This window comes from Campylobacter concisus (assembly GCF_002913945.1).
GTDB classification, from domain to species: Bacteria; Campylobacterota; Campylobacteria; order Campylobacterales; family Campylobacteraceae; genus Campylobacter_A; species Campylobacter_A concisus_P.
In genome coordinates, this window is record NZ_POZK01000035.1 from 172,515 (window position 1) to 216,749 (window position 44,235).

A 44,235-nucleotide genomic window follows, 5' to 3' on the forward strand; every position below is an offset into this window, starting at 1 on the left:
ATATTTGCGATGACTGCACCAATAGCCAACGAATAGCTAAGTGTTATATTTTCAGAGACTTGCAAAATAACAAAAGCTGGTATAAGGTGTAAATCAGCAACCAGTGAACTTGCAAAAAGCTCGGCTGAGAGTAAATTTTTAACACCGATCTTAAGTAGCGTTGAAACCAAATTTATACTAGCCGCCACAAAAAGGGCGATCTCGTTTTTATCATATAAAAATTCTGCCGTAGTCGTAAGACTCATCAATGCAAAAAATATGTAGATAACTTTTCCCCAGTTCATTATCCCTCCTTACACAACGCCTTTCTCAAACATAGCACGCTCTTTTTCGCGCTCTTTTTTTATCTTTTGCTTTTCAGTCTCTCTACTTCTAAAATGCTCGATGCTAAATTTAAACCAGATAAGAAACGGCGAAGAGATGTAGATCGAACTGATCGTTCCTATGACAATGCCAACGATAAGAATAAATGAAAATCCATGTATCATATCTCCACCAAATAAAAATAACACAAGAACTGTCATCATCGTAGTTGCTGAAGTTAAGATAGTTCTTGAAAGTGTGGCTGAGACTGACTCGTTTATAACACCTTCAATATCAGTTCGCTTGCTCTCTTTGATACCCTCTCTGATCCTATCAAAGATAATAATCGTATCATTTAGAGAGTAGCCAAGCACCGTTAAAATAGCCGCTAGCGTATCCAAATTTACATCAATATTAAATAGCGAAATAGCACCAACAGTTATGACTATATCGTGAATTTCAGTTGCGATCGCAGCTAGAGCAAATCTCCACTCAAATCTAAATGTGATGTAGATTAATATACCAATTAGTGAAATTCCAAGAGCCATCAAGCCTTTTTCTCTAAGCTCGTCGCCAACCTTTGGTCCAACGATATCAACACGTCTTACTTCAAAATTTCCAGTATCTTTTAAGATTTGCTTTATCTCGGTACCGATGTCGCCAGTTAAATTTGAGCTTGAACCTGAAAATCTAATAACCACCTCATCGTCACTCCCAAACTCAGTAACAGAGGCGTTTTTAAGCACTTCATTTGTGCCAAAAGCGTCGCGGATTTTATCGAGTGGCGCTTTGGTGTCGTATTTTAGCTGAATAAGCGTACCGCCAGAGAAATCAATGCCGTAGTTTAACCCCTTTGTAGCAAGTAAAACGATAGAGCCAACAAATAAAAATATAGAAAATGCTAGTGAAGCAAATCTAAAACGCATAAAATCATAAACTTTTGCCTTAGTAAAAATTTGCATCATTAGCTCCTTTTATAACCAAACCAAAGTCTGGTATTTCCACTTTTTTCTATCTTGTCCATAGCAGCATCAAACATACCATGAGTGCCAAGTATAGCTGTTAGCATCGAAGCCATGATACCTATTGCCATTGTTACTGCAAAGCCTTTAACTGGACCAGTACCATAAGCGTAAAGTACCGCAACTGTGATGATAGTAGTTAAGTTTGAGTCAATAATCGCGCTCATAGCGTGCTCATAACCCTTTTGCACAGCTGTCCTTATCGCAACACCTTCACGTAAAAGCTCGCGAATACGTTCATTTATGATGACGTTTGCATCAACAGCCATACCGATCGTTAGCACGATACCAGCCATACCTGGTAAAGTAAGCGTCGCTCCAAAAAGCGCCATCACAGCGACTAATATAACAACATCCGCAACTAGTGCGATATTTGCGAAAATTCCAGAAATTCCATAATAAACTAGCATAAATAGCACAACCAAGATAGATCCAGCAGCAAGAGCTACCATGCTTTGGTTGATGCTCTCTTGTCCTAAAGATGGGCCAACGCTTCTTTTCTCTAGCATCTTAACAGGCGCTAAAAGTGCGCCGCTTCTAAGAGCGATCGCTACATCGTGAGCCTCATCAAGGGTAAAGCCACCACTTATCTGACCACTTCCGCCACCTATTCTTTCGTTGATAACTGGAGCTGAATAAACCTTGCCATCAAGCACGATAGCAAGCCTTTTACCGACATTTGTACCAGTAAAATCGCCAAAAATTCTAGCACCCTCTGAATTTAGAGTGAAATTTATGATCGGTAGGTTATTTTGCTGAGAAAATGCAACCTTTGCGTCAGTTAGCATCGAGCCGTCAAGCACTGGGATATTTTTAACTACGTATTTCACGCGGTCATTTTTAGCATCTTTAAAGATCACATCGCCGTAGCTTTCAGCTTCAGCCTCGCTCATTGTATTAGCCTGATCTTGTCTTTTATCATCAACTGCCATAAGCTGCAAGTGAGCAGCCTTTGCGATGAGATCTCTTGCTCTTTGTTCATCCTCTTCAGTCTTTATGCCAGGAAGCTCAACTAGGATATTATCTTTGCCCTGTCTGGCAACAGTTGGCTCAGCTAGACCAAACTGATCGAGTCTGTTTCTAATAGTTTCAACAGCTTGCGAGATCGCATATTCGATCGTATCCGTTCTTTCTTGCTCGGTTAAAGATATGCTGTAATTTAAACCATCTTTTTTAATATCAAGCCCCTTTATCTCGGCTAGTGCTTTATCTACTTTTGGAGCCTCGTCGCCATCAAGGAGAGTAAAGTCAATGTTCTCTTCTTTAATCTTAAATTTATCAATTAACACATCTTCTTTTTTAGCATAATAATTTATACTTCCGGCTATTGATTTTATTTTTGAGTGAATAGCTTCGCTCGTTTCAACACCAAGTAGCATATGAAGGCCGCCTTGAAGATCAAGGCCAAGTGAAATTTTAGCCCCATTTTGAGTTTGAAAAAAAGATGGCACCGAAAAGCCAAAACCAAAAATTAAGGCTAATATTAAGATAATTAGCCTATATGTGACTCTTGCGTTACGCATTATTTATCTTCGATCTTTTTAGCTACAAACTCGCGTGCTATGCGAACGATTACATCATCGTTAAGTTTAACTTTGATAAAATCATTTTCGGCTTTAATCACTTCGCAGATAAGTCCGCCATTAGTTATTATCTTATCACCTTTATCAAGAGCTGCGAGCATTGCTGCATGGGCTTTTTGTTGTTTTTGTTGAGGTCTAATAACCAAAAAGTAAAATATGGCGAAAAGCACAACAAGAGGTAGTAATGATGTTAAAAAATCAGCGTTTTGCATGGATTTCCTTATTTGTAAGATTTTTAAATGGGCATTTTAGCACTAAAATTATAATAAAAGCCTTTGTCGGTGCTTTTTTGCTTTCCAACTTTATTTTTTTAAGCCTCTTCGAGAATTTGCTATTAAATTTCATCTCACCGTTTCTAACTTTGACTGGAATTGGCATCATCATAAATTTAAGCAGGGCTGGATTTTTTGCAGCTGGATTTTTCACTGGAATTTTATGGTTTTATTGGATCAGCTTTAGTTTTATCTACTACGATCTGATCTGGCTTATACCTTTTGTCATTCTCTTTGTAGCCCTTGTTTATGGGTTTATGTTCTGGGTGGCCTCTTTCCCAAGCTTTATATCGCTTAGGGCTGTTTTGCTATTTTTAGTAAGCTACGTTCATCCATTTGGCTTTAACTGGTTTAATCTTGAAGCAACGCTTGTTTTGGGGGCTTTTGAGCCAAGCACAAGAGGGCTTATATTTATATTTTTAGCAGCCATTTCTTTGAGTTTAAAAGGCAAAATTTTAAAATTTGGCCTAGCTTTTATCTGCCTCATCGCCGCCTTGCAGTTTAAAAGTAGCGAGGCAAAAACTTTGCCATTTGACGTGGAACTAATAAACACCGATGTCGCTCAAAGGGTGCGCTGGGATAAAAGCTTACGCATGAAATTTACAAATGACAATTTAGACTTAATAAATAACGCCATAGCCGAGCAAAAACGCCTTATCGTACTGCCAGAGAGCGCGTTTCCATTATTTATGACAAATGAGCCACTGCTCGTTGATGAGCTAAAAGAGCTTTCAAAAAAGATAACCATCGTAGCTGGTGCGCTTGCCTATGAAAATAAGCAAATTTATAACTCTGCATTTTTGTTTCAAGATGGCACTCTTAGGCGAATGGATAAGAAATTTTTAGTGCCATTTGGCGAAGAAATTCCTCTGCCAAAATTTATGCAAGATGCGGTAAATAAGCTATTTTTTGGTGGAGCTAGTGACTTTAAAAAGGCTGAAAATTTTAGCGACTATGAGATAGACGGAGTTAAAATTAGAAATGCTATCTGCTATGAGGCGACAAAAGAGGAGCTTTACAAAGGCGAATTTGACGTGGTTGTAGCTATCACAAACAATGGCTGGTTTGTGCCAAGCAGCGAGCCCGTGCTTCAAAAGTTGCTTATAAAGCACCTTGCCACAAAATACAATAAAGCAGTCTATCACAGCGTAAATGGCTCAAAAAGTGAGATAATAAAGCCAAAAAAAGCGTTTTGGAATGAGTTCTAAAAGAAATTTAAAGTGGCTTTTAAAATAAAGCCACTTTTTTGATTATTTTTTTAGTAAAGCCTTGAAAGTATCGACCGCATCAAGCTTTTCCCAAGGGTATTTTGCATTTCCCACTTGACCTTTTGCAGCTACTTTTGCGTATAAAAACGTATCTTTGCTCGGTTTATCAAGACCAAATTTATTTGTTATCCAGCGAGGAGTTAGTGCGAAATGCTCGCTTACAAAATTTGAAAGCATATCGTCATTTACGCCATTTGCATGAGTTCCCATCGTATCAACGCTAACCGAGGTTGGCTTTGCAACGCCAATAGCGTAGCTTATCTGAACGATACATTTTTTAGCAAGACCAGCTGCGACGATATTTTTGGCTATCCAGCGCGCTGCGTAAAGTCCGCTGCGATCAACCTTCGTGTAGTCTTTACTTGACTGAGCACCGCCACCTATCGGGCTATATCCGCCAAAGCTATCGACGATTAGTTTTCTGCCTGTTAGGCCGCTATCGTGAAGTGAGCTGTGATTTACATATCTGCCTGTTGGGTTTATATAGATGATCGTTTTTTCTTTATTATATAGCTCTTTTGGAAGGCCAGTTTCATCTATTAAATTTTGTATTAGTGCGCGAAGCTCTTCTATCTTCATGCTCTCCACGCAAGGCACAGAGACGACGATAGTGTGGATGCTTTGAGGTTTGCAGTTTTCAAAGTTATCTTTGCTGCCATAATCAATCGTAACTTGTGTTTTTATATCAACACCAAGTTTATCAGGGTTTGCTTTGGCAAATTTATAGACTTTTTCACAAAGCATTCTTGCGTAAGTTATAGCTGCTGGCATAAATTCTTTCGCTTCGCAGCTTGCAAAACCAAACATGATGCCTTGATCACCTGCTCCGATCTCACCGTCACTTTGATCGACGCCTTGATTTATATCTGGGCTTTGTTGATTTAAACAAACTTTGACCTCGATATCGTCTGGGTGCAAACACTGCTCTTTTGTAAAGTTACTCTTACCATCATACCCAATGTGCGCAAGAGCATCTTTTACGATCTTTTCGTAGTCTTTATAAGAGAGTTTCACCTTTGAGTTTATCTCTCCGCCTATTATTATATTTTTTCCAGCTACAAAAACTTCGCTTGCAACGCGTCCATTTGGATCTTGCGTTAAGATGGTATCAACAATGCTATCAGCGATAATATCAGCACATTTGTCTGGGTGACCTGGACTTACAACTTCGGAAGTAAATAGATACATTTTTATCCTTTTTTCTTGACTAAATTTTGTGCAATTGTAACAAATCTATTTAAAAGGCTAATTAATCTTTATCAAATTCTTTATATTTAAAAATTGTTTAGCTAAAATCAATAAAAAACTAATTTATTAAGGTGTCAAATGAATATGCTTAAAAACATAGCAAGAAGATACGCCGATGGAAATTTGATAGTTCAAATTTTAGTTGGTATCATCCTAGGTGCCCTAGTTGGCTTTTACACACATTATCAGGCAGCCCCTTACAACAATATTTCAGCTAAAATTCAAACTATTCAAAACGAAAGTGGTTTGAGCGTAGATGAAGTTATAAAAACTCACCTTAGTCAAGATGAAGCCAAGCAGCTAAACGAAGCCAAAGAAAAAGCTAGCTCAGCAGATTCTATTGCAGCTTCAGCTTCAGTTTTAGGCGATTTATTCAAAGGCGCTTTAAAAGCTATCGCACCAATTCTTGTCTTTGTTTTAGTAGCAACATCCATCATTTTAAGAGATTTTGGTCATACAAAAGGTATGCAAAAGATCATTACACTCTATCTTGTCGGTACATTTTTAGCAGCCGTTGTTGCAGTTGTTGCTAGTTTCTTATTCCCAGTGGAGCTTTCTTTAAAAGGTCTTGCAAGTGCTGATATGTCAGCGCCTCAAGGGATTACCAATGTTTTAAAAGATCTCATTTATAAAATGGTCGAAAATCCAATAAACGCCCTTGCAAATGGTAACTATATAGGCATCATCACCTGGGCAGTTGGTAGTGGTATAGCACTTAGAAATTCCACAGCTGAGACCAAAAAAGTATTTAAAGACATAAGCGATGGTGTGACTCATATCGTTAAATTTATCATTAGACTAGCTCCATTTGGTATCTTTGGTATGGTAGCTATTAGCATTCACGAAACTGGATTTGAAGTACTTGCAGGATATCTAAAACTGATCTTAGTTCTTGTTGGGGCAATGCTTGTTGTCGCATTTATCATCTATCCGGCCATGGTTTTTGTATTAACTAGAAAAAATCCTTATCCGCTTGTCATGATCTGCCTAAAAGAGAGTGCTATTTCAGCATTTTTTACAAGAAGCTCAGCTGCAAATATCCCTGTAAATATGGCGCTTTGCAAAAAGCTTGGGTTAAAAGAAGAGCTCTACTCTATCTCTATCCCACTAGGTGCCACCATAAACATGGGCGGTGCAGCAGTTACCATCAGCATCCTAGCACTTACTGCGGTAAATTCTATCCCATCTATCACAGTTACATTTGGCGATGCGCTACTTCTTTGCTTCATCTCAGCTCTTGGCGCTTGTGGTGCATCTGGCGTGGCTGGAGGCTCACTTCTTCTAGTGCCATTAGCGTGCGGTCTTTTTGGTATCAGTAACGATATCGCTATGCAGTTTGTAACAGTTGGCTTTACTATTGGTGTTATCCAAGACTCAGTTGAAACTGCGCTAAATAGCTCATCTGATGTACTTTTTACAGCCGTAGCCTCAGAGACTTCAAACTAATACACATAAAATTTCAGCTAAATTTTGGCTGAAATTTTAATTTTATCCATTTTTTTGTAAAATATCCCAAAAAATTATAAAGGAAATTTATGCAGGTTTGGGATCTAAAAGCACTTTTTTCAAATGAAAAAGAGTGCGAGCAAAACGCTCGAAATTTACAAAAAGAGTGTAAAAAATTTAAAGAAAAATATTTAGAAAAATATAAAAATTTAAAAACAGATGAGTTTTTAAAGGCATTTGGCGAATATGAAAGCTTGATAGCTAAAATTTCAAAAACCATGACTTACGCTTTTTTAAATTTTGCTAAAGATACAAGCAAGGGCGCATTTTATGCAAAGATCGACGAGATAGCGACAAAAGCAAATGAAAATTTGATATTTTTTGAGATCAAATTTAATGAGCTTAGTCCTAAAAAACAAGAAGAAATTATCAAAAGTTCCAAAAAATACAGCTACTATTTAAGCAACCTAGCCAAAGCTAAACCGCACCAGTTAAGTGTAGCTGAAGAGAAAGTCTTACTACGCACAGCTAGCACAGGGGCTGAGGGGTTTTCGAGGCTTTTTGATGAGAGTATGAGCAAGATGAGGTTTAAATTTAAAGGCGAGCTTTTAAGCGAAGAGGAAATTTTAGCTAAGCTTCATGATAACGATCAGAGTGTACGAAAACTAGCTGCCAAAAGCCTTTCAAATGAGCTTAGTAAACACCAGCACCTTCTTGGCTATATATATAATATGATAAAAACTGATCTAAAAACGAGCTGCGAGCTGCGAAATTTCAATCTTCCAGAAGAGCCAAGACACCTTGAAAATCAAATCACCAAAAAAAGCGTTGACTCGCTCATTGCTGTAACTGAGAAAAATTTTGACCTGGTTGCTAAATTTTACGAGCGCAAAAGAGAAATTTTAGGCCTTAAAAAGCTTTATGACTACGACAGATATGCACCTCTTAGCAGTGAGGGTGAGTATAAATTTGATGAGTGCAAAAAGATAGTTTTAAAAGCATTTTCAAATTTCTCAAGCAAGTTTGGTGAAATCGCTAAAAGTGCCTTTAGTAACGGCTGGATCGACGTTTATCCAGCGCCAAACAAGCGAGGCGGCGCTTTTTCTCACTCAGGATCAAGCGACACACACCCTTATGTTTTGCTAAATCACACAAACCAGCGAAGAGACCTTTTCACGCTTGCCCACGAGCTTGGCCATGCTGTGCATCAAAAGCTCTCATATAGCGTAAGCTACCTAAACTCAGACACTCCGCTAACCACGGCTGAGACGGCTTCAGTCTTTTGCGAGATGCTAGTTTTTGACCACATAAAAGAAAACCTTAGCAAAAAAGAGAAAATTTCACTGCTTGCTGGCAAGATCGAGGATATATTTGCCACGCTTTATCGCCAGATAAATTTCACCACATTTGAGCGAGCCGTGCATGCACACGAGGGCGAGATCAGCCTAGATGAGCTAAATAAAATTTGGCTAAGAGAGAGCAAAAAAATGTTTGGCAAAAGTGTCACGCTAAATGACTACTACAAGATTTGGTGGAGCTACATCCCGCACTTCATCCACACGCCATTTTACTGCTACGCCTACTCTTATGCGCAACTTCTTGTGCTTGCACTTTTTGGGCTTTACAAAAGTGGCAAATGCAAAAATTTTGTTGAAATTTACACTGAGTTTTTGAGCCTTGGCGGCAGCCTTAGTCCAAAGGAGCTTGTAGGTAAATTTGGCTTTGATATCGATGATAAAAATTTCTGGCAGATCGGCATAAATGAGGTTAACAAGCTAGTAGATGAGTTTTTAGAAATTTCAAAGGATTAAGATGTTAGACGAAATTTTAGATGATGAGAAATTTTCACTTTTGATGAAGATGCACGTCTATGAGTGCATTGATTTTTTGCTTGAAAAAGGGGTAAATTTCTCAGTTATGGCAAATTTACCGCTAGTTAGCTTCGAGCCAAGCTTGCCAGATGAGATAAGTAGAAGCTTTAGCATGCCAGTCATTATGTTTTCACTTGGTGGCTATACGCTTGAGAGTGCGAAATTAACGCAAGATGAGCTTAGCTTTGAGGCTGGATTTGGTAGTGAAAATTTTGCCTCTGTGGTCTCTTTCCCACTTGGTGCAGTGGTTCAAATTTTGGTTGAAAATAGCCCGATCCTTGTAAATTTCTCTATCTACAAGCCAAAAGAGAAGCAAACGGACCACACAAAAAAATCAGTTTCAGTCTTTTTACAAAATCCTAAAAATAAAGATATATTTAAGAAAAAATAGTAATTTTAAGCATTTTTGGCTAAAATCAAAAGAAAAATTAAAAAGCAAAAAATGGAAAAATTACTATCAAATTTAAACGAATCTCAGCGCGAAGCAGCTACTCATATAGATGGTCCGATGCTCATACTTGCAGGAGCTGGCAGCGGCAAGACAAAGACGATCACAACTAGGCTTGCCTACCTCATCGGCGAGGTCGGTATAGACGCGGCAAATACACTAACTCTTACTTTTACAAACAAAGCCGCCAACGAGATGCGCAGTAGAGCCATGGCGATGCTAAGCCAAAGTGGCAAAAACTACTCGCCGCTACTTTGCACATTTCACAAATTTGGACTTTTGTTTTTAAAGCTTTACATAGAAAAGCTTGGCAGAAAAAATAACTTCGTCATAATCGACACAGACGATAAAAAACGCATCATCAAAAGCTTTGAAAGCCCGGTTGCCACGGCGATTTTATCAAGTGAAATTTCAAACTATAAAAACTCGCTTTTAAGCGTCGAAGAGGTCTATAAAAACGCAAATTTTTCATCATTTGATAAAAACAAAGATAATTTTTACAAGCAAGCTGCGCAAATTTATGAAAAATATGAAGATTATCTCAAAACAAATAATCTTGTTGATTTTGACGATCTACTAGGCCTTACGTATAAAATTTTAGATGAAAACGAAGATCTAGCGAGAGAAATTTCAAATCGCTACAAATACATAATGGTCGACGAGTATCAAGACACAAACGACCTTCAGTACAAACTCCTAAAAAAGCTCTGCTTATGCCACGAAAATATCTGCGTCGTAGGCGATGATGATCAAAGTATCTATGGCTGGCGCGGTGCGAAGATAGATAATATCTTAAATTTTAAAGATCAGTTTAAAGATGTAAAAATTATCAGACTTGAGAAAAACTACCGCTCAAGTGAGGCAATACTAAAGGCTGCAAATGAACTAATAGATCATAACCGCAACCGCCTTGGCAAAAAGCTTGTGGGCACAAAGGGTGAAGGCGAGGCCGTAAATTTGATAGAGAACTTTGATGAGAGCGTAGAGGCTAGTAAGATCGCAAAATGCATAAAAGAGCTTTTAAGCAAAGGCGTGCAAGCAAAAGATATCGCTATCTTATACCGCATAAACGCGCTTTCTCGCTCGCTTGAAGATGGGCTAAACAAAGAGCAAATCGCCTATAAAATGGTTGGCGGAGTTAAATTTTACGAAAGAGCCGAAATCAAAGACATTATTAGCTATCTAAGGCTGATAAACAATCCAAACGATGATTTTTCAATAAGGCGCATCATAAATCGCCCAAAACGCGGCCTTGGCAAAGTAAGCCTTGATAAGCTTGAAAAGATGGCATTTGAGGGTAAAATTTCTATCTTTGAAGCGATCTCAAACATCTCTGATAACGACGAAGCCTTTAGCAAAAAGGTAAAATCTGCACTTGTTGGGTTTGTGAACAATCTAAAAGAGCTTCAAGAAAGTAGCTCTGTTTTTGACCTAATAGATAAATTTGAAGCAAAATTTGGCGTAAAAAAATACTATGAGAGCTTGCCAGATGGCTCTGAAAGAGCAGCAAATATCGATGAATTTTACGCTGTTTTAAAAGATCAGATCAAGCAAAATCCAAGCTTTGATCTAGAAGAATTTCTAAATGAGATCACGCTAACAAGCGAGCAAGACGGCATCAGCGATGAGGCTATCAGTATCATGAGCGTGCATGCGAGCAAGGGGCTTGAGTTTGAACACCTTTTTGTGATCGGCCTTGAAGAGGGATTTTTCCCACTCATTGGCGATGGTAGCGATATCGAAGAAGAACGCAGGCTTGCATACGTGGCGATCACAAGAGCCAAAAAAACACTTAGCCTAAGCTTTGCAAATTCACGCTTTTACAAAGGCCAGCGCACAAGGCTAAATAAAAGCAGATTTTTAAGCGAGAGCGGCATAACGCATGGCTCGCTAGTCATCGAACAGAGCAATGAATTTAAAAAAGGCGACCTTGTTAAGCATAAAATTTTTGGTATCGGTAGGGTGAGCGCGGTTAGTAAGATCAAAAAAGAGTTTAAGCTAACTATAAATTTTGGTGGCAATGTAAGAGAAATAATGTCAAGCTTCGTGGAAAAGGCCGTATGAACGCCATCTTCGTGGCAAATAAGCCAGCTGGCATGAGTTCAAACCACTTTTTAGGACGACTAAAGAGAAAATATGGCATTAAAAAGGCTGGATTTTCAGGTACGCTTGATCCATTTGCAAGCGGCTGCCTAATAGTCGCTTTTGGTTCATATACGAAATTTTTTAGATTTTTAGATAAAAGTCCAAAAGTCTATGAAGCTACGATCTGGCTTGGGGCGAGTAGTCCGAGCATGGATAATGAAAATATCACTGAAATTTCAAATGTAGAAGAGATAAATTTAGAAAAACTAGAAGCCATAAGAAGTGAGCTGACTGGCAGGATAAGCTACATCCCGCCAAAATTTAGTGCCAAACATGTAAATGGTACAAGAGCCTATAAGCTAGCTAGAAATGGCGAAGAATTTGAGCTAAAGACAGAAACGATGGAAATTTTTGATAGCCAAATTTTAAACTATTCGCACCCATTTTTAACCATTAGTTTAAGCGTAAGCGAAGGAAGTTATATCCGTTCGTATGCAGAAATTTTTGGAAAAAAGCTTGGTTATAATGTAACTTTAAGCTCATTAAAAAGAATAAGTGAAGGCAAATTTTGCTACGAAAATGAAAAATTTTTGAATATTTGTGATTTTTTAAACATTCAGAATAATACATACTTTGGGGACATAAACGATATTCTTAATGGTAAGAAATTAAAAATTAACGATTTTGAAACACAAAAGCAAGGAATTTATTTGCTAAATTATGATAAATTTATGAGCGTAATCCAAATCACGGATGATACTATAAATTACACTCTAAATAAGGTTGAAAAATGTTAATCCTAGCAAGAAAAGAAAATGAAGAAATTTTAATAGGAAATGACATAAAAGTTGTCATAGTAAATATTTCAAAAAACACTGTTAAGCTCGGTATCGAAGCGCCACGAAATACAATGATACTAAGAAGCGAACTAGCAAATGATATCAAAAATGAAAATATCCATGCCACAAAAACTGCAAGTGAAGCCGATATTCATGAGCTAGCTAAAAAAATCGAGAAATGAAAAGCTTTGCAAAGATAAATATATTTTTAAAGATAGTTGGTACTAGAGGCAGCTACCACGAAATTTTATCGCGCTTTATCCTCTGTGAGCAGCTTTTTGATGAAATTTATTTTAAAAAGTCAAATTCATTTGCTATAGAATGCAACAACCACGATATAAAAGATAACATCATTCAAAAAGCGATAGATGAGCTAAAAAGAGCCGGCTTTTCAAACGAGCTTGACGAGTTTTTTAGCTCTCATAAAATCATCATCAACAAAAATATCCCAATTGGTGCGGGCCTTGGTGGAGGTAGTTCAAATGCCGCCACCTTTTTACTTATGGTAAATGATGAGCTAAATTTAAATATAAAACATGAAAATTTGATGCAAATAGCGTCTAAAATCGGTGCAGATGTCGCTTTTTTCGTATGTGGCTACAAGGCGGCAAATGTAAGCGGCATAGGTGAGATCATAGAAGAATTTGATGATGAAGTACCTGGTTTAAATATCTTCACGCCAAATGTTTTTTGCTCTACACCGGCGGTTTATCAAGAATTTAGAAGCAATTTCTTACAATACATAGACGTTAATGCTGCAAAAAAGATGCAAAATTTAAAAAGCAAAGAGCTACTTGAAATTTATAAAAATGGGGAGTTAAACGATCTTTTTGCCCCATGTTTTAAACTCTATCCACAGATGAATGAGTTTAAAGATAAATTTCTAAGTGGCAGCGGCAGTAGCGTATTTAGCGTAAAATAAAAGGTAAAATTTTGATAAAAGATCTAGCAAAAAACAAAAAAGCTTTGCATGACTTTAGCATACTTGAAACCTTTGAGGCTGGCATCGTTTTAAAAGGCAGCGAGGTCAAGGCTCTAAGGGCTGGTAGAGCAAATCTAAAAGATAGCTTTGTGCGCGTCATAAAGGGTGAGCTTTTTTTATTAAACGCCCACATCAGTTATCTTGAGACCACGCATAGCGCATTTCGTCCAAATGAGCGAGCAGCCAGAAAACTTTTGATGCATAGAAAGCAGATCGATAAAATTTTTGGTCAAGTCTCACAAGATGGACTAGCACTGGTTGTTTTAGCACTTTATCTAAGCGATAAAAACATCGTAAAAGCAAGACTAGCCCTTGCAAAAGGTAAAAATTTACACGATAAACGCGAGACTCTAAAAAGACGCGAGGCAGACAAAGAGGCAAGAGCTGCCATAAAAAGATATGTTTAAGGGATAAGATGAAGAATTTGCTTGTTTTAATAATCACTTTATTTGCTTTTTTTGGCTGTGGTGACGATGAGAGCAGTAGTGTAAATTTTAAAGAATTTAGCCCAAATGAAGAGGTTAAGCTTGTAGATGTAAGCGGCAAGGAGCTTACTTTAGTTCGAAAAGATCACGGCTTTGCTATCAAAAATGATGAAAATAAGGTTTTAATGATCGATATTTTTGGTACATTTTGCCCGCCTTGTCAAAAAGAGGCAGCTGAGCTTACAAAATATCAGCTTGAAAACAAAGATAAATTTACACTAATTGGACTAACTCACTTTGAAAATGTCACAAATGAGTATGTTTTGCACGAATTTATGCAAAAATTTAATGCCTACTATTTCATAACAAACAATCAAAAGATAAATGACAGACTTGCCGAACAGATCGTAAGAGACATCGAATACAAACACGAGATCGCACTACCTTTTAAAGTAGTGATAAAAAATGGCGAATATCAAATTTTAACAGACGTAGATAGCGGACAATACGGGGTAAAATACTATCTTGGTGGTATAAAAGTCACAAAAACGAAAGAAGATCTGGTAAAAATTTATGAGACAAAATAAATTTGCCCTATATTTGGAACATCGTTTGCTTATAAAAATGTGAAATTTCATAAGGATTTTAAATGTTTGTTTTAGATAAATCAAAATCTAGCCCACTTGTTGAATCAGCTCTTGCAGGCAGAGAACTACGCCAAAAACTAATCTCTGGCAATCTTGCAAACGTTGATACACCATTTTATAAAGCTAGAGATATAAGATTTGAAGATGTTTTAAAAGAAAAAGCAAATGAAATTTATAACACTTCAAGCCAAAAAAAGCTACAACTTGCTAAGACAAACGAAGCACATATGGCTGCAGTTGATTTTCCAAAAAGCGACACAGCTCAAATTTTCTTACGTGACGGTCACATGGCTAGAAATGACGCAAATACAGTAGATCTTGACGTAGAAACAACAGAGATGAGCAAAAACACAGTTATGATAAATGCCCTTGATAACGCCTACAAGGCTCAAAGCAATATCTTTAAAAGCGTAATAGACGCAAGTGCTAAGAACTAGGAGAGATGATGTCATACTTAAATGATTTTGATATTAGTGGATACGGACTAAGCGCACAACGTTTCAGAATGAACGTCATCAGCTCAAACATAGCAAATGCTCAAACTACAAGAACAGCTGAAGGTGGCCCTTACAGAAGGCAAGAGGTCATCTTTAAAGAGATGAGTTTTGATAAAATTTTAAATGATCAGCTTAAAAATTCGCAAAGCTTACTTGAGTATGAAAATCCACTCGACGACCCAAGCTCACCAAGAAACGCTCACCCTGCCCTAACTAGCGTGATCGTGGATAAAGTGGTGCGTGACGATAAGGACTTTCAGCTAAAATATGACCCGAGCCATCCAGACGCAAATGCAAATGGCTACGTCGCATTTCCAAATATAAATCCGGTTATTGAGATGTCTGACCTACTTGAAGCAACAAGAGCATATCAAGCAAACGTGGCAGCCTTTCAAAACGCAAAAACAATAGCACAAAGTGCAATATCACTTATTTCAGGACAAGCATAATGATAAATAGTATAAATTTAGACAAAATAAATAAAAATGAAAATTCAAATAAAATAGCAAAAGCAGGCGAACAAGGCGGCTTCGAAAATGCTTTAAACGACTCTTTAAAAGAGCTAAACAAGGTTCAAATAAACGCTGATAAAGCCATAGCTGATCTTGCAACTGGCGAGGTAAAAGATCTTCACCAAGCTGCTATTGCGATAGGTAAAGCAGAGACTAGCATGAAGCTTATGCTAGAAATTCGCAACAAAGCACTAAGTGCTTATAAAGAAATTTCTAGAACACAAATTTAAGTCATTAATGAATTCCAGAAAATCAAAAATAACCATACTTTTTTTATTAATTACTTTTGGAATTTCAATATTTGTGCTTGTCATATTTTATAGAGCAAGTATCGAGCGAAAGCTTCCTAGGCTTCAAACAAGCGATATAAATACAGCAATTCGTGGTAACATAATCACAAAAGATGGCTTTAGCATCTCTTCAAGTCAAAAGCTTTACAAAGTGATGCTTGATACTAGAAACATCGATCCTAATAAAAAAGAGATGTTTATCAAACTATATTCACTTTACAGTGGCGACGATCCAAACAAAGTAAGAAAGATCATAAATGGTACAAAAGGTATCGTTACACTCTCATATAGCATTGATGCAAAGGGGGCTACCTACCTTCAAGAGCTCTCAAGAAAGCTAAATCGCAAGAGTATTTTGGTTTCATATCTTGACCCAAAAACAGGACTTGCTTCATTTCAGGGCATGAGAGTAATGGAGAGCGGCCAAAATCGTAAATTTATGTCAAAAGATGCCCTCACACCAGCTATTGGCTACGTGAGCAAAACTGAAAGTGACGCACTTACAAAGAGTAAAGGCGTAAAAGGCCTTGAGAGATATTATGAAGATTATTTAGCTCCGATACAAAATGCAAAAATTTTAGGCCCTCGTGATATTGGAAACAATATCATTTTAACAAGTGACTCGAATTTAGCAACAAGAGTAGATGGCTACAATGCGGTACTTTCTATACCGCTTAAATTTCAAACTAAACTAGAGCAAATTTTAGATGAAAAGCGTGAATTTCTAGATGCAAAAGAGCTAGTCATCTGCATAATGAATAGCAAAAACGGAGAAATTTTAGCCCTAGCTTCTAGCTCAAGATACGATCCTTCAAACATAAGAAAGCAAGATTATAGCGCTCTAAATTCGACCGTTAGTGAATATGCTTATGAAGTTGGCTCGGTTTTTAAGCCATTTATATTTTCTATCTTACTTCAAGAGAAGAAAGTAAATCCATTTGAGCTTGTAAATACCTATAATGGCCGATACCAACTTGGCAAAAGGATAATCAAAGATACCCATCCAGAGCCTTTTATGAGCGCTGAAGATATAATCGTACACAGTTCAAACATTGGCATGATTCAGCTTGTTGAGCGTTTAAATGGGCCACAAATTTATCAAGGACTTTTAAATTTTGGCTTTTCAAGAAAAACAGGCATAGATCTACCTTACGAGCAAGTAGGTATGATGCCAACAGTTACAAAGCTAAACTCATCGACATATAAGGCGACTGTGAGCTACGGATATGGCTTGCAAGCTACATTTATGCAGCTTTTAAAAGCCTACAATACATTTAATAATAAAGGCATTGAAGTTACTCCTCACATGGTTGCCTACTTAGAGAGAAATGGAAAAAGATACGATTTGCCAAAGTCCGAGCCAGCTCAAGTTATATCACAAGAAACCGCAAAGATAATGAAGAGAATTTTAATAAAAACGGTTGAAAAAGGTACTGGACTAAAAGCCTTTACGCCAGGACTTGAGATAGGTGGCAAGACTGGAACTGCACATATTGCCTCAGGTAGTGGTGGATACAGCAATACCTACAATGGCTCATTTTTTGGCTTTGTAAATGACACAAGAGGCAATAGCTACACAATAGGCGTTCTAGCAAGAGATCCTAAAAGACCTTACTACTACTTTGGTGCTCAAAGTGCGTTGCCTATGTTTAAAAAAGCAGTTGATCTGATGGTTGAAGATGGATATTTATTTCCTGATGCAAATGTAATAGCTGAGTTTGAAGCTAAAAAAGATAAGCTTAAAAATGACAAGACAAAACAAAAACCTGCTTTGGACTAAAATTTTAAAAACGAGAAAGACCTAAAAATTAAGCAAAAGCTAAATGTAAAAATTTCTCTTGCTTTTTGGCATTTTCTCTAATTGCAAAACCTTTAATGCTCTTAAAATACTTTTAGTTTCTAATAGCAATTAAATTATAAATGGAAAATCTAAACTGATCAAAAAGATTTAAGCCTCTCATATTTTTAGAGGTTACCTCTTTGTCATCTTTGTAGTTTTTTCCGCCTAAAAAGAGCAGATAAATAAGCGGGGTAACATAATTAAATCTTAAGAAAAGCGCTACAATGCAATGAAAAAAGCCGTAGTTATATCTGATACAAACATAAAAACCATAAATTATATAGGCCATCATTAAAATTAAAAAAGCATAGAATACAAAGCTTAAACCAGTATAATCTGAAATATTTAAAAAGCTACAAACAAAAATAAAAGCACTTACTAAAGTAGGCAATATAATGATTGGAAAAATTAGATGAAGCCCGATTAGATCAAATTTACTCGCATAAACCTTTATGTTATATTTACCTGCAGGAATTATCAAAAATATAGGCAATACGATTGAAAAGAAAATAAGAGATATCATGCATATAGAATCAAAATCATAAGAACTCATTTTTATCCCAAGCTTAATTTTAAGATATTTTAACTACACTTTTTTAAATAAATTTATCTACGATTTTTGCGATTTTCTATGCCGATTTTCTCACTCTCTTCTATCTCGACAATATAGCTTGGATTTTTCTTTTTAGCCTCTTTGTCTAAAAAACTAATGAGCTTCGCATCAGAATTTTTATGAGAGCAGATTAAAATTATGAAATTTATATAGTTATTTGCTTCTTTTGGCATGACTTGGTTATTTTTAGCTGGTATACTAAAATTTCCTACAAAGATTTGAATAAGTTCGAAAAGCTCGTTTTTACTTAAACTATTATCACCCGCAAGCCTTTCAAGCTTTTCGATCGTTATCTCTTCTTTTTCAAATACAAGCTCCTTTGTTTCGGTGCTATAATCCCTATTTCTTAAAAGTATATAGATTAACACACAAATTGCAATTAATAGCAATACAATAAAGAAAACTATTAGACCTTTTATTAGCATCTAAAGCCTTGAACAAAGTGATCGCTTTGTAAATGCCAAAACACTCATAAGTACCATTATTACGATACTAATCCAGACAAAATCAGGCACAGGTAATGGATCGCCAGCAGCATACGAGTGCATACCAGCTAAATAAAAATTTACGCCAAAATAAGTCATAATAATCGACCAATAAGCAAAGAATGAAGCTACCGCAAATGCATACTGATTATTTAGCCTTGGAATAAATCTTATATGAAGAACTGCGGCATAAACAAGTATTGAAACTAGCGCCCAAGTCTCCTTGCTGTCCCAGCCCCAATATCTACCCCAGCTCTCGTTCGCCCAAACACCGCCCAGGAAATTTCCAAGAGTAAGCAAGCTAAGTCCTAGTATCATAGCCATCTCATTTATACGGGTAGCTTCAAGAATATTACGAGAAATTTCTGGATTTGGTTTTTTCTTATTTTGTAAAATGATAAGCAATAGTGTAAAGCCACCAAGTAACGCGCAAAGCCCTAAAAATCCATAACTTGCAGTAATGACAGAAACGTGTATTGTTAGCCAGTAGCTTTGAAGCACTGGAACAAGTGTAGTGATCTGCGGATCCATCCAGCTAAGGTGCGCAACAAACAATGTAACGCCAGCCAATATAGACGTAAGAGCAAGGGCGATAGGGCTACGTTTTGCAAAGACGATACCAGAAAATCCTAAAGCCCAAGCGATATAGACCATCGATTCATAAGCGTTACTCCAAGGCGCATGCTCAGCAATGTACCAACGAAGTCCAAGTCCGACAGTGTGAGCAAGAAAAGCTAGTAAATTTATAATGTATACAACTCTTACAATACCATTTATCTGAACTTTTGGAGCTAGCATTTTAACAAAAACAAAAAATAAAAGCGCTAGGCCAGCCAAAAGATAAATCGGCGTCAATCGCTCAAAAATTTGAATTTTATTAAACAAAATTTCTATATTTATCTTTTCTTCACTTGGCATTACAGCAGAACCATACTTTTGCTGATAGACTGAAATTTTATCAAGTGCGGCATCAGCCTTGCTCCAATCATTATCTTTTGTTGCTGCATCAACTGCTGCAAAATACTCTCTCATCATATTAATGACTAGATCGGCCTCCTTAGGCGGAAAGTACATCATTGCACTAGCAGGCGAATACCAAGAGTTTGATGGGTCATCTTGTTTTGGAAAAATTTTAAAAATTTCACCAATAAATATCATATAAAAAACATTCAATCTCTCATCGATCTTGATCACATCTTTATCAAATGTATTGCGTGATCCAGGGTGCTTACGATTAGCAATTTCAGCAAATTTTGTGAGTTTATATTCACTTCCGCCATCTTTTGTGGCTCTAAAAAAATCATTAAAACTTGCATACTTTGCATTTTCATCTATGCCAAGCTCTTTTTTTAGCTCCTTGCTTTGTCCAAGTGAGATAATTTTTTCACTTCGCCAAAAATCAGGCGTTACCATTATTGAAAGCATGGCTTGATTCGAGTTTAGGCTATTTATACTCTCGCTTCTATGTATTTTATTTAAAATTTCTTTGCTAAGAGTGTCAAATGGCTTCATTCTACCATCTGAGCTTTGCACAATAAGTCTAGAAAGCTTTTGTGTGTGCTCTTTGCTGATATTAGGCAAAAAGTCTTCAGCCTTTAATGAGCTAAAATTTAAACTTAAAAGCATAATGGCAATGATAGCAACAACCTTTTTACCACCTTTTGTTGATTCATTGTCTATTAACTTAGCTAGTTTTCTAAAACGGCTACCAGGATTTACAACATTTAACACAAAGCCAAGCCCAAGTAAAAAGTACCCGATATAAGTTGGTATCTTACCTGGATCTTTATTGACAGAGAGAATGGTTCCCTTTTCATCTGTATCGTATGAACTTTGGAAAAATCTATAACCATCATAGTCAAGCACATGATTCATATAAATTTTATAGTCAAGCCCCGACATGTTTGTATCATCTTTTACAATAACTTCACTTGAATAGCTCATAGGCGAATTTGAGCCAGGATATCTTTTAAGCTCAAAGTCTTTTAAGTATAAGCTAAACGGAAGTTTAACTTGCTGTGCACCCCATGAAGCGTTAAATTTTTGTCCAGCCACAGCCAAGCGTGAAGGCTCTGTTAGGTTATAAAAAATATGCATCTCTTTACTCTCGCCTTTATAATTTAATTCAGCTATCAAGGCGTTAAATTCGCTATCTTTTGCACTAACTAGCTTTCTTGAGGCATGAGTCGAAACTAATCTTGGAGCAAAATTTATATTTGAAATAGTATAAAGACTACCCATGCCAAATTCATTGACGCTACCAGCTTTTAACTCAGTTTTTGAACTATCACTCATTGTAAATTTTGAAAGATCAGTATTTGAAGTAACAGTGAATTTTCCGTCCACTAATTTAAAAAGTACATATTTTTTACTTTCATCCGGCTTAGCATTAAAGATAAAACTAATATCTGCAACTCTTGCTTCCTCTTCTTCTAACAAGAAGATTTCTTCACTTTCACTCTCGTTTGAAACCACAAATTCCACTACTGGTTGCCCATTTTTATCACCCACAAACTTATAACTTGCATTTGGCACAAATTCTTTAAATTTTAAATTAGCTTCATTATCTGCTATTTTTAGCTTTAGATCAAAACCTTTTTTTGCATCAGAAAGTCCTAACGGCAAAGCAGCGTTTATCTCTTCTCCATTATCATTTAATGCGGTTAAATTTAAATAGGATATTTTTGTCGTAACGATATTTGACTGAGCTTTTTCTCTTATATGCATATCAGCCTCAAAGCCAAGATATCTTGTTATTCCGGCACCGATTAAGATAACGATAAAACCAAGGTGAAAGATAAGCGAAGGGAGTTTTTTGGGATCGATTAAGTTATATCTAAAGATATTATAGGCCAAATTTATACCAAGAAGTAGTTGAATGAGCGCAAACCAGCTGGCACCATAAACATAGTACCATGCAGCTTCTGTGCTAGTTTTACTTTCTATTATCGTAGCGGCTCCGCTAGCTATGGCAAAGATTATCATCAAAATGATAGCTGAGCCCATACTTAAAAATAATGATTTTGGATTTAACATCTGCTTCCTTTTATTTACATTATGACAAAGCTATCAAAGTAAAACTTATCTTAAATAACTGCCTTGCTTTGTTTGAGTAGAGACTGGTTTGTTTTCATTTGCGTCTTGTTCAGCAAATGCATCTTTGCCTTTTAGATAGGCAAGAATCGCACCAAGGTCATTATTTGAAAGAATTTTAGCTTGGTTTTGCATTACATTTTTACCACTTCCACCAAAACTTGAGTCACTTCTATAAGAGATAATACTATCTTCAATATCTTTAGCATCCATATTTTTTAGAGGTGTTGAACCAAATGGCCTTTTATCAGCATTCTCGCCATGACAGCTAGCACATTGCTTTTCATAAAGCTCCTTACCCAAAGAAACACTATATCTACCCTTTCTATCAACGCCTAATTTTAAAATTCTATTATCTTTATAGCGTCTTGGATCTTCATCGACATAAACATTTACTTTTTCATTTCTATCATTAGCCTGCTTTTTTGCCATTTCAGCAAGTTCTTTACCAAACTCACCACGAGCTTCTATATAGTAGACCTGTGAAGCTGCAAAGGCATTTGCCACCAAAAAACACGCCAAAAAAGAAATTTTAATACTTTTCATAATTTTCCTTGAAATTTTGCTCTAAATTTAAAAATCCCGGATCAGATTGCTCCGACCCGGGATTATATCATAAGTTGATTAATGAGCTATGAATTAGAATGAGTATTTAGCTTCAAATCTAAATTTATCTTCTTTTGTTTTTACATCATCAGGTAATTTATGTGTTTGGAAAGAGTAGAAAGAGCTAAATTTCAACTTTTTGCTATATTGATAAGCAAATCTTGGAACAAATTCTTCAACTTTATCTTTTATGTCTGGATTGCCAGTACCGCCAAATACTTTTTGAGTACCTTTTACATAGTCTAAACCAACTGTAAATTTATCAAATGTATAAGCACTTGTTGCATAGAGGAAGTTGCCTTTACCTTCTGTAAATGTCCAATCAAATACATCTTCACCAGCATCAATAAGAGCACCCTGATCTTCAAAACTAAATGATGTTACACCTTTATCTTGAACTTTCCAGCCAATATAACCAGCAGCTAGATCAAGACCAAATAGTGATGTTGAAAGTTCGCCAGCATAGAAATTACCATCATTGTATTTAGCACCATTTTCTGAAGTTAAATACCCTTTTGCTTCTCTATCAGCTGAACTATTTACATAGTTAAGTCTTGCACCTAAAGAAATATCATTATTAATAGCAAAATTTGCTGAAACATCAGCTGCAAGTACGTCAGCTAAGTTTGTAAGGCTAGCATACCATAGTTGGAAGTTGATAGGATCATATGAGCCAGCGATACCAGCTGCATATAGGTTACCAACATCATAGCTATTTAAAAGACTGGTAGCTTTTAATTCTGGTTTATCACGATCTGCTCCTGCATATAAAGTACCATCAGCCCATTCACTAGAGATAGCATCAAACGCTAAAGCTGTAAGCGTAAGACCTTCGATATCTTTATTTACCACTCTTACACCTGTACCAACTGCATCATCAGTAAAGTATGAACCAATAGCTTGCTTACCGGCTGTGATAGTAGTATTTCCAGCTTTATAACCAAGATAGAATTGGTGAACATTAAATGTCTTTGTTGTATCTGTTTTATCTGTACCATCTGTATTATCTATTTTAGCGTTATCGCCTGAGCCATCAACAGAGTTATATCTTAAACCAATAACACCAAAAAAGTTATCATCAATAGCGGCTTTAAAGTTTGTAACCATTCTAAATTGATGATTAGCTTTGCTTTTTTTTGCAACATCACTTTGCTCTGTATCTTTATTGTGAGTATTTGTATATCTATATCTTGCAAATCCTGAAAGATCTACATTTTTTATAGCTTCTTCAAGTGGGGTAGCACTTGCTACGCTTGAAAATGCACCTAAAGCAACCAAAGTGGCTAAACTAATTTTTGTTAGTTTCATTTTTTCTCCTTTTAAGGTTTTGTGACAATGATTATAATCTATAAATTTTAATTTAAAGCTTAAAAAATCATAAAATTTTTAATTTTTGTTACCAATCGTTTACTGATTTTAACCGAAAAAGTATATTTTGATAATTTGGCCCTTAAAAAAGTATCTTAAAAAATTAAGTAAAATAAGAAGGGGCCGTTGCTTGCCCCTTAAAAGGAGTTCTAGTTTTGATTGCTGTTGAAATTATATAAGCAAGCAGTAAATCAACGGTAATTAAAAAGAAATTTTTTCCTCTTTTGGCACTTCTATATTTGTTTTTACATTTTTTCTTTTAATAATCACTTCATTTTGCGGCTTTTTTATACCATTATATAAGCCACTAGAGCCACCCTCTTTTATAAGCAACATATCTATAAGTTTATCTGCATAAAAGGTCGCATAGACTAAGTCGCCTTTATCATAATAGTATCTATTTGCACAAAAATTTGCTTTATTGAGTTTGTGATTTTTTGTATCGCTCGCCACTATTTCATAGCAGTATTTTGAATCTTTATAAGTAACCTCTTTTATAAAACCTTTGATCGAGCTTTTTGCTGGTGTATTTTGCATGACCTGTCTTGGCTGTTTTCGCACTGGTGGATTGTCTTCAAAAAATGAGCAACCCAAAAACATGATAGTAGTTGCCAGTGGAAGTAAAATTTTAGCTTTCATCTCTTCTCCTTATTGTAAAACGGCGAAGTATAACTTTTAAGATTAAATAAATTTTGCGGGAAATTAAAGGCTCGCATCTAAATTTATATACACAATCATACAAATTTATCTTAGGCGAGCCTGCCTAAAATAGTTAAGCTGAAACATTTAAAACGTTACCGCCAAGCTCGGCGATCTTTTTATCAAGTGTCTCAAGGGTCTTTTCAATAGTCTTTTGTGAAATTTCAGGAAGCTCGCCTCCCCAAATTTTCTTCGCATCCTCAAAACCCTTTGCCACACCCTCTATACCGGCTTTTAGTTTTTCCACGTCATCACCTACACCATTTAGCACAAAGCTAGCTATCCTCTCAGCCGTATTTGCGATACCAAAAAATCCATTCTCACTAATAAGATCATTTGCCTCGTCACTAGTTAGCTCGTTTAAAGATTTACCATTATAGCCGATATTTGCAAGATCAAGGCCTGATAAAATTTCTAATAAATTTTTAGGCGCATTAAAGCTTAAGCCACCTTGAGCTAATAAATTTGAACTACTACTTTGAGCAATCTCTTTTTGATACTGCAAAAAGTAGCTATTTGAAATGTCTTTGGCTGTTAAATTTGTAATTTCAGACTCTTTTTTAGAGATACCTTTTTCTTCTTTATGAAGTGAAATTTCTGATTTTACATTTTCTTTTAGGCTTGAATTATTATATGAGTTTGTGATTTGAGAAATTTTCATTTTGGCTCCCTTAAAATTTATAGAATCAATATCGCCAAAAAGTAGAATTTATTTAGATAAAGCGGGAAAACTCCCGCTAGTAGTTATTTGCTAAGTGTTGCGTTTAGCATCCAGATCGCTTTTTCAAATTTTGCGATTTGATCTTGTGCATACATTTGAGTTGTTGTATCACCTTCTGCAAGCTCGTCAAGCTTTTTAAACTCGCCCAAGAGGTGTTTATAATCAGCCAATACAATCTCTAAAACCTCAGTTGGAGTGTAAATTTCTTTTGGCTCGTGTTTGATGTGAGTAACTTTTGCTAGCTCCTCAGCCTTGACGATAGGTCTGCCACCAAGCATAAGAGCCCTCTCTGCTGCATCGTCAAATATCTCACTCATATCTTCATAAGCTTTTTCTGTGTATTCATGAACGCTAAAAAATTGAATACCTTTTACATTCCAGTGAAGATCGTGAAATTTAATATAAAGTGCATTTGCATCAGCCTGAATAACATTTAATTGTAAAATAACTTTTGACATTTTGTCTCCTTCTTTATTATAAATATGATGAAATTATATATAGCTAGAGTTAATCGGTGGTTAATCAAATAATAAATTTTATTATTTGATATAAAATTTGACTACAAAATAAAATTATCTTGTAGTCAAACGTAGAATCATAAATTTTTCTATTTTTTATATGGTGTAGTTTTGTAGCCTTGCTCGATCAAACTACTCATACCTCCATCCAAATTTATTATCTTAAGATCTGAGCTATCTATCGCTGCGGCTGCTGCTGTGCTTCTTCTGCCACTTCTGCAAACAATAGCAATAGGTTTTTTGATATCGACTGCCTTTGAAAGCTCCTCTAAAAATGTGCTCTTATCGTTTGGATTAAAAGTTATAGTCTTTGCACCTGCGATAACGCCAGTCTCTTGCCACTCAGATGGGGTTCTAATATCGATAATCTGATCATATTTTTTGATCTCATCTGGGCTTATATTAACGGTTTTAACATCAGCTGACAACATACAACAAACAGCTCCTAAAAGTAAAATTTTTTTCATCTACTCTCCTTAAATAATTTTTTGAAATGTTAGCACGGATTATTAAATATATAAAAATTTTTGTTGATAAAATTTATTAGTTTAGATAAAAATTAATAATATAACGTATTGATAAAAAAGCTAAACCTACTACGAATGCATATATAGATAAACCGACTAGATTGATAAAAATATATTCACTTGCCATTACATTTTTAAAAATTTTTCTTTGATTTTAGTAATCTTATTTTTTTAAAAGTTTATTCTTTTTATCTTTTCTTTTACTCTATTTGCTGATCAGCATAAGAATAGTTTTTATAAATTGCTATATCTTAATTGTACGTTTTAGTATATACTTGTTTGAGTATTTTGTATTTTATAAAGATGATTATATAATGGTGTCCCCAACAGGGTTCGAACCTGTGGCCTTAGAATTAGGAATTCTACGCTCTATCCAGCTGAGCTATGAGGACAAATTTGCGAGTTAGTTTATTTTTTTTAGCCGAGCAGCTAAGGATAAAGGGCAGATCGCTCTGCCCTATTTTTGGCTAATTAGCCATTTCTCTTTTTAATAATCTCTTCACTTACGTTTTTAGGAACTTCTTCATAGTGGTCAAATTCCATAGAGTAAGTCGCACGACCTTGTGTCATTGAGCGAAGATCTGTTGAGTAGCCAAACATTTGTGCTAGTGGGCAGTAAGCAGCGATAATCTTGATGCCACTTCTATCATCCATTGAGTTTACTTGGCCACGGCGCTTATTAAGGTCTCCTATAACGTCACCCATATACTCCTCTGGAGTCTCAACTTCAACCTTCATCATAGGTTCTAGAATAACAGCACCTGCTTTTCTAGCACCCTCTTTAAAGCCCATTGAAGCAGCAAGTTTAAACGCCATCTCAGATGAGTCAACTTCGTGGTAGCTACCATCAAATAGTGTAACTTTAACATCTTCAACTGGATAACCAGCAAGAACACCGCTTTGAAGTGCCTCTTTACAACCCTTTTCAACAGCTGGGATGTATTCTTTTGGAACAACACCGCCTTTGATGTCGTTAACAAATTCAAATCCACTAGCAGCTGGAAGTGGTTCAAGACGTAGGAATACGTGACCATACTGACCACGACCGCCCGATTGCTTGGCATATTTATATTCTTGTTCAACTGTCTTGCGGATAGTCTCGCGGTAAGCAACTTGCGGTTGACCAACTTCAGCATCAACTTTAAATTCACGCAGCATACGATCAACAATAATTTCCAAGTGAAGCTCACCCATACCACTAATGATAGTTTGTCCACTCTCTTCATCCGTGCTAACTCTAAAACTCGGATCTTCTTGAGCTAGTTTTTGTAGAGCTATCGCCATCTTCTCTTGATCAGCTTTTGTTTTTGGTTCAACAGCAACGCTGATAACTGGATCTGGGAAGTCCATTCTCTCTAGGATAACTTTATCTTTTTCGCTAGCTAAAGTATCGCCTGTTAGAGTATTTTTAAGACCGACAACAGCACCGATCTCGCCAGCAAAAAGCTCTGAAATTTCTTCACGCTTATTTGAGTGCATTTTTAATAGACGGCCGATTCTCTCTTTATTGTCTTGAACTGTGTTGTAAGCATAGCTACCACTTTCAAGGCTTCCTCTATATACACGGATAAATGTTAGCTGTCCAACAAATGGATCCGTCATAATCTTAAACGCAAGAGCCGCAAATTCACCATCATCAGTACTATCAACAGTTACCTCAGTACCATCTTCATAAACGCCTTTGATCGCTTCGATCTCATCAGGAGCTGGCAGATAATCAACTACAGCATCAAGTAGAGGTTGGATACCTTTGTTCTTAAACGCAGTACCACAAAGCATAGGTGTAATAGTCATTCTTAAGCAACCTGCTTTAATACCTTTTTTAATCTCTTCTTCAGTTAGTTCTTCGCCTGCAAAGAATTTCTCCATCAAGCTATCATCTGTCTCAGAAACAGCTTCGATTAGTTTTGCACGGTATTCTTCAGCCTTATCTTTAACTTCAGCTGGAATTTCTTCTTCAACATAGTCAGTTGGCTTTTTCTCATCATTCCAAACGTAAGCTTTCATTCTTACAAGGTCAACCACACCTCTAAAGTTATCCTCAGCACCTATAGGAATTTGAATAGGTATTGGGTTTGCTTTTAGTCTTTCCCTAATCTGCTCTTCAACTCTAAAGAAATTTGCACCTATTCTATCCATTTTATTAACAAAAACGATTCTTGGTACGTGATATTTATTTGCTTGTCTCCAAACAGTTTCTGATTGTGGTTGAACACCGCCAACAGAACAAAATACTGAAACAGCACCGTCAAGAACACGCATAGAACGCTCAACTTCGATAGTAAAGTCAACGTGTCCCGGAGTATCTATTAGGTTTATTTGATAACCCTTCCAAAATGCCGTAGTTGCAGCTGAAGTAATAGTAATACCACGCTCTTTTTCTTGTTCCATCCAGTCCATGGTAGCAGCACCATCATGAACCTCACCTATTTTATGGCTCATGCCAGTAAAGAATAAAATTCTCTCACTAGTAGTTGTCTTTCCAGCATCAATGTGAGCCGCAATACCGATATTTCTTACCTTATGTAAAGGCGTTTTTCTCTCTGCCATATTAATTCTTTCTTACCAGCGGTAGTGAGCAAATGCTTTATTAGCCTCTGCCATCTTGTAAGTATCTTCCTTCTTCTTGAAAGATGCACCTTTTGAGTTTGCCGCATCTAAGAGCTCATTCGCTAGTTTATCTATCATAGTTCTTTCGCTTCTTTTTCTGGCGTAAGTTATAAGCCAGCGGATAGCAAGAGCTTGTTGGCGAGCTGGGCGAACCTCAACTGGTACTTGATAAGTAGCACCACCAACACGGCGTGATTTAACTTCTAAAATAGGTTTTACATTTTCGATAGCGTCGTTAAAAACGTCAATGCCTTTAACTTCAGCATTTTTCTTTTCGATAGCTTTGATAGCACCATACATTATCTCAGTAGCGACGCTTTTTTTGCCATCATACATAAGAGAATTAATAAATTTAGTGATTATTTTATTTCCGTAAATCGGATCAGGTAAGACTTCCCTTACAGGGGCTTTTCTTCTTCTCATTTTGATCTTTCCTTCAAATTTTTATGAAATTTTACTCAAACGTTTGCAAATTTTAGCAACGTCTGCGAACCTAAATTTTTACTTTTTTGTTGCAGCTGCAGCGCCAGCTTTAGGGCGTTTTGCACCATATTTAGAACGAGAAACTGTTCTTTTTGCAACACCAGCAGTATCAAGTGCACCACGAACGATGTGATATTTAACACCCGGTAAGTCTTTAACCCTACCACCGCGAACTAAAACGATACTGTGTTCTTGTAGGTTGTGACCTTCACCGCCGATATAGCTGATGACTTCAAAACCGCTTGTTAGCCTAACTTTGGCAACTTTCCTCAAAGCTGAGTTTGGTTTTTTAGGGGTTGTAGTATAAACCCTAGTGCAAACTCCTCTTCTTTGAGGGCACTCTTTTAACGCTGGAGATTTTGACTTAACAATCACTTTCTTGCGTTCTTTTCTGACCAATTGATTTATGGTTGGCACAATAATTCCTTTCAACTAAATTTATTAAAAAGACCTAATTTTATTTAAAATAAACTTAAATAACGGTTAATAAGTTAGACTTACTCATCTAATTCTTGATTTTATAAAAACTCTACTGTCTTTATTTTGTATTAGTCTTGTTTGACAGCATATTTGCCACTACCTATCAAAAGAATACAAAGTGAAATAGCAATATAAAGGTAAATAAGCTCTGATTTAAAGCCATTAACCTCGTTTAATGCAAATAAATTTGCAAATCCATAGTATGAGTATAAAATAGTAATACTAGTACCTAAAACTAGGATAGCGCCTACCCTTGAACAAAAACCAATAATTAACATGATGGGCGCTAAGACCTCTCCAAGGTAAGAAAAATATGCCAAAAATCCAGGCAAACCAGCATTTACTAATATACCTTTTACCCCACTAAGTCCATGTAAAATTTTACCAAAACCATGCATAAAAAGGCAGATACCAAGTCCTAAACGTATAAATAAAAGTCCAAGATCAACGTTTTTCATAAATTCTCCATGATGTGATTTCAAAGATAAGGATTTTATTAGGTGATAATTAATAGCTTGTAAATTTTTAATTGATTTAATTCTATTAAAGAGGTTAAGCCCCAAAAAATAGGGGCTTGAAGTATTAGTTTTCTTTGATTTTTACTTTTTTATCCTTATAAAAACCAGTTCCAACCGGGATCATACGTCCAAGGATAACATTCTCTTTTAGATCCTCAAGATAGTCAAATTTAGCAGCAATCGATGCTTCTGTTAAGACTTTAGTTGTCTCTTGGAACGATGCAGCAGAGATCACGCTATCACTTCCGATAGCTGCTCTTGTAACGCCTAACAAGATCGGCTCAGCAATAGCTGGCTCACCGCCCATGTTCATGATGCGCTCGTTCTCTTCTTTAAATTTATTTCTTGATACCATATCGCCAACGATGAAATTTGTATTTCCGCTATCAACGATTTTAACTTGGCGAAGCATTTGAGAGACGATGATCTCGATATGTTTATCTGCGATCGCAACACCTTGGCGACGATAAACTTGCTGAATTTCACTGATCAAATAGTAGTGAAGTGCCTTTTCGCCAAGAATTCTTAAAATATCGTGGCTTGAGATTAGCCCATCAGTTAGTTTCTCGCCAGCATGGACAAATTCCCCGTCTCTTACTTGTATCTGACGACTTTTCTCGATCAAATACTCAGCAGTTGTGCCATCTTCAGCTTGGATGATTATGCGCTCTTTTGAGCGAAGTGGCTTGTCAAATCTAACCACACCATCAATCTCTGCAACGATAGCTGTATTTTTAGGGCGTCTTGCTTCAAATAGCTCACTAACTCTTGGAAGACCACCGGTAATATCTTTTGACTTAGCAACAGCTTTTGGGGTCTTAGCCAAAATATCAGCCTGAGCTACTTCATCACCACTTGAGACAAAGATCGCAGTTTTTGGATCAAGCGAATACTTGATTAAATTTCCTTTTTTAGTAGCGATAATAATCGCAGGTTTTACACCGCTTGGCAAGTATTCATTGATAACAAGACGTCTTTGTCCAGTCGCCTCATCTGCTTGCTCAGTCGCACTATATCCTGGCTCAATATCCTCAAAGCTAACCACACCAGCTTCTTCAGCAATAGTTGGAGTTGAGTATGGGTCCCACTCAGCAATAATCAACTTATCATCTTTTTCAGGCAATGAGACTACTGTCGCTCTCTCAACTGCATCATTATCAGAAACTTGGATAATAGAATTTCTTGGGATATAATGGCGAACCGCCTCACGTCCATCTTTATCAGAAACAACTACAAAGAAACCTTTTTCAGTTACTTTGTGACCTTTTTTGATATCTTTAACCCTATCAAGATAATCACCTTTTAATATGAAAAATTTAACCACTCCATTTGCGTCGGCTAAAATTTTACGAGTTACAGGATCTCCGTCTGAAATTTTAAGTTCACTAGCGTATGGGATACGATTTGGAATATTCCAACCCTCTTTTATGATCTCAACAATACTTTCATTCTCTTTTACTTTATCGCCACTTACATAAGGTATATACATCTTTCCTTCGATCTTTCCGCTAACACCAGCTAATTCATTTGGCTTAGCAAGATCGTTTCTTCTAATTGTATATTTAACCTCTTCTTTTTTACCTTTTATCACGATATTTACATCTTCGTGGGCATATTCGATCTCTATTTTGCCATCAATCGTTGATTTAATCTTTGGTTCAACAAGTAGCACAGCCGCACTTCTTCTATTTGCAACGATCTTCTTATCACCGTTATCATAAGTATTAAGGTTGTAATATCTGATAAAACCTTCTTTTTGAGCAATTACTTGACGATCTTGTTGCTCAGTAGAAGCCGTACCACCAATGTGGAATGTTCTTAGTGTTAGCTGTGTACCTGGCTCACCGATAGACTGAGCTGAGATAATACCAACTGCTTCACCTGGTTTTACAAGTTTACCTTCACCCAAATTTAATCCATAACATTTTGCGCAAACGCCTTTTGGCGCCTTGCACGTGATAGGCGTTCTAATGCTTACTGATTTTATGCCAGCTTCTGTTATCGCTTTGGCTTTTTCTTCATCAAGCAATGTGCCTTCGCTAAATAAAATTTCATTTGTTATAGGATCGATTACATCATCTGCTAAAACACGGCCCAATACTCTCTCTTCAAGGCTCTCTATTAGCTCGCCACTCTCTGTGATATCTGTGATCTCAACACCCTCGTGCGTACCGCAGTCGTGCATTGTGACTTTAACGTTTTGAGCAACGTCGATTAGCTTTCTTGTTAAGTAACCAGCGTTGGCAGTTTTTAGCGCGGTATCTGCAAGACCCTTTCTAGCTCCGTGGGTTGAGTTGAAGTACTCCATTATGTTTAGACCTTCACGGAAGTTTGAAATGATCGGCGTTTCGATGATCGAGCCGTCCGGTTTTGCCATAAGACCACGCATACCAGCTAGCTGGCGAATTTGCGCTGCACTACCTCTCGCACCAGAGTCTGCCATCATATAAATTGAGTTAAATCCGCCCTTATCACTTTGGATAAGCTTCATCATCTCGCTTGCAACGCTATTGTTTGTATCTGTCCAGATATCGATGATCTTGTTGTATCTCTCACTATCTGTTAAAAGACCAGCACCATATTGCTTTTGAATTTCACGAACTTTTTTCTTAGCTTCGTCGATATATTTTTGCTTGCTATCTGGCACGATGATGTCTGCGATAGAGATAGAAATTCCCGCTTTTGTAGCATACCTAAAGCCTAAATTTTTAAGCTTATCAAGGAAGTCAGCCGTTACTTCAAGGCCGCCATTTCTATAAACATAATCAACCAAATTTGCGATATCTTTTTTCTTCATAATCTTATTCCACATATTTTCAGGAACAAAATCAGGTAGTATCGCTCTTAGGATCAAACGACCGGCTGTTGTAAAGATGATCTTATTGTCAACCATTGTCTTAATCTTTGCGTGAAGACCAAGTGTATTAGCCTCTTCAGCAATCATTACTTCATCAACGCTTGAAAAAATTTTATTTGCACCTTTTTCGTCATTTCTCTCTAGGCTTAAATAATAAATTCCTAAAACCATATCTTGTGAAGGGACTGTAATAGCCTTACCGCTTGCAGGAAGCAAAATATTCATTGAGCTAAGCATCAAAATTTTGCATTCAGCAATAGCTTCCTGTGATAGTGGTACGTGAACAGCCATTTGGTCACCGTCGAAGTCCGCGTTGAACGCCGCACAAACTAGTGGGTGAAGCTGAATTGCCTTGCCTTCAACAAGCACTGGGTGAAACGCCTGGATAGAAAGCTTGTGAAGTGTCGGCGCACGGTTTAGCATAACTGGATAGTCTTTAACAACCTCTTCTAGGCACTCCCAAACCTCATTTGTCTTATCTTCTATCATCTTTTTGGCTTGTTTAACAGTCGTTGCATAGCCCTTTTCTTCAAGGCGAGCAAGCAAATGTGGCTTAAATAGCTCAAGGGCCATCTTCTTTGGAAGACCGCACTGATCCATCTTTAGCTTTGGACCAACGACAATAACAGAACGTCCAGAGAAGTCAACACGCTTACCTAGCAAATTCTGGCGGAAGCGACCTTGCTTACCTTTAATGATCTCGCTTAGTGATTTTAGCGGGCGCTTGTTTGCACCTTTTACTGCATTTGCTCTGCGACCATTGTCAAATAGTGCATCAACGGCCTCTTGAAGCATTCTCTTTTCATTTCTGATAATGATCTCAGGTGCATCAAGCTCAAGTAGACGTTTTAGACGGCTGTTTCTATTTATTACACGACGATATAGGTCGTTTACGTCTGAAACGGCAAATTTACCACCATCAAGGCTAACTAGCGGTCTAAGATCAGGCGGAAGAACTGGTAAATTTGTTATCATCATCCACTCTGGGCGGTTGCCTGAATTTAAAAAGCTCTCGATAACTTTTAGGCGTTTTACGATAGTCTTTTTCTTGGCTTCAGAATTTGTAGCTTCCATCTCTTCTTTTAGCTGATTTAGGATTTGCATCAAATCAAGTTCAGCTAGCATATCATAGATGACCTCGCCACCCATTCTTGCCGTAAAACCGCTCTCTTCATATCTTGAAGCTAGGCTTTGGTATTGCTCTTCGTTTAAAACGTCGTATTTTTCAACTTTTTTAGAATTTTCATTGTCGTAATAAGCCTCACCAGCATTATCAACAATGTATGCCTCATAGTAAAGTACGCGCTCAAGATCTTTCATCTTAATACCAAGAAGCGCACCGATACGGCTTGGCAAGAAATTTACATACCAAATGTGAGCCACTGGCGTTACAAGCTCAATGTGACCCATGCGAGAGCGGCGAACCTTAGATGTTGTTACTTCAACGCCGCACTTTTCGCACTTGATGCCTTTATAACGCATCTTTTTATATTTACCACAAAGGCACTCGTAGTCACGGATCGGTCCAAAAATTTTCGCACAAAACAAGCCATCACGCTCTGGTTTAAGCGTGCGGTAATTGATAGTTTCTGGCTTTTTAACCTCGCCATAACTCCAAGATTTTATCTTCTCAGGACTTGCTAAACGAAGTTGAAAAGCCTCAAAATCACGAGGTCTATGCTCTTCTTTTATCTCAACTGGTTTTAAATTAGTTAGTTTCATTTGTCTCATCCTCATCATATACTTCCACATCAAGAGCTAGTGATTTTAGCTCGTTTGTTAGAACAAAGAACGTCTCAGGGATACCAGTCTCAGGAACGTTTTCACCTCTTGTTAAAGCTTTGTAAGCAGAAAGTCTTCCCTCAACATCGTCTGATTTTACAGTTAGCATCTCTCTTAGTGTATGAGCGGCACCATAAGCCTCAAGTGCCCAAACCTCCATCTCACCAAACCTTTGACCACCAAATAGCGCCTTACCGCCGACAGGTTGTTGTGTAACAAGGCTGTATGGTCCAGTACTTCTTGCGTGAACTTTCTCATCAACCAAGTGGTGAAGTTTTAGCATATACATACAACCAACATTAACGCGCTCTCTTATCTTTGAGCCTGTACGTCCGTCATATAGCTCAGTTTTACCATCGCTATCTATCTTTGCCATCTCAAATAGTTTTGCAAATTCGTCAGCCTTAACGCCTTCAAAAATCGGAGTTGCAAATCTTACGCCATTACTCCAATCTTTTGCATATTCAAGAAGCTTCTCATCGCTCATCTTACCAAGAGCTTTTTTAGCGTCCATTAGCTTAGCAACACCTGCTATCTCTATCATCTTAGCTCTTAGCTCTTTTATCCACTCGCCTTTTTTAGTTTCAAAAATTTCATTGATCTGCTCACCTAAGCGGTAGCCAACAAGACCAAGGTGGCTCTCTAAAATTTGACCGATATTCATACGGCTTGGAACACCAAGTGGGTTTAGCACAATGTCTACGATCTGACCACTTGGAAGATACGGCATGTCGACTTCTCTTACTATATTTGAAACAATACCTTTGTTTCCGTGACGTCCAGCCATTTTATCGCCCACTTTTAGTTTGCGTTTTGTAGCTATGTAAACTTTTACAAGTTTAACAACACCGCTTGGTAAAATATCATCTTTTTCTAAAATTTCTATCTTAGCGTCGTGCTCTTCTTTGAGCTTTTTCTTCTCATTTTGGAAATAATTTTTTAGCTCATCATATTTCTTTTGGATATCTTTTGAAAAGCTCTTTACGATAGCATTTAGAGTAAATCTATTTATATTCTCAAAGTCGGCCTTATTAATCTTTGAGCCTTTTTTATACTCTTTTTTATTTACCTCTTGATCACTTGCTAGAGGATTTTTAGAAAGAAGTGCTGTAACTTTTAGCATCTCTTCACGGTCTAGCATAAGCAGTCTATCGTGGTGCTCTTTTTCTAAAAGTGTCTTCTCTTCTTCATAGGCTTTGTTTGTTCTGCTATCTTTTTCATAACCTTTTTTGGTAAAAATTTTAACATCAACAACCACGCCTTCCATCGAAGCTGAAGCGTATAGCGATTTATTTACCACGTGACCAGCTTTTTCACCAAATATAGCGCGTAGCAATCTCTCTTCTGGAGTTGGCTTAACTTCACCTTTTGGAGATACTTTACCAACTAAAATCATACCAGGCTTAATCTCTGTACCAATTTTGACAATACCACTTTCGTCAAGGTGCATAAGCTCCTCTTCTTTGACGTTTGGTATATCTTTTGTTATCTCCTCAACGCCATCTTTTAGCTCACGAGCTTCGATCTCTTTTTCATAAATATGAACGCTCGTAAAGGCATCTTCACGTATCATTTTTTCACTAATAACGATCGCGTCCTCGTAGTTGTAGCCGTTCCAAGGCATAAATGCGATTAGCGCGTTTTTACCGATGGCTAGTTCGCCTTTTTCCATACTTGGGCCGTCAGCTATGATTTGGCCAGCAACGATCTCATCACCTTTTTTAACGATCGGATGTTGTGAAAAAGTCGTATTTTGATTTGTTCTTAATTTTTTCTCTAATGAGTAGTGATCGATATATGGACCAGCTTCATCTTCTCCAAGTATAAAGATGTTTTTATTATCAACCTTTTCAACTACACCACCACGTCTTGCTTTCACGCTCTCCCAAGCATCTCTTGCGATAACACTCTCCATACCTGTTCCAACGATTGGGGCAGTTGAGCGAAGCAGTGGGACGGCTTGACGCTGCATGTTTGAGCCCATAAGCGCACGGTTAGCGTCATCGTGCTCTAGGAATGGGATAAGAGAAGCAGCAACACCCGCTATCATACCAGAGCAAAGGTCTATCAAGGTAACATCTTCTCTACGAGCAAGCATCATCTCGCCCTCTTTTCTAACCTCTATCAAATCCTCAATAATATGTCCATTTTCATCAAGTTTAGTTGATGCTGGAGCGATAACATTGCCCTCTTCTTGAGTTGCTGTTAGATAGACTATCTCATCAGTCACCTTACCATCGACAACCTTCTTATAAGGCGCTTCAACAAAACCAAGGTCATTTACTTTCGCATAAGTCGAAAGAGTGTTTATAAGACCGATATTTTGACCTTCTGGAGTTTCAACCGGACAAATTCTGCCGTAGTGAGTTGGGTGAACGTCACGCACCTCAAAGCCAGCACGCTCTTTTACTAAGCCACCCTCGCCAAGTGCTGATAGACGGCGCTTGTGAGTAACCTCACTAAGTGGGTTTGTCTGATCCATAAACTGGCTTAACTGACCACCTGTGAAAAATTCCATAATTGTTGCGGTGATCATTTTTGGATTGATAAGATCATAAGGCATTATCTCGTCAGTATTGTTGCTTAGACTTGTAAATTTATCACGGATAGCTTTTTGCATCTTAACAAAACCAAGGTGAAGCTCGCTAGCAAGTAGCTCACCGATCGATCTTATACGGCGATTACCAAGGTGATCACGGTCGTCGATGTGACCTTGTCCATTTTTAACTTTTATAAGATATTTTGCAGTTTTTATGATATCTTCACTTGTTAGTAAAGTAACGTATTCTGGCACGTCAAGAGAGAGCTTATGGTTCATTTTCATACGACCAACTTTTGTTAGGTCATATCTTTCAGGGTTAAATAGCATATCATTTACAAAACTCTTTGCAGCCTCTTTTACAACTGGCTCTCCTGGTCTCATAACCTTATAAATTCTAATAGCCGCAAGATCATTTTCATCATCCACGCCCTCAGTTTGTTTTAAAACCTTAAGCATATCGTTGTCAGCTATGAAAGAATTTATAATTGCATCATCAACACCAGCAGCAGAGTTATTTATAATCTCGATACTTTCATGTTCAGCTAAAATTTTTGCGAGTTTATTCTCGTCAAGAGCAGATAGTGTGTCATATAAAATTTCTCCACTCTCTGTATTTATTACAGGATTTGCCAAATATCTACCAATAAGTGCTTCAACTGGATATTCAACAAATTTTACGCCATCTTCAATCAACTTATCAGCTTTTTTCTTTGTTAGGCGCTTGCCAGCTTGATGAAGAACATCGCCCTCTTCATTTTTTATATCATATTCAACTCTTCCTAGATAATCCTCTGGATTGAAAAGAGTTAAGAATTTATTATTTTTTATCGTTAAATTTTGTATTGGATAAAATAGCTTAATAATGTCTTGTTTTTTATATCCCAATGCCCTAAACAAGATAGTTACAGGCACTTTTCTGCGCTTATTTATCCTAACATATAAAATGTCTTTTGTATCATATTCAAAGTGTAGCCAAGAGCCGCGATCTGGAATTATTTGAGCTGTGTAGATAAGTTTATTTGCAACAGTCGCACTCTCCTCTTGCTTAAAGATAACGCCAGGGCTTCTATGAAGTTGGTTTACAACAACACGCTCAACGCCATTTATAATAAATGAAATTCTATCTGTCATTAATGGAATTTCACGTATGAAAATTTCTTGCTCTTTTATATCTTTAACGCCAACTTTATCACCAGTCTTATCATCTTTTTCATGGACGATAAGGCGTATTTTCATCTTTAAATTTACAGAGTATGTAAGACCTCTTTCTATACACTCTCTGATCGTATATTTTGGTTTTCCAATTTCTGAGCTAACATATTCTAAAATCAAACGATTTTGCGGATCATGTATAGGGAAAATCGACTTAAAAACTTTTTCGATACCGCTTTCTGTTTGATTGTTATTTAGATTTAAAAAATTATCAAAACTCTTTTTTTGTAGTTGTAGTAGGTTCGGAACGTCTATCTCTTTAACGACATTAGAGAAGTCAACCCTAAGACGATTTCCTGAGTATAAGCTATTTAACATTGCATCTACCTCGTGGTAATTTTGAAAGAAAAGTATAGCCTTTTAACAAGGCATCTAAAATTTAAAAAAGAGAGAGCCTCTGCCCTCTCTTGAAATATTAAGCCTAAATAATAAAAAATTATTTAAGTTCAACCTTAGCACCAGCCTCTTCAAGCTCTTTTTTAGCTGCTTCAGCTTCATCTTTGCTAACGCCTTCTTTAAGAACAGATGGAGTTCCCTCAACTGCATCTTTAGCCTCTTTAAGACCAAGACCAGTAAGTGCTCTAACAACCTTAATAACGTTGATTTTCTTATCGCCAGAATCAACAAGAACGATGTTAAATTCTGTTTTTTCTTCAGCAGCAGCTGCACCAGCAGCAGCAACAGCACCGCCAGCTACCATTACAGGAGCTGCACTAACGCCAAATTTCTCTTCGAACTCTTTAACAAGTTCGCTAAGTTCAAGTACAGAAAGATTAGATATAAACTCTAATACGTCTTCTTTTGTAATTGCCATTTTTAATCCTTATTATTTTTTAATTTTAATTAAGCTGATTGTTCTTTTTTCTCTTTAAGCGCATTCAAACCAATTGTGAAATTTTGAATTGGCGCATTCCAAACTTGCAAAAGCATCGCAATAAGCTCATCACGGCTAGGCATTTTAGATAGAGCTTTAACTTTATCAACGCTTGCAACTTCGCCATCAATATAAGCTGTTTTAATTTTGAAAAGATCAGCATTAGACTCTTCAAATTTTGCGGCTACCTTAGTTACTGCTAATTGATCTTCACTCCAAAGATAGATGTTTGTATCTTTAAGTTCCATTCCGACTTTATCAGAATTTTTAAGAGCAATATTTGCAAGAGTATTTTTAATAACTTGAACTTTTACATTTTGTTCTTTTGCAGAATTTCTTAAAACTTCAAGTTTTTTAACTGAAAGACCACGATAGTCACAAACTACAATAGCTTCAGCAGTTTTAAATTCACTCTCTAATTTTGCAACAACTTCAGATTTTTCGTTACGTGTCACTTTTTCTCCTTTCCGACCGGTAATTTCAAGCAGAGCGGGTCGAATCAATTAAGCCCAAAGGCCTCGGCTATCTCCAATCTAAGATATAATTTTCTCTAAATTTTTATTTTAAATCCATAACTTCTTGAGTATCAAGAGATATAGATGGGCTCATTGTTAAAGACAATGAAGCATTTTTAACATATCTGCCTTTTGCAGCAGCTGGTTTATGTTTATTTATTGCTTTTATAAATGTTAAAATATTTTCACTAAGTTGTTCTTTAGTAAAATTTACTTTACCAAGACCAGCGTGAATATTTCCTTGTTTATCAACACGGAAATTTACCTGACCGCTCTTTGCATTATTTACAGCTTGGGCAACGTCCATTGTAACTGTTCCAGTTTTTGGGTTTGGCATCAAACCTTTTGGTCCTAAAATTCTACCAACTTTACCTACAAGACCCATTAAATTCGGAGTAGCTATAAGAACATCAAAATTCATTATGCCTTTTTGAATATCTTCGACCAAATCATCCGCACCAACGATATCAGCACCAGCAGCTTTAGCTTCATCAGCCTTAGCATCTTTTGCGATAACAGCAACTCTTACAATTTTACCTGTACCAGCTGGTAAAACAACTGAGCCACGAACCATTTGATCAGCATGTCTTGGATCAACGTTTAATTTTAACGCGATCTCAACTGTTTCATTAAATTTAGCAGAAGCTAGAGTTTTAACTGTATCAATAGCCTCACTAAGGTTATAAATTTTATCTTGCTCTACTTTTTTGAGCAATTCTTGAAATCTCTTACTAGTTTTTCCCATAAATTTCTCCGCATATAAATTGCTTCCGTCTTTTGCTAATCAACCTGACGGTAAAGGTTTTAGTCTATTATTTCGACACCCATTGAGCGAGCTGAACCAGCAATAATCTTAGCTGCTTGCTCTTTATCATTTGTATTTAAATCAACAAGTTTTTTCTCAACTATCTCAAGAACTTGAGCTTTTGTTAATTTACCTACCTTATTTTTCAAAGGATTATCAGTTCCCTTTGTTATGCCTGCAGCCTTTTTAATAAGGTCAGTCGCAGGTGGTTGCTTTGTGATGAACGTAAAACTTTTATCAGCATAAACTGTAATAACAACTGGGATATTAAATCCAACCATATCTTTTGTTCTCTCATTAAAGGCTTTACAAAATTCCATAATGTTTACGCCCTTTTGTCCAAGTGCTGGACCAACTGGAGGGCTAGGATTTGCTTTTGTTGCGGCAATTTGTAATTTTATTTCACCTATAACTTTTTTAGCCATTTCTTGCTCCTTAAATTATCTTCTCAACTTGCGAATACAAAATATCAACAGGGGTGCTTCTACCAAAAATAGAAACATTAAGTCTAAGTTTTCCATGTATCATGTCATACTCTTCAACAATACCTGTAAAGTTGGCAAAAGGACCTTCTGTTATACGAACGCTCTCGCCATCCTCAAAGAATATCTTAGGTTTTGGCGCAGCTCTTTTTTGAACTTTTTCTAAAATAGTATTTATATCTTTTTCAGATAATGGTGTAGGCTTTTTAGATTCACCAATAAAACGTCCAACTTTTGGCAAAGACTGAATTCTGTGCCAAAGAGCTGTATCAAGATCTAAGCATGCAAAAGCATAGCCTGGGTAAAGAGTTCTTTCGTTGATTTTTTGCTTGCCATTTTTTATTTCTATTACATCTTCTGTAGGAACTATAACTTCTTTTAGTTGATCTTCTATTCCATGATCTTTTACTAAGTTTTCAATTCCTCTTTTTACTGCCATTTCGCTTCCAGCGTAAGTCTGTATAGCATACCATTTATATGACATTACTTTTCCTTATCTCATATAACTTTAGATAAAACAAAGGACATAATAACATCAACAAGAGCTAAAAAAAGTGAAACAACAGCAACTACGATAAAAACTGCAAAAAAAGCATTTCTAATTTGTTCTTTTGTAGGGTAAATAACCTTCATTATTTCCAATTTAGAAAGCTTAATATAATTTATAAATTTTTCCATAATCTTAACCTTCGTTGTGGCAGGGCAAGAGGGATTCGAACCCCCAACCATTGGATTTGGAATCCAGCGCTCTACCGTTGGAGCTATTGCCCTAATAGCTACTTATTCTTAGTTAGCTTTTTAATTTAACTTCTTTATGAACAGTATGTTTTTTTAATCTTGGGCAATATTTTTTGAGCTCAACCTTTTCTGTAGTAGTCTTACTATTTTTTGTTGTAGTATAGTTTATATCACCACTTTCAGAGCATCTTAAACCGATTTTAATTCTCATATATATTCCTTATTATAGAAAGCCAAAGGGAATTCCCTTTGGCAAAATTTTATAAATTAACCAAGTATTTTTGAAACAACACCTGAACCAACTGTTCTACCACCTTCACGGATAGCAAAACGAGTACCTTCTTCAAGTGCAACTGGAGCGATTAGCTCAACAGAAATTCTTATGTTATCACCTGGCATAACCATCTCTGTACCCTCTGGAAGAGTAATAGAACCAGTAACGTCTGTTGTTCTTACATAGAATTGTGGTCTATAGTTGTTAAAGAAAGGAGTATGGCGACCACCCTCTTCTTTAGTTAGAATATAAACCTCACCCTCAAATTTTGTATGAGGGGTAATTGATTTAGGCTTGCAAAGAACCATACCACGCTCAACGTCCTCTTTTTTGGTACCACGGAGAAGAACGCCGACGTTGTCGCCAGCCTCGCCTTGATCCATCTCTTTTCTAAACATCTCAACACCAGTAACTGTTGTTGTTTGTGTAGGTTTGATACCAACGATTTCTATTGTGTCACCAACTTTAACAACACCTTTCTCGATTCTACCTGTTACAACTGTACCACGACCTGAGATTGAGAAAACGTCTTCGATTGGCATAAGAAGATCTTTATCTGTAGCACGAACTGGAGTTGGAATATAGCTATCAACTGCATCCATTAGTTCCATAATTTTTGCTGACCATTCGCCATCTTGTCCAGCTTTTGCTTCATTTAAAGCTTGAAGAGCTGAACCAGCAACAATTGGAGTGTCATCGCCTGGGAAGTTATACTCATTAAGTAGTTCGCGGATTTCCATCTCAACTAGCTCAAGTAGCTCAGCGTCGTCAACCATATCAGCTTTGTTCATGAAAACAACAATATAAGGAACACCAACTTGGCGAGATAGCAAGATGTGCTCTCTAGTTTGTGGCATTGGACCGTCTGCTGCAGAAACAACTAGAATGGCGCCATCCATTTGAGCAGCACCTGTAATCATGTTTTTAACATAGTCGGCGTGACCTGGGCAGTCAACGTGAGCATAGTGGCGTTTCTCTGTCTCGTACTCAATATGTGAAGTAGCAATTGTAATACCACGCTCTTTTTCTTCTGGAGCATTATCAATATTATCATAATCTTTTAGCTCAGCAAGTCCTTTGCGTGAAAGAACAGCAGATATTGCAGCTGTTAATGTAGTTTTACCATGATCTACGTGACCAATAGTACCTATGTTTACGTGCGGCTTGTTACGTGAAAATTTTTCTTTAGCCATCTTTTCCTCCGTATGTGATATATGTCTTTTTTCTTACCAAATTTGTATAATCATAATAAAATCATATTAACCAGTGGAGCTCATAGCGGGACTTGAACCCGCGACCTCTTCCTTACCAAGGAAGTGCTCTACCTCTGAGCCATATGAGCGAAAAACGCTTGGCAGAGATGATTCCAATTAAATAATACAAACAACTAAAAATTTTGAAAATAAAGTAAGGAATAACTGTGTTTAGTAAAATCTAGATACAGCTCCCAGTTTATTTTCCCAAATTTTGGAGCGGGAAACGGGGCTCGAACCCGCGACCCTCAGCTTGGAAGGCTGATGCTCTAGCCAACTGAGCTACTCCCGCATAACAATGGTGGTGAGACGTGGATTCGAACCACGGAAGACATAGTCAGCAGATTTACAGTCTGCCCTCGTTGGCCGCTTGAGTATCTCACCTTAAACATTAATAAACTATTTTGGTATTTTCTGGTCAAACACTGTTACAAAAATGGAGCTGGTGAACGGACTTGAACCGCCGACCCACTGCTTACAAGGCAGTAGCTCTACCAACTGAGCTACACCAGCACCTGTTTTGTGAAGTGGCAATTATATATCAAAACAAGGTAAAAGTCAAGGGAAATGTGAAAAATTATTCGTAAAAATTAAAATCATAA

The 44,235-nt window shown here is 36.9% G+C and carries 42 protein-coding genes and 6 tRNA genes (1 of these 48 cut by a window edge); 14 read left to right on the plus strand and 34 right to left on the minus strand.

The window, feature by feature from the left end:
• The 4 genes in view from CYP64_RS08505 to yajC are tightly spaced (at most 9 nt apart) and all read right to left on the minus strand, a layout consistent with a single transcriptional unit that may run on beyond the window.
• On the minus strand, positions 1-284 hold the 5' portion of the coding sequence (locus CYP64_RS08505) for a DUF6394 family protein (protein WP_021090699.1). 55 nt of this gene lie to the left of the window's left edge; only the first 284 of its 339 coding nucleotides appear in the window; the start codon lies at positions 282-284; its stop codon lies off the left edge, out of view.
• 9 nt (positions 285-293) lie between these two features.
• On the minus strand, positions 294-1,265 hold the full coding sequence (gene secF, locus CYP64_RS08510; protein WP_103649417.1) for a protein translocase subunit SecF: 972 nt from the start codon (positions 1,263-1,265) through the stop codon (positions 294-296).
• Between the two features lie 2 nt (positions 1,266-1,267).
• The gene (gene secD / locus CYP64_RS08515) at positions 1,268-2,848 is read right to left on the minus strand and encodes a protein translocase subunit SecD (protein ID WP_103649418.1); all 1,581 of its coding nucleotides are present in this window, start codon (positions 2,846-2,848) and stop codon (positions 1,268-1,270) included.
• Positions 2,848-3,120, minus strand: a complete 273-nt coding sequence (gene yajC, locus CYP64_RS08520; protein ID WP_021090619.1) for a preprotein translocase subunit YajC — start codon at positions 3,118-3,120, stop codon at positions 2,848-2,850. The genes secD and yajC overlap by 1 nt, the downstream gene beginning before the upstream one ends.
• Here yajC and CYP64_RS08525 point away from each other — a divergent pair.
• Entirely contained in the window at positions 3,096-4,388 is a 1,293-nt protein-coding gene (locus CYP64_RS08525) for an apolipoprotein N-acyltransferase (RefSeq protein ID WP_181001712.1), read from the plus strand. The two genes, yajC and CYP64_RS08525, sit on opposite strands and share 25 nt — an antisense overlap.
• Before the next feature lie 42 nt (positions 4,389-4,430).
• Here CYP64_RS08525 and metK read toward each other — a convergent pair whose 3' ends face one another.
• Positions 4,431-5,636: a methionine adenosyltransferase gene (metK, locus tag CYP64_RS08530; RefSeq protein WP_103649420.1), complete on the minus strand. Its 1,206-nt coding sequence runs from the start codon at positions 5,634-5,636 to the stop codon at positions 4,431-4,433.
• 138 nt (positions 5,637-5,774) lie between these two features.
• On the opposite strand from metK, the gene sstT reads away from it, so the two are divergent.
• From sstT to CYP64_RS08595, 13 genes are all read left to right on the plus strand, one after another.
• Positions 5,775-7,142 (plus strand): serine/threonine transporter SstT, encoded by a 1,368-nt coding sequence (gene sstT / locus CYP64_RS08535; protein ID WP_440130151.1) that lies wholly within the window; start codon positions 5,775-5,777, stop codon positions 7,140-7,142.
• A gap of 89 nt (positions 7,143-7,231) precedes the next feature.
• Entirely contained in the window at positions 7,232-8,953 is a 1,722-nt protein-coding gene (locus CYP64_RS08540; protein WP_103649421.1) for a M3 family oligoendopeptidase, read from the plus strand.
• Between the two features lies 1 nt (position 8,954).
• Positions 8,955-9,404 (plus strand): hypothetical protein, encoded by a 450-nt coding sequence (locus tag CYP64_RS08545; protein WP_103649422.1) that lies wholly within the window; start codon positions 8,955-8,957, stop codon positions 9,402-9,404.
• Positions 9,405-9,455: 51 nt separating this feature from the next.
• Positions 9,456-11,525 (plus strand): ATP-dependent helicase, encoded by a 2,070-nt coding sequence (locus CYP64_RS08550; protein WP_103649450.1) that lies wholly within the window; start codon positions 9,456-9,458, stop codon positions 11,523-11,525.
• Positions 11,522-12,343 (plus strand): tRNA pseudouridine(55) synthase TruB, encoded by an 822-nt coding sequence (gene truB, locus CYP64_RS08555; RefSeq protein WP_103649423.1) that lies wholly within the window; start codon positions 11,522-11,524, stop codon positions 12,341-12,343. The genes CYP64_RS08550 and truB overlap by 4 nt, the downstream gene beginning before the upstream one ends.
• On the plus strand, positions 12,337-12,567 hold the full coding sequence (gene csrA, locus CYP64_RS08560) for a carbon storage regulator CsrA (RefSeq protein WP_021090864.1): 231 nt from the start codon (positions 12,337-12,339) through the stop codon (positions 12,565-12,567). The genes truB and csrA overlap by 7 nt, the downstream gene beginning before the upstream one ends.
• A complete protein-coding gene (locus tag CYP64_RS08565; protein WP_103649424.1) occupies positions 12,564-13,307 on the plus strand; it encodes a 4-(cytidine 5'-diphospho)-2-C-methyl-D-erythritol kinase in 744 nt (247 codons plus the stop codon). Before csrA ends, CYP64_RS08565 begins: the two co-directional genes overlap by 4 nt.
• Before the next feature lie 14 nt (positions 13,308-13,321).
• Positions 13,322-13,774: an SsrA-binding protein SmpB gene (gene smpB / locus CYP64_RS08570; RefSeq protein WP_035170093.1), complete on the plus strand. Its 453-nt coding sequence runs from the start codon at positions 13,322-13,324 to the stop codon at positions 13,772-13,774.
• A gap of 8 nt (positions 13,775-13,782) precedes the next feature.
• Entirely contained in the window at positions 13,783-14,379 is a 597-nt protein-coding gene (locus CYP64_RS08575; RefSeq protein WP_103649425.1) for a thioredoxin, read from the plus strand.
• 62 nt (positions 14,380-14,441) lie between these two features.
• The gene (gene flgB, locus CYP64_RS08580) at positions 14,442-14,876 is read left to right on the plus strand and encodes a flagellar basal body rod protein FlgB (RefSeq protein WP_103649426.1); all 435 of its coding nucleotides are present in this window, start codon (positions 14,442-14,444) and stop codon (positions 14,874-14,876) included.
• An 8-nt stretch (positions 14,877-14,884) separates the two neighbouring features.
• On the plus strand, positions 14,885-15,385 hold the full coding sequence (gene flgC, locus CYP64_RS08585; RefSeq protein WP_103649427.1) for a flagellar basal body rod protein FlgC: 501 nt from the start codon (positions 14,885-14,887) through the stop codon (positions 15,383-15,385).
• The gene (gene fliE / locus CYP64_RS08590) at positions 15,385-15,678 is read left to right on the plus strand and encodes a flagellar hook-basal body complex protein FliE (protein ID WP_054196419.1); all 294 of its coding nucleotides are present in this window, start codon (positions 15,385-15,387) and stop codon (positions 15,676-15,678) included. Before flgC ends, fliE begins: the two co-directional genes overlap by 1 nt.
• 7 nt (positions 15,679-15,685) lie before the next feature.
• Entirely contained in the window at positions 15,686-17,518 is a 1,833-nt protein-coding gene (locus CYP64_RS08595) for a peptidoglycan D,D-transpeptidase FtsI family protein (protein WP_072594993.1), read from the plus strand.
• Between the two features lie 112 nt (positions 17,519-17,630).
• Here the strand turns inward: CYP64_RS08595 and CYP64_RS08600 are convergent, their stop codons facing one another.
• The 29 genes from CYP64_RS08600 to CYP64_RS08740 form a co-directional block, all read right to left on the minus strand.
• Positions 17,631-18,131, minus strand: a complete 501-nt coding sequence (locus CYP64_RS08600) for a hypothetical protein (RefSeq protein ID WP_258032992.1) — start codon at positions 18,129-18,131, stop codon at positions 17,631-17,633.
• A 53-nt stretch (positions 18,132-18,184) separates the two neighbouring features.
• Positions 18,185-18,559 carry a fatty-acid--CoA ligase gene (locus tag CYP64_RS08605; RefSeq protein ID WP_258032993.1) on the minus strand — a complete coding sequence of 125 codons (375 nt, stop codon included), beginning with the start codon at positions 18,557-18,559 and terminating at the stop codon, positions 18,185-18,187.
• Between the two features lie 57 nt (positions 18,560-18,616).
• A complete protein-coding gene (ccsA, locus tag CYP64_RS08610) occupies positions 18,617-21,712 on the minus strand; it encodes a cytochrome c biogenesis protein CcsA (RefSeq protein ID WP_103649429.1) in 3,096 nt (1,031 codons plus the stop codon).
• 45 nt (positions 21,713-21,757) lie between these two features.
• Positions 21,758-22,315 carry a c-type cytochrome gene (locus CYP64_RS08615; RefSeq protein WP_021090538.1) on the minus strand — a complete coding sequence of 186 codons (558 nt, stop codon included), beginning with the start codon at positions 22,313-22,315 and terminating at the stop codon, positions 21,758-21,760.
• Positions 22,316-22,408: 93 nt separating this feature from the next.
• A complete protein-coding gene (locus tag CYP64_RS08620; protein ID WP_103649430.1) occupies positions 22,409-23,683 on the minus strand; it encodes a major outer membrane protein in 1,275 nt (424 codons plus the stop codon).
• A 261-nt stretch (positions 23,684-23,944) separates the two neighbouring features.
• Positions 23,945-24,382: a hypothetical protein gene (locus CYP64_RS08625; protein WP_103649431.1), complete on the minus strand. Its 438-nt coding sequence runs from the start codon at positions 24,380-24,382 to the stop codon at positions 23,945-23,947.
• 133 nt (positions 24,383-24,515) lie between these two features.
• The gene (locus CYP64_RS08630; protein WP_103649432.1) at positions 24,516-25,103 is read right to left on the minus strand and encodes a hydrogenase-4 component G; all 588 of its coding nucleotides are present in this window, start codon (positions 25,101-25,103) and stop codon (positions 24,516-24,518) included.
• 83 nt (positions 25,104-25,186) lie between these two features.
• On the minus strand, positions 25,187-25,621 hold the full coding sequence (locus tag CYP64_RS08635) for a Dps family protein (protein WP_021090517.1): 435 nt from the start codon (positions 25,619-25,621) through the stop codon (positions 25,187-25,189).
• Positions 25,622-25,770: 149 nt separating this feature from the next.
• Complete coding sequence (locus CYP64_RS08640) at positions 25,771-26,148, minus strand: rhodanese-like domain-containing protein (RefSeq protein ID WP_087578606.1); 378 nt, start codon at positions 26,146-26,148, stop codon at positions 25,771-25,773.
• Between the two features lie 375 nt (positions 26,149-26,523).
• Positions 26,524-26,600, minus strand: a tRNA-Arg gene (locus CYP64_RS08645).
• 79 nt (positions 26,601-26,679) lie between these two features.
• The gene (gene fusA, locus CYP64_RS08650; RefSeq protein ID WP_103649433.1) at positions 26,680-28,758 is read right to left on the minus strand and encodes an elongation factor G; all 2,079 of its coding nucleotides are present in this window, start codon (positions 28,756-28,758) and stop codon (positions 26,680-26,682) included.
• Positions 28,759-28,770: 12 nt separating this feature from the next.
• A complete protein-coding gene (rpsG, locus tag CYP64_RS08655) occupies positions 28,771-29,241 on the minus strand; it encodes a 30S ribosomal protein S7 (protein WP_021090980.1) in 471 nt (156 codons plus the stop codon).
• A 78-nt stretch (positions 29,242-29,319) separates the two neighbouring features.
• Positions 29,320-29,718, minus strand: a complete 399-nt coding sequence (rpsL, locus tag CYP64_RS08660; RefSeq protein WP_103649434.1) for a 30S ribosomal protein S12 — start codon at positions 29,716-29,718, stop codon at positions 29,320-29,322.
• 131 nt (positions 29,719-29,849) lie between these two features.
• The gene (locus CYP64_RS08665; RefSeq protein WP_103649435.1) at positions 29,850-30,239 is read right to left on the minus strand and encodes a DoxX family protein; all 390 of its coding nucleotides are present in this window, start codon (positions 30,237-30,239) and stop codon (positions 29,850-29,852) included.
• A 124-nt stretch (positions 30,240-30,363) separates the two neighbouring features.
• Positions 30,364-34,878: a DNA-directed RNA polymerase subunit beta' gene (rpoC, locus tag CYP64_RS08670; RefSeq protein ID WP_103649436.1), complete on the minus strand. Its 4,515-nt coding sequence runs from the start codon at positions 34,876-34,878 to the stop codon at positions 30,364-30,366.
• Entirely contained in the window at positions 34,865-39,010 is a 4,146-nt protein-coding gene (gene rpoB, locus CYP64_RS08675) for a DNA-directed RNA polymerase subunit beta (RefSeq protein ID WP_103649437.1), read from the minus strand. Before rpoB ends, rpoC begins: the two co-directional genes overlap by 14 nt.
• Positions 39,011-39,128: 118 nt before the next feature.
• Positions 39,129-39,506 carry a 50S ribosomal protein L7/L12 gene (gene rplL / locus CYP64_RS08680; RefSeq protein WP_054196407.1) on the minus strand — a complete coding sequence of 126 codons (378 nt, stop codon included), beginning with the start codon at positions 39,504-39,506 and terminating at the stop codon, positions 39,129-39,131.
• Between the two features lie 29 nt (positions 39,507-39,535).
• Positions 39,536-40,021 carry a 50S ribosomal protein L10 gene (rplJ, locus tag CYP64_RS08685; RefSeq protein ID WP_103649438.1) on the minus strand — a complete coding sequence of 162 codons (486 nt, stop codon included), beginning with the start codon at positions 40,019-40,021 and terminating at the stop codon, positions 39,536-39,538.
• 103 nt (positions 40,022-40,124) lie between these two features.
• On the minus strand, positions 40,125-40,826 hold the full coding sequence (gene rplA, locus CYP64_RS08690) for a 50S ribosomal protein L1 (protein ID WP_103649439.1): 702 nt from the start codon (positions 40,824-40,826) through the stop codon (positions 40,125-40,127).
• Between the two features lie 59 nt (positions 40,827-40,885).
• Positions 40,886-41,311 (minus strand): 50S ribosomal protein L11, encoded by a 426-nt coding sequence (gene rplK / locus CYP64_RS08695; protein WP_103649440.1) that lies wholly within the window; start codon positions 41,309-41,311, stop codon positions 40,886-40,888.
• Between the two features lie 10 nt (positions 41,312-41,321).
• On the minus strand, positions 41,322-41,852 hold the full coding sequence (gene nusG / locus CYP64_RS08700) for a transcription termination/antitermination protein NusG (protein ID WP_103649441.1): 531 nt from the start codon (positions 41,850-41,852) through the stop codon (positions 41,322-41,324).
• Positions 41,853-41,866: 14 nt separating this feature from the next.
• Positions 41,867-42,046 (minus strand): preprotein translocase subunit SecE, encoded by a 180-nt coding sequence (gene secE, locus CYP64_RS08705; protein WP_087585687.1) that lies wholly within the window; start codon positions 42,044-42,046, stop codon positions 41,867-41,869.
• A gap of 17 nt (positions 42,047-42,063) precedes the next feature.
• Positions 42,064-42,139: transfer RNA gene (locus CYP64_RS08710), tRNA-Trp, on the minus strand.
• 19 nt (positions 42,140-42,158) lie between these two features.
• The gene (gene rpmG / locus CYP64_RS08715; protein ID WP_103649443.1) at positions 42,159-42,317 is read right to left on the minus strand and encodes a 50S ribosomal protein L33; all 159 of its coding nucleotides are present in this window, start codon (positions 42,315-42,317) and stop codon (positions 42,159-42,161) included.
• A 56-nt stretch (positions 42,318-42,373) separates the two neighbouring features.
• Positions 42,374-43,573, minus strand: coding sequence for an elongation factor Tu (tuf, locus tag CYP64_RS08720; protein WP_087585685.1), 1,200 nt, complete (start codon positions 43,571-43,573; stop codon positions 42,374-42,376).
• A 74-nt stretch (positions 43,574-43,647) separates the two neighbouring features.
• Positions 43,648-43,722 (minus strand) — tRNA-Thr (locus CYP64_RS08725).
• Between the two features lie 126 nt (positions 43,723-43,848).
• A tRNA-Gly gene (locus tag CYP64_RS08730) sits at positions 43,849-43,925 on the minus strand.
• Positions 43,926-43,932: 7 nt separating this feature from the next.
• Positions 43,933-44,017: transfer RNA gene (locus CYP64_RS08735), tRNA-Tyr, on the minus strand.
• A 53-nt stretch (positions 44,018-44,070) separates the two neighbouring features.
• Positions 44,071-44,146: transfer RNA gene (locus CYP64_RS08740), tRNA-Thr, on the minus strand.
• Positions 44,147-44,235: the final 89 nt, after the last annotated feature.

Excerpts from the sequence above, each read along its gene's own strand:
- flgC (WP_103649427.1), top strand. The coding sequence starts at position 14,885 with ATGTCATACTTAAATGATTTTGATATTAGTGGATACGGACTAAGCGCA.
- secE (WP_087585687.1), bottom strand. The coding sequence starts at position 42,046 with ATGGAAAAATTTATAAATTATATTAAGCTTTCTAAATTGGAAATAATG.
- ccsA (WP_103649429.1), bottom strand. The coding sequence starts at position 21,712 with ATGTTAAATCCAAAATCATTATTTTTAAGTATGGGCTCAGCTATCATT.
- CYP64_RS08525 (WP_181001712.1), top strand. The coding sequence starts at position 3,096 with ATGTTAAAAAATCAGCGTTTTGCATGGATTTCCTTATTTGTAAGATTT.
- CYP64_RS08575 (WP_103649425.1), top strand. The coding sequence starts at position 13,783 with ATGAAGAATTTGCTTGTTTTAATAATCACTTTATTTGCTTTTTTTGGC.
- rpmG (WP_103649443.1), bottom strand. The coding sequence starts at position 42,317 with ATGAGAATTAAAATCGGTTTAAGATGCTCTGAAAGTGGTGATATAAAC.
- metK (WP_103649420.1), bottom strand. The coding sequence starts at position 5,636 with ATGTATCTATTTACTTCCGAAGTTGTAAGTCCAGGTCACCCAGACAAA.
- flgB (WP_103649426.1), top strand. The coding sequence starts at position 14,442 with ATGTTTGTTTTAGATAAATCAAAATCTAGCCCACTTGTTGAATCAGCT.
- rpoC (WP_103649436.1), bottom strand. The coding sequence starts at position 34,878 with ATGAAACTAACTAATTTAAAACCAGTTGAGATAAAAGAAGAGCATAGA.
- secF (WP_103649417.1), bottom strand. The coding sequence starts at position 1,265 with ATGCAAATTTTTACTAAGGCAAAAGTTTATGATTTTATGCGTTTTAGA.
- CYP64_RS08565 (WP_103649424.1), top strand. The coding sequence starts at position 12,564 with ATGAAAAGCTTTGCAAAGATAAATATATTTTTAAAGATAGTTGGTACT.
- CYP64_RS08540 (WP_103649421.1), top strand. The coding sequence starts at position 7,232 with ATGCAGGTTTGGGATCTAAAAGCACTTTTTTCAAATGAAAAAGAGTGC.
- CYP64_RS08550 (WP_103649450.1), top strand. The coding sequence starts at position 9,456 with ATGGAAAAATTACTATCAAATTTAAACGAATCTCAGCGCGAAGCAGCT.
- fusA (WP_103649433.1), bottom strand. The coding sequence starts at position 28,758 with ATGGCAGAGAGAAAAACGCCTTTACATAAGGTAAGAAATATCGGTATT.
- CYP64_RS08615 (WP_021090538.1), bottom strand. The coding sequence starts at position 22,315 with ATGAAAAGTATTAAAATTTCTTTTTTGGCGTGTTTTTTGGTGGCAAAT.
- fliE (WP_054196419.1), top strand. The coding sequence starts at position 15,385 with ATGATAAATAGTATAAATTTAGACAAAATAAATAAAAATGAAAATTCA.
- rplL (WP_054196407.1), bottom strand. The coding sequence starts at position 39,506 with ATGGCAATTACAAAAGAAGACGTATTAGAGTTTATATCTAATCTTTCT.
- truB (WP_103649423.1), top strand. The coding sequence starts at position 11,522 with ATGAACGCCATCTTCGTGGCAAATAAGCCAGCTGGCATGAGTTCAAAC.
- CYP64_RS08595 (WP_072594993.1), top strand. The coding sequence starts at position 15,686 with ATGAATTCCAGAAAATCAAAAATAACCATACTTTTTTTATTAATTACT.
- yajC (WP_021090619.1), bottom strand. The coding sequence starts at position 3,120 with ATGCAAAACGCTGATTTTTTAACATCATTACTACCTCTTGTTGTGCTT.
- CYP64_RS08640 (WP_087578606.1), bottom strand. The coding sequence starts at position 26,148 with ATGAAAAAAATTTTACTTTTAGGAGCTGTTTGTTGTATGTTGTCAGCT.
- CYP64_RS08620 (WP_103649430.1), bottom strand. The coding sequence starts at position 23,683 with ATGAAACTAACAAAAATTAGTTTAGCCACTTTGGTTGCTTTAGGTGCA.
- rplK (WP_103649440.1), bottom strand. The coding sequence starts at position 41,311 with ATGGCTAAAAAAGTTATAGGTGAAATAAAATTACAAATTGCCGCAACA.
- CYP64_RS08635 (WP_021090517.1), bottom strand. The coding sequence starts at position 25,621 with ATGTCAAAAGTTATTTTACAATTAAATGTTATTCAGGCTGATGCAAAT.
- csrA (WP_021090864.1), top strand. The coding sequence starts at position 12,337 with ATGTTAATCCTAGCAAGAAAAGAAAATGAAGAAATTTTAATAGGAAAT.
- secD (WP_103649418.1), bottom strand. The coding sequence starts at position 2,848 with ATGCGTAACGCAAGAGTCACATATAGGCTAATTATCTTAATATTAGCC.
- CYP64_RS08665 (WP_103649435.1), bottom strand. The coding sequence starts at position 30,239 with ATGAAAAACGTTGATCTTGGACTTTTATTTATACGTTTAGGACTTGGT.
- rpoB (WP_103649437.1), bottom strand. The coding sequence starts at position 39,010 with ATGTTAAATAGCTTATACTCAGGAAATCGTCTTAGGGTTGACTTCTCT.
- sstT (WP_440130151.1), top strand. The coding sequence starts at position 5,775 with ATGAATATGCTTAAAAACATAGCAAGAAGATACGCCGATGGAAATTTG.
- CYP64_RS08625 (WP_103649431.1), bottom strand. The coding sequence starts at position 24,382 with ATGAAAGCTAAAATTTTACTTCCACTGGCAACTACTATCATGTTTTTG.
- CYP64_RS08545 (WP_103649422.1), top strand. The coding sequence starts at position 8,955 with ATGTTAGACGAAATTTTAGATGATGAGAAATTTTCACTTTTGATGAAG.
- rpsG (WP_021090980.1), bottom strand. The coding sequence starts at position 29,241 with ATGAGAAGAAGAAAAGCCCCTGTAAGGGAAGTCTTACCTGATCCGATT.
- CYP64_RS08600 (WP_258032992.1), bottom strand. The coding sequence starts at position 18,131 with ATGAGTTCTTATGATTTTGATTCTATATGCATGATATCTCTTATTTTC.
- CYP64_RS08630 (WP_103649432.1), bottom strand. The coding sequence starts at position 25,103 with ATGAAAATTTCTCAAATCACAAACTCATATAATAATTCAAGCCTAAAA.
- rplA (WP_103649439.1), bottom strand. The coding sequence starts at position 40,826 with ATGGGAAAAACTAGTAAGAGATTTCAAGAATTGCTCAAAAAAGTAGAG.
- tuf (WP_087585685.1), bottom strand. The coding sequence starts at position 43,573 with ATGGCTAAAGAAAAATTTTCACGTAACAAGCCGCACGTAAACATAGGT.
- nusG (WP_103649441.1), bottom strand. The coding sequence starts at position 41,852 with ATGTCATATAAATGGTATGCTATACAGACTTACGCTGGAAGCGAAATG.